Annotated in this window: 50 protein-coding genes and 1 tRNA gene (2 of these 51 cut by a window edge); 33 read left to right on the top strand and 18 right to left on the bottom strand. The window is 51.3% G+C overall.

Going from position 1 to position 57,671, the window contains the following annotated elements; genetic code table 11:
* Together BZG72_RS00780 and BZG72_RS00775 are read left to right on the top strand one after the other, a co-directional pair.
* Positions 1-996: the 3' portion of a GGDEF domain-containing response regulator gene (locus BZG72_RS00780; protein WP_241832503.1), read on the top strand. The gene continues 219 nt to the left of window position 1, outside the view; the window shows 996 of its 1,215 coding nt (coding positions 220-1,215); the start codon falls outside the window, past its left edge; it ends in the stop codon at positions 994-996.
* 214 nt (positions 997-1,210) lie between these two features.
* On the top strand, positions 1,211-2,452 hold the full coding sequence (locus tag BZG72_RS00775) for a response regulator (protein WP_046075251.1): 1,242 nt from the start codon (positions 1,211-1,213) through the stop codon (positions 2,450-2,452).
* 33 nt (positions 2,453-2,485) lie between these two features.
* On the opposite strand, the gene folD is transcribed toward BZG72_RS00775, so the two are convergent.
* Positions 2,486-3,346 (bottom strand): bifunctional methylenetetrahydrofolate dehydrogenase/methenyltetrahydrofolate cyclohydrolase FolD, encoded by an 861-nt coding sequence (gene folD / locus BZG72_RS00770; RefSeq protein ID WP_046075252.1) that lies wholly within the window; start codon positions 3,344-3,346, stop codon positions 2,486-2,488.
* A gap of 308 nt (positions 3,347-3,654) precedes the next feature.
* On the opposite strand from folD, the gene BZG72_RS00765 reads away from it, so the two are divergent.
* From BZG72_RS00765 to BZG72_RS00720, 10 genes are all read left to right on the top strand, one after another.
* Positions 3,655-3,731 (top strand) — tRNA-Arg (locus BZG72_RS00765).
* Between the two features lie 337 nt (positions 3,732-4,068).
* On the top strand, positions 4,069-5,373 hold the full coding sequence (gene tig, locus BZG72_RS00760) for a trigger factor (protein WP_046075253.1): 1,305 nt from the start codon (positions 4,069-4,071) through the stop codon (positions 5,371-5,373).
* Between the two features lie 278 nt (positions 5,374-5,651).
* Positions 5,652-6,275 (top strand): ATP-dependent Clp endopeptidase proteolytic subunit ClpP, encoded by a 624-nt coding sequence (gene clpP / locus BZG72_RS00755; RefSeq protein WP_046075254.1) that lies wholly within the window; start codon positions 5,652-5,654, stop codon positions 6,273-6,275.
* A gap of 145 nt (positions 6,276-6,420) precedes the next feature.
* Entirely contained in the window at positions 6,421-7,698 is a 1,278-nt protein-coding gene (clpX, locus tag BZG72_RS00750; protein WP_046075255.1) for an ATP-dependent protease ATP-binding subunit ClpX, read from the top strand.
* A 138-nt stretch (positions 7,699-7,836) separates the two neighbouring features.
* On the top strand, positions 7,837-10,209 hold the full coding sequence (gene lon / locus BZG72_RS00745; RefSeq protein WP_046075256.1) for an endopeptidase La: 2,373 nt from the start codon (positions 7,837-7,839) through the stop codon (positions 10,207-10,209).
* A 188-nt stretch (positions 10,210-10,397) separates the two neighbouring features.
* Positions 10,398-10,673: an HU family DNA-binding protein gene (locus BZG72_RS00740; protein WP_046075257.1), complete on the top strand. Its 276-nt coding sequence runs from the start codon at positions 10,398-10,400 to the stop codon at positions 10,671-10,673.
* A gap of 167 nt (positions 10,674-10,840) precedes the next feature.
* Complete coding sequence (ppiD, locus tag BZG72_RS00735) at positions 10,841-12,721, top strand: peptidylprolyl isomerase (protein WP_046075258.1); 1,881 nt, start codon at positions 10,841-10,843, stop codon at positions 12,719-12,721.
* A gap of 162 nt (positions 12,722-12,883) precedes the next feature.
* The gene (locus tag BZG72_RS00730) at positions 12,884-13,186 is read left to right on the top strand and encodes a ComEA family DNA-binding protein (RefSeq protein ID WP_046075259.1); all 303 of its coding nucleotides are present in this window, start codon (positions 12,884-12,886) and stop codon (positions 13,184-13,186) included.
* Positions 13,187-13,292: 106 nt separating this feature from the next.
* Positions 13,293-13,895 (top strand): 5'-deoxynucleotidase, encoded by a 603-nt coding sequence (gene yfbR, locus BZG72_RS00725; protein WP_046075260.1) that lies wholly within the window; start codon positions 13,293-13,295, stop codon positions 13,893-13,895.
* Complete coding sequence (locus BZG72_RS00720) at positions 13,882-15,240, top strand: anti-phage deoxyguanosine triphosphatase (RefSeq protein WP_077665873.1); 1,359 nt, start codon at positions 13,882-13,884, stop codon at positions 15,238-15,240. Before yfbR ends, BZG72_RS00720 begins: the two co-directional genes overlap by 14 nt.
* Positions 15,241-15,303: 63 nt before the next feature.
* Here the strand turns inward: BZG72_RS00720 and BZG72_RS00715 are convergent, their stop codons facing one another.
* Positions 15,304-15,903 carry a tRNA-uridine aminocarboxypropyltransferase gene (locus BZG72_RS00715; protein ID WP_077665872.1) on the bottom strand — a complete coding sequence of 200 codons (600 nt, stop codon included), beginning with the start codon at positions 15,901-15,903 and terminating at the stop codon, positions 15,304-15,306.
* A gap of 89 nt (positions 15,904-15,992) precedes the next feature.
* A complete protein-coding gene (locus tag BZG72_RS00710) occupies positions 15,993-17,213 on the bottom strand; it encodes a pyridoxal phosphate-dependent aminotransferase (RefSeq protein WP_077665871.1) in 1,221 nt (406 codons plus the stop codon).
* 270 nt (positions 17,214-17,483) lie between these two features.
* Between BZG72_RS00710 and BZG72_RS00705 the strand changes: the two genes are divergently transcribed.
* Genes BZG72_RS00705 through BZG72_RS00680 form a run of 6 tightly spaced genes read left to right on the top strand, consistent with a single transcriptional unit; the run spans position 17,484 to position 24,633 of the window.
* Complete coding sequence (locus BZG72_RS00705; RefSeq protein WP_241832500.1) at positions 17,484-18,782, top strand: isochorismate synthase; 1,299 nt, start codon at positions 17,484-17,486, stop codon at positions 18,780-18,782.
* Positions 18,782-20,545, top strand: a complete 1,764-nt coding sequence (menD, locus tag BZG72_RS00700; RefSeq protein ID WP_077665870.1) for a 2-succinyl-5-enolpyruvyl-6-hydroxy-3-cyclohexene-1-carboxylic-acid synthase — start codon at positions 18,782-18,784, stop codon at positions 20,543-20,545. Before BZG72_RS00705 ends, menD begins: the two co-directional genes overlap by 1 nt.
* Positions 20,538-21,317, top strand: a complete 780-nt coding sequence (menH, locus tag BZG72_RS00695) for a 2-succinyl-6-hydroxy-2,4-cyclohexadiene-1-carboxylate synthase (RefSeq protein ID WP_077665869.1) — start codon at positions 20,538-20,540, stop codon at positions 21,315-21,317. The genes menD and menH overlap by 8 nt, the downstream gene beginning before the upstream one ends.
* Before the next feature lie 54 nt (positions 21,318-21,371).
* Positions 21,372-22,238, top strand: coding sequence for a 1,4-dihydroxy-2-naphthoyl-CoA synthase (gene menB / locus BZG72_RS00690; protein WP_046075267.1), 867 nt, complete (start codon positions 21,372-21,374; stop codon positions 22,236-22,238).
* Positions 22,239-22,246: 8 nt separating this feature from the next.
* Positions 22,247-23,236: an o-succinylbenzoate synthase gene (menC, locus tag BZG72_RS00685; RefSeq protein WP_077665868.1), complete on the top strand. Its 990-nt coding sequence runs from the start codon at positions 22,247-22,249 to the stop codon at positions 23,234-23,236.
* A complete protein-coding gene (locus BZG72_RS00680; protein WP_131828013.1) occupies positions 23,233-24,633 on the top strand; it encodes an AMP-binding protein in 1,401 nt (466 codons plus the stop codon). Before menC ends, BZG72_RS00680 begins: the two co-directional genes overlap by 4 nt.
* Here the strand turns inward: BZG72_RS00680 and BZG72_RS00675 are convergent.
* Positions 24,630-26,492, bottom strand: coding sequence for an MFS transporter (locus BZG72_RS00675; protein ID WP_077665866.1), 1,863 nt, complete (start codon positions 26,490-26,492; stop codon positions 24,630-24,632). The genes BZG72_RS00680 and BZG72_RS00675 overlap by 4 nt on opposite strands.
* A 111-nt stretch (positions 26,493-26,603) precedes the next feature.
* Complete coding sequence (locus BZG72_RS00670; RefSeq protein ID WP_046075271.1) at positions 26,604-26,999, bottom strand: NINE protein; 396 nt, start codon at positions 26,997-26,999, stop codon at positions 26,604-26,606.
* Positions 27,000-27,186: 187 nt separating this feature from the next.
* On the opposite strand from BZG72_RS00670, the gene BZG72_RS00665 reads away from it, so the two are divergent.
* Positions 27,187-28,047: a Tim44 domain-containing protein gene (locus BZG72_RS00665; protein WP_077578052.1), complete on the top strand. Its 861-nt coding sequence runs from the start codon at positions 27,187-27,189 to the stop codon at positions 28,045-28,047.
* A 61-nt stretch (positions 28,048-28,108) separates the two neighbouring features.
* Here BZG72_RS00665 and BZG72_RS00660 read toward each other — a convergent pair whose 3' ends face one another.
* A complete protein-coding gene (locus BZG72_RS00660) occupies positions 28,109-28,375 on the bottom strand; it encodes a YkgJ family cysteine cluster protein (protein ID WP_077578146.1) in 267 nt (88 codons plus the stop codon).
* Between the two features lie 164 nt (positions 28,376-28,539).
* Here BZG72_RS00660 and BZG72_RS00655 point away from each other — a divergent pair, with 164 nt between their 5' ends.
* From BZG72_RS00655 to BZG72_RS00620, 8 genes are all read left to right on the top strand, one after another.
* Positions 28,540-28,980: a YcgN family cysteine cluster protein gene (locus BZG72_RS00655; protein ID WP_077665865.1), complete on the top strand. Its 441-nt coding sequence runs from the start codon at positions 28,540-28,542 to the stop codon at positions 28,978-28,980.
* Between the two features lie 105 nt (positions 28,981-29,085).
* A complete protein-coding gene (locus tag BZG72_RS00650; protein ID WP_046075275.1) occupies positions 29,086-29,445 on the top strand; it encodes a hypothetical protein in 360 nt (119 codons plus the stop codon).
* A 48-nt stretch (positions 29,446-29,493) separates the two neighbouring features.
* Positions 29,494-31,617 carry a protein-disulfide reductase DsbD family protein gene (locus BZG72_RS00645; protein ID WP_077665864.1) on the top strand — a complete coding sequence of 708 codons (2,124 nt, stop codon included), beginning with the start codon at positions 29,494-29,496 and terminating at the stop codon, positions 31,615-31,617.
* On the top strand, positions 31,614-32,135 hold the full coding sequence (locus tag BZG72_RS00640) for a protein disulfide oxidoreductase (RefSeq protein WP_077665863.1): 522 nt from the start codon (positions 31,614-31,616) through the stop codon (positions 32,133-32,135). The genes BZG72_RS00645 and BZG72_RS00640 overlap by 4 nt, the downstream gene beginning before the upstream one ends.
* Before the next feature lie 26 nt (positions 32,136-32,161).
* Positions 32,162-32,893 carry a DsbA family protein gene (locus tag BZG72_RS00635; RefSeq protein WP_046075278.1) on the top strand — a complete coding sequence of 244 codons (732 nt, stop codon included), beginning with the start codon at positions 32,162-32,164 and terminating at the stop codon, positions 32,891-32,893.
* A gap of 119 nt (positions 32,894-33,012) precedes the next feature.
* Positions 33,013-34,014 carry a tRNA dihydrouridine(16) synthase DusC gene (dusC, locus tag BZG72_RS00630; RefSeq protein ID WP_077665862.1) on the top strand — a complete coding sequence of 334 codons (1,002 nt, stop codon included), beginning with the start codon at positions 33,013-33,015 and terminating at the stop codon, positions 34,012-34,014.
* Positions 34,002-34,640, top strand: coding sequence for an SEC-C metal-binding domain-containing protein (locus BZG72_RS00625; protein ID WP_077578058.1), 639 nt, complete (start codon positions 34,002-34,004; stop codon positions 34,638-34,640). Before dusC ends, BZG72_RS00625 begins: the two co-directional genes overlap by 13 nt.
* Before the next feature lie 4 nt (positions 34,641-34,644).
* On the top strand, positions 34,645-35,151 hold the full coding sequence (locus BZG72_RS00620; RefSeq protein ID WP_077665861.1) for a (deoxy)nucleoside triphosphate pyrophosphohydrolase: 507 nt from the start codon (positions 34,645-34,647) through the stop codon (positions 35,149-35,151).
* Here the strand turns inward: BZG72_RS00620 and dsbB are convergent.
* Together dsbB and nhaB are read right to left on the bottom strand one after the other, a co-directional pair.
* Positions 35,117-35,656, bottom strand: a complete 540-nt coding sequence (dsbB, locus tag BZG72_RS00615) for a disulfide bond formation protein DsbB (RefSeq protein WP_077578060.1) — start codon at positions 35,654-35,656, stop codon at positions 35,117-35,119. The two genes, BZG72_RS00620 and dsbB, sit on opposite strands and share 35 nt — an antisense overlap.
* Before the next feature lie 88 nt (positions 35,657-35,744).
* Positions 35,745-37,325 (bottom strand): Na(+)/H(+) antiporter NhaB, encoded by a 1,581-nt coding sequence (gene nhaB / locus BZG72_RS00610; RefSeq protein WP_077665922.1) that lies wholly within the window; start codon positions 37,323-37,325, stop codon positions 35,745-35,747.
* 409 nt (positions 37,326-37,734) lie between these two features.
* Between nhaB and fadR the strand changes: the two genes are divergently transcribed.
* Positions 37,735-38,586, top strand: a complete 852-nt coding sequence (gene fadR, locus BZG72_RS00605; protein ID WP_046075282.1) for a fatty acid metabolism transcriptional regulator FadR — start codon at positions 37,735-37,737, stop codon at positions 38,584-38,586.
* An 86-nt stretch (positions 38,587-38,672) separates the two neighbouring features.
* On the opposite strand, the gene BZG72_RS00600 is transcribed toward fadR, so the two are convergent.
* From BZG72_RS00600 to BZG72_RS00590, 3 genes are read right to left on the bottom strand one after another with little or no spacing between them, the layout of a single operon-like run.
* Entirely contained in the window at positions 38,673-40,220 is a 1,548-nt protein-coding gene (locus BZG72_RS00600) for a SpoVR family protein (protein WP_046075283.1), read from the bottom strand.
* A 41-nt stretch (positions 40,221-40,261) separates the two neighbouring features.
* A complete protein-coding gene (locus BZG72_RS00595) occupies positions 40,262-41,533 on the bottom strand; it encodes a YeaH/YhbH family protein (protein WP_046075284.1) in 1,272 nt (423 codons plus the stop codon).
* A 33-nt stretch (positions 41,534-41,566) separates the two neighbouring features.
* Positions 41,567-43,501: a PrkA family serine protein kinase gene (locus tag BZG72_RS00590; protein WP_046075285.1), complete on the bottom strand. Its 1,935-nt coding sequence runs from the start codon at positions 43,499-43,501 to the stop codon at positions 41,567-41,569.
* A 276-nt stretch (positions 43,502-43,777) separates the two neighbouring features.
* Between BZG72_RS00590 and BZG72_RS00585 the strand changes: the two genes are divergently transcribed.
* Positions 43,778-44,536: a MipA/OmpV family protein gene (locus BZG72_RS00585; RefSeq protein ID WP_046075286.1), complete on the top strand. Its 759-nt coding sequence runs from the start codon at positions 43,778-43,780 to the stop codon at positions 44,534-44,536.
* Between the two features lie 52 nt (positions 44,537-44,588).
* Here the strand turns inward: BZG72_RS00585 and BZG72_RS00580 are convergent, their stop codons facing one another.
* The 3 genes from BZG72_RS00580 to BZG72_RS00570 form a co-directional block, all read right to left on the bottom strand.
* The gene (locus tag BZG72_RS00580) at positions 44,589-45,473 is read right to left on the bottom strand and encodes a D-hexose-6-phosphate mutarotase (RefSeq protein ID WP_077665860.1); all 885 of its coding nucleotides are present in this window, start codon (positions 45,471-45,473) and stop codon (positions 44,589-44,591) included.
* A gap of 138 nt (positions 45,474-45,611) precedes the next feature.
* Positions 45,612-46,607: a type I glyceraldehyde-3-phosphate dehydrogenase gene (gene gap / locus BZG72_RS00575; protein ID WP_046075288.1), complete on the bottom strand. Its 996-nt coding sequence runs from the start codon at positions 46,605-46,607 to the stop codon at positions 45,612-45,614.
* A 360-nt stretch (positions 46,608-46,967) separates the two neighbouring features.
* Positions 46,968-47,834: a DUF2989 domain-containing protein gene (locus BZG72_RS00570; protein ID WP_046075289.1), complete on the bottom strand. Its 867-nt coding sequence runs from the start codon at positions 47,832-47,834 to the stop codon at positions 46,968-46,970.
* Positions 47,835-47,987: 153 nt separating this feature from the next.
* Here BZG72_RS00570 and BZG72_RS00565 point away from each other — a divergent pair, with 153 nt between their 5' ends.
* Positions 47,988-48,284 carry a YeaC family protein gene (locus BZG72_RS00565; protein ID WP_046075290.1) on the top strand — a complete coding sequence of 99 codons (297 nt, stop codon included), beginning with the start codon at positions 47,988-47,990 and terminating at the stop codon, positions 48,282-48,284.
* A gap of 61 nt (positions 48,285-48,345) precedes the next feature.
* On the opposite strand, the gene BZG72_RS00560 is transcribed toward BZG72_RS00565, so the two are convergent.
* The 3 genes from BZG72_RS00560 to sppA form a co-directional block, all read right to left on the bottom strand.
* Positions 48,346-49,008 (bottom strand): glutathione S-transferase family protein, encoded by a 663-nt coding sequence (locus BZG72_RS00560; protein WP_046075291.1) that lies wholly within the window; start codon positions 49,006-49,008, stop codon positions 48,346-48,348.
* Between the two features lie 122 nt (positions 49,009-49,130).
* Positions 49,131-50,144, bottom strand: a complete 1,014-nt coding sequence (ansA, locus tag BZG72_RS00555; RefSeq protein WP_046075464.1) for an asparaginase — start codon at positions 50,142-50,144, stop codon at positions 49,131-49,133.
* Between the two features lie 131 nt (positions 50,145-50,275).
* Entirely contained in the window at positions 50,276-52,165 is a 1,890-nt protein-coding gene (gene sppA / locus BZG72_RS00550; RefSeq protein ID WP_077665859.1) for a signal peptide peptidase SppA, read from the bottom strand.
* 215 nt (positions 52,166-52,380) lie between these two features.
* Between sppA and BZG72_RS00545 the strand changes: the two genes are divergently transcribed.
* The 3 genes from BZG72_RS00545 to BZG72_RS00535 all read left to right on the top strand — a co-directional run bounded on the left by BZG72_RS00545 (position 52,381) and on the right by BZG72_RS00535 (position 57,155).
* Entirely contained in the window at positions 52,381-54,393 is a 2,013-nt protein-coding gene (locus BZG72_RS00545; RefSeq protein ID WP_077606895.1) for an NADPH-dependent 2,4-dienoyl-CoA reductase, read from the top strand.
* Positions 54,394-54,488: 95 nt separating this feature from the next.
* A complete protein-coding gene (locus BZG72_RS00540; RefSeq protein ID WP_046075294.1) occupies positions 54,489-55,037 on the top strand; it encodes an NAD(P)H nitroreductase in 549 nt (182 codons plus the stop codon).
* A 114-nt stretch (positions 55,038-55,151) separates the two neighbouring features.
* Positions 55,152-57,155: a DNA topoisomerase III gene (locus BZG72_RS00535; protein WP_077665858.1), complete on the top strand. Its 2,004-nt coding sequence runs from the start codon at positions 55,152-55,154 to the stop codon at positions 57,153-57,155.
* Positions 57,156-57,235: 80 nt separating this feature from the next.
* Here BZG72_RS00535 and BZG72_RS00530 read toward each other — a convergent pair whose 3' ends face one another.
* On the bottom strand, positions 57,236-57,671 hold the 3' portion of the coding sequence (locus BZG72_RS00530) for a sulfite exporter TauE/SafE family protein (protein ID WP_077578066.1). Its footprint extends 323 nt past the window's final position; 436 of the gene's 759 nt are visible here — the last part of the coding sequence; its start codon lies beyond the right edge, outside the window; it ends in the stop codon at positions 57,236-57,238.

Here is a 57,671-nt window from a genome sequence, read left to right as displayed (position 1 = left end):
GTCCTCACCGCCTCGCAAACAGAGAAAACGCGTGATGAGATACTATCAAAGCCCGTTATCGATTATATCCCCAAAGACAGCAGTCATTGTATTGATGCGGTTTGCCGACTCGTTAAGCGATTGGCTGACAATCAAGGACACCGTGTGCTGGTGGTTGATGACTCTGCCTCGATACGTAAACGCATCTCTGCGTTGTTAGCGCGTCAGTATCTAACCGTATTGGAAGCTGAAAATGGTGAGCAGGCACTTGACGTGCTGGAAAAAACGCCAGATATATCACTGATTATCACTGATTACGAAATGCCGAAAATGGATGGCCTTCAGCTTGTGTATGCGCTTCGTAAGAAAGATGCCGAGTGCTCACAGGCGATCATAGGCTTGTCTGGACATAATGATAGTGCGCTAACGGCACGTTTTCTCAAAGCAGGGGCGAACGATTATCTGCCCAAGCCGTTTAATCAGGAAGAGTTCTTCTGCCGCGTGCATAGCTGTTTGAATGCGATTGATACCGAATGGCGGTTATTTCTCTTGGCGAATACAGATTTTCTCACGCAGCTTTGGAATCGACGCTATTTTTTTGAGCGGGGTGACCAGCTTGCAAATGAAGCGCGTAAGCATTTGGCGATTATTGATATTGATTGCTTTAAACGTATCAATGATGACTTTGGTCATCATATCGGTGACGATGTGTTGGTTGAGGTCGCGCAAATGCTGGCAGACGCCTTTCCGGAAGACACGGTCGCCCGATTGGGAGGAGAAGAGTTTTGTGTATTATCGCTTCGTGATTTGACGGTATTTCAGCAATCGCTAGACTCTTATCGCCAATCAGTCGCCGAACGCCCCGTACGGGTGTCAGATCAGACGCTGAAAGTAACGGTGAGCATTGGCGTGGACTCTCAAGCGGCCTCGCTCTCACGCCTTTTACATATGGCAGATCAAGCCTTGTATCAGGCAAAAGCATCTGGCCGGAATCAAATGGTGGTGCATCAAGGGTAAATGTCTATTTTGTCTAAAAAGTGACACGAAATAACGCATAAAGTGTGCGTTCGGTTGTTGGTGTTGCGTCAAATATCTGCGAGATGTGTGTCATTGTTGAGAAATTTGCGCAATTTCTGTCTACACGCACTCAATTGCCCTTACCCTGTACCGCTTCTTGCCCCGTTGCGTGCATTGTCGCGCAAAATTAACGTGAAGACGTGGTGCGTTGCAGATGGAATATAAAGTGTTGGTTGTGGAAGATAGTCGACCTTTCAGGCGGTTACTTGAAGCCGAGATACGAAAGGCCGGATACATCCCATGCATAGCAAACTCAATCGAACAAGCAGAGACGATCCTCAACCAAGAGACCGACTTTCTTTGTGCTATCCTCGACTACTGCCTGCCTGATGGGCAGGACGGTGAAATCATTGACGTATGTTTGTCGTTGGACATAAAAGTGATTGTACTCACTGCGATGATGGATGCTCGGACTCGGGAACGTGTGCTAGCCAAAACCGTGATTGATTACATCCCCAAAGATAGTCCCTCGTGCGTGTCATCGATAGCGCCATTACTCAACCGCCTGGAAAAGAACCATCAGCACCATGTGCTAGTTGTGGATGATTCGCTGACGGCACGTCGCTACGTGCGCAGCTTATTAGAGCGGCAATACCTCAATGTCCTTGAGGCCCAAAATGGTCAAGAGGCATTGGCTATGGTGCGGCGCGATAAGCGAATTTCTTTGGTGATTACCGATTACACCATGCCAGAAATGGATGGAGTGAGTGTGGTTAAGGCATTACGCAAACTGAAAACAGACGGCCAATTGGCGATTATAGGCTTATCGGGTGAGGAAGATCCCAGCTTAACGGCGCGGTTTTTAAAAGCGGGTGCGAATGACTTTTTGGCCAAACCGTTTAACCAAGAGGAATTTTATTGTCGCTTGCACAGCACACTGAATGCGCTCGATACCGAGCGTCGCCTATTCAATATGGCCAATACGGATTATTTAACCCAAGTGTGGAATCGACGTTACTTTTTCGAGCACCCTCACACACGCTCACACAAGGGACCGAGGAGTTTGGCGCTGGTCGACGTCGATCATTTTAAAAAGATCAATGATCAATTTGGGCATCATATCGGCGATATTACGCTGATTGAGCTGGCAAAGATGATGAAACGCTATTTTCCGGAGGACATGGTCGCTCGCTTCGGTGGGGAGGAATTCTGTATCCTCTACGGCAATGACGAGCAGAGCTTTGTGCGCCGGCTTGAGGCGATGCGAGAAGAATTGGAAAAGACCGTTTGGTCACCCTATGATAAGGCGTTTTCAATCACCATCAGTATAGGGATGGTCCATGCCGATGCCCGTATTGATGAACTTGTTCAGCGCGCAGATAGGTGTTTGTACCAAGCCAAGGCAGGGGGACGAAATCAGCTCATCCAAGATGGACAAACGGATTTAGTATCCTGAAAAAAAAGAGGGCCAGTTTGACCCTCTCTCATGCTAGTGACCATCGTGGTATTGCTCACAGGCCATGAGCGTATTTTCAATCAAGGTCGCGACAGTCATAGGGCCCACGCCACCTGGGACTGGGGTAATATGGCTAGCCTTTTCATAGGCGAGCTCATATTCGATGTCGCCGATAAGCTTGCCGTTTTCCATGCGGTTAATGCCCACATCAATCACAATGGCGCCGGGCTTGATCCAATCGCCAGGAATAAACTTAGGCTTACCGACCGCCACAACCAGCACATCGGCTTGTCGAACATGGGCTTCTAAATCCTGGGTAAACCGGTGGCACGTTGTGGTTGTACAGCCCGCCAATAGCAGTTCTAACGTCATCGGGCGGCCAACAATATTGGAGGCACCCACGATCACCGCATGTTTACCACGAAGAGGGACATTGTAGCGGTCTAGGAGGGTAATAATCCCTTTTGGTGTGCAAGAACGCAGGGTTGGCATGCGTTGACACAAGCGACCGACATTGTAGGGATGAAACCCATCGACATCTTTGTCTGGGCGGATGCGCTCCAATACGGACGTGGCATCAATTCCTGCGGGTAAGGGCAGTTGGACGAGAATGCCATCAATACTGTCATCCGCATTTAAGGTGTCAATGAGTGAGAGTAACTCTTGTTGAGAGCACGAAGCCGGGAGGTCGTAAGACCTTGACACAAAACCGACTTCATCGCAGACACGACGTTTACTGCCAACATAAACCTGGGAGGCAGGATCGTCTCCGACCAGAATTACCGCCAATCCGGGGGCTCTACGTCCCGCTTGAGTGCGAGCGGAAACGCGGGCGGCAACCTCTCGACGCACGGTTTGCGCGATCAGCTTTCCATCAATGAGTTGTGCGGCCATAACTATCCTTCGGCTAAAGCAATGTTGGCAATAGTGTGACAAAAAACGCACCTAAAAGCTATTACGCAAACGTTTGCTAATGCAGTTTAATGAGGGGGAAGGCAAAAAAAGCACTCAGCCGATCATGCTCGCACGATGCTTGACGAAACTGAAACACGAAAAGCATCAATTTCGCGTTCTCGCCTCACCGCGTCGCATGAATACATAGCCAGTAAATGATGTGGTTTTGAGCAACCACGTCAAGATTTTAGGGAAAAGCGTTGACGACGCCTAACGTCGCTTTATAATCCACGCTGCGTAAAGACAGTGCGCCCTTAGCTCAGTTGGATAGAGCAACGGCCTTCTAAGCCGTGGGTCACAGGTTCGAATCCTGTAGGGCGCGCCATTCTGCTTTTTTCCCTGTTTGTCTCACCGAACTGCTCTGAAAATAACCAAACACACATAAAACCGTAAAAAGTGTGATCCCACGCGGTTGAATTGTGAGATATCACCCCAATTTTGATATTGAAACGCCATCGGTCGCCCCTTGTCTCGACTCAGTTGACGGGTGCCGCTATAATAGCGCGTCTTAATTTTCAGTCTCGGATGAGATAGCTCGATACGCCATTTGCGTGTATCCGGATTCGCAGGGGCTATGACGGATTCATAGCTCAGATGATGCCACCAGTAAAACTGGTAAACATCACTCAGTACCCCTGAGTAAATTTGAGGTTAAATTTATAATGCAAGTTACCGTTGAAACCACCGAAGGCCTTAAGCGCCAAATGACCATCACAGTGCCTGCTGCCAACATCGATGACGCAGTCACTAAAGAGCTACGCAATATCGCTAAGAATCGTCGTTTTGATGGTTTCCGTAAAGGTAAAGTTCCATTGAAGATGGTGTCACGCATGTACGGTGACACAGTACGCCAAGACGTGCTGGGCGAAGTGATGCAGCGTCACTTCATCGAAGCCATGATTCAAGAAAAAGTGAACCCAGCAGGGGCGCCAAGCTTTACACCCGTTGAAAACGAAGCGGGTAAAGATTTGGTCTTTAAAGCTGACTTTGAAGTGTACCCAGAGGTTGAGCTTCAAGGCCTAGATGCTATCAGCGTTGAGAAGCCAAAAGCAGACGTTCAAGAAAGTGATGTGGACGAGATGCTTGATACCCTGCGCAAGCAACAAGCGAGCTGGGTTGAAGCAGAGGGTGAAGCGAAAGAAAACAGCCGTGTCACCTTGGATTTTGTTGGTACCATCGACGGTGAAGAGTTTGAAGGCGGTAAAGCTGAAGGCTTCCAACTAGAAATGGGCCAAGGTCGTATGATCCCAGGCTTTGAAGACGGCCTAGTGGGTAAAAAAGCGGGTGAAGAATTCACTATCGATGTGAACTTCCCAGACGACTACCACGCTGAGAACCTAAAAGGTAAAGCGGCGCAGTTTGCGATTAAACTGCACAAGGTGGAAGAGCAAGAGCTGCCTGAGCTGACAGAAGAGTTCGTACAGCGCTTTGGTATTGCCGATGGCAGCGTAGAAGGCCTGAAAGCGGAAGTGCGTAAAAACATGGATCGCGAGCTCAAGCAAGCGATCAAGAACAAGGTGAAAGAGCAGGTACTTGACGGCTTGGTTGAGCAAAACCAAATCGACGTACCGTCTGCGCTGATTGAGCAAGAAATTGGCACCTTGCGTCAGCAAGCGGCACAACGCTTTGGCGGCAACATGGATAGCGCTTCTCAGCTACCACGTGAGCTGTTCGAAGAGCAAGCTAAACGCCGTGTAAGCGTCGGTCTTCTGCTTGGGGAAGTGATCAAGTCAGAAGAGCTTGAAGCTGATGATGAGCGTGTTAAAGCACTGATCGAAGAAATGGCATCTGCGTATGAAGATCCATCAGAAGTTGTCGCTTACTACGAGAAAGACGAGAAGCTGATGGAAAACATGCGCAACGTCGCGCTAGAAGAGCAAGCGATTGATGCGCTACTGGCAAAAGCCACTGTCACCGAAGCTGAAGTCGGCTTTAGTGACTTGATGAACGCTTCTCAGCAAGCTTAATCAAGGTTAAAAAACGTTTGTGTCGCATTGACACTGCGTAAATGGATTTGCTTACAATGGCCCTAATGACTTGTCATTTGGGCCATTTTTTCCATCTACTGAGTCGCTATATTGGCCGCTTAACCGTCAAGAGTGCGAGACGTTTTAGCCATAAAAAACCTCGCTGGATCATTAAGCTGCGTGCATCGATTTAAGATTTTAGTGACCTGTTACAGCGTTTTGTGCTAAACCTTGGTTAAGGCAAGAGTTATAACGAATTCGATTAGGGATATTACGCTATGAGCCAACAACACAATAATGCCATGCCGCCAATTATGGACGCCCTTGTTCCTATGGTGGTGGAACAAACCTCGCGCGGCGAGCGCTCTTACGATATATACTCTCGCCTGCTAAAAGAACGCATCATCTTCCTCACTGGGCAAGTGGAAGATCAAATGGCAAATTTGATTGTGGCGCAGATGCTGTTCTTAGAGTCAGAAAACCCAGAAAAAGACATTTATTTGTACATCAACTCGCCAGGTGGCGTGGTCACGGCAGGCATGGCGATCTATGACACCATGCAGTTTATCAAGCCTGATGTCAGCACCCTGTGTACTGGCCAAGCGTGCTCAATGGGATCGTTCCTGTTGGCGGGTGGAGCCAAAGGCAAACGTTATTGCCTACCGAATTCACGGGTCATGATTCACCAGCCGCTGGGGGGCTTCCAAGGCCAAGCGTCTGATATTGAAATTCATGCCCAAGAAATGATCAAAACCAAGCACCGCCTCAACACCCTGTTGGCTGAGCACACAGGCCAGCCGATGGAAGTGATTGAACGTGACACCGACCGTGATAACTTCATGGCGGCACAGGAAGCGGTGGACTATGGCTTGGTTGACGCCGTATTAAGTCAACGAGACTAAACCCAACATGCCTTAGGGCGTTGAAATCAAGCAAGCTGCGTGAACAAGCGCAAAGCTTGTCAGTGGTTGGGTCGGAAAAAGTGGCCGATTTGTTGTAAACTCAACATAAGGCAACGACGGGCAAATGCCCCAAAGAGGTTAGCGAATGACAGACAAGCGAAAAGACGGTGGAAGCGGAAAGCTGCTTTACTGCTCATTCTGTGGTAAGAGCCAACACGAAGTTCGTAAGTTAATTGCCGGGCCATCGGTCTACATTTGTGATGAGTGTGTTGACCTGTGTAATGACATTATCCGTGAAGAAATTAAAGAAGTGATGCCAAAGCGCGAGGGAGATAGCTTACCCGCGCCGAGTGAGATTCGTGCACACCTTGACGATTATGTCATTGGCCAAGAGCAAGCGAAAAAAGTGCTCTCGGTTGCAGTCTACAACCACTACAAACGCTTGCGAAACGGTGACAAAAGCGCAGATGGTGTGGAGCTGGGCAAGAGTAACATCTTGCTGATCGGCCCTACCGGTAGTGGTAAAACATTACTGGCCGAAACGCTTGCGCGCTTTTTGGATGTGCCATTTACCATGGCAGACGCCACCACATTGACCGAGGCCGGTTATGTCGGTGAAGACGTGGAAAACATTATCCAGAAGCTGTTGCAAAAGTGCGATTATGATGTCGCCAAAGCGGAGCGTGGTATCGTCTATATCGATGAGATTGACAAGGTCTCTCGTAAATCCGACAACCCATCTATTACCCGAGACGTTTCTGGGGAAGGGGTGCAACAAGCACTGCTTAAATTGGTAGAAGGGACAGTCGCGTCGATTCCTCCTCAGGGAGGACGTAAGCATCCACAGCAGGAATTTTTGCAAGTGGACACGTCGAAAATCCTGTTTATCTGTGGCGGTGCGTTTGCGGGACTCGATAAAGTGGTTGAGCAGCGTGTCGATACAGGCTCTGGCATTGGCTTTGGTGCGCAGGTTAAAGGCGCCACGGACCGTTCAGCCGATGAGTTCTTTGGCAAAGTTGAGCCCGAGGACATGGTGAAGTATGGCCTGATCCCTGAATTTATCGGCCGTCTACCCGTAACCGCGGTGTTGAGAGAGCTTGACGAAGATGCCTTGGTGCAAATTCTGCGCGAGCCGAAAAACGCGTTGACCAAGCAGTATGGCGCGTTGCTTGAACTCGACGGGGTGGAGCTGGAGTTTCGAGACGACGCACTGCGTGCTATCGCCAAAAAAGCGATGGAGCGTAAAACGGGTGCACGTGGCCTACGCTCGATTGTCGAAGCTGTCTTGTTGGATACCATGTACGACTTACCGTCAATGAAAGACGTGAGCAAAGTGGTGATTGACGATTCAGTGATCCGAGGCGAATCTGCACCTCTACTGATGTATGAACACACGGATAACCAAGCGGCGGGTGGCGAGTAATATCGTTACACAAGGTTATCAGTGATATAGAAAAAGGGAGTGACAACTCCCTTTTTTATTTTCTGACGGTTGAGCCGTTGAAACCTGTCCAACAGACCCCATATACTCATAATCAGATTGAACGGAAGAGAGAAGCATATGAACTTGGAGCGTTCCGAGCGCATTGACATTCCGGTGCTGCCACTTCGGGATGTGGTGGTTTATCCTCACATGGTGATCCCGCTTTTTGTGGGAAGGGAAAAGTCGATACGCTGCCTTGAAGCGGCGATGGACAACGACAAACAGATTCTACTGGTTGCGCAAAAAGATGCCGCCACTGATGATCCAAGTATCTCAGATTTATACACCGTTGGGACGGTGGCAACCATTCTCCAGCTTCTTAAACTTCCAGATGGCACGGTGAAAGTGCTGGTTGAAGGGATGCAGCGTGCGCGCATCGATCAGTTTAGTGAAGATGATTTCTTCACTGCGCAGGCCGAGTATTTGACCACGCCAAGCTTGGATGAGCGTGAGCAGGAAGTGTTGGTTCGCACGGCGATCAGCCAGTTTGAAGGCTTTATCAAGCTCAACAAAAAGATCCCGCCAGAAGTACTGACATCCTTAAATGGTATTGAAGAGGCGGCGCGTCTTGCTGATACCATTGCTGCCCACATGCCGCTTAAGCTTGAAGACAAGCAAAATGTGTTGGAAATCGTTGATATTTCCGAGCGTCTCGAATACCTGATGACTATGATGGAGTCTGAGATTGACTTGCTTCAGGTTGAGAAGCGCATTCGTGGTCGCGTTAAAAAGCAAATGGAAAAGAGCCAGCGCGAGTACTACCTCAATGAGCAAATGAAAGCCATTCAGAAGGAGCTGGGTGAGCTGGATGATGCGCCGGACGAGTTTGAAGCGCTGAAGCAGAAAATCGAAGAATCAAAAATGCCGCAGGAGGCGCGGGAAAAAACCGAGCAAGAACTGCAAAAGCTGAAAATGATGTCTCCGATGTCGGCGGAAGCCACCGTGGTACGCAGCTATATCGATTGGATGATTAGTGTGCCATGGGCAAAACGCTCAAAAGTGAAAAAGAATTTAGCCCGCGCGGAAGAAGTGCTCAATGCCGACCACTATGGCCTTGAGCGCGTCAAAGACCGTATTTTGGAATACCTCGCGGTACAAAATCGGATGAAGAAGCTGAAAGGCCCGATTCTTTGCTTAGTGGGACCGCCAGGGGTGGGGAAAACCTCGCTAGGGCAGTCTATTGCTCGCGCCACTGGGCGTAAATATACCCGTATGGCGTTGGGTGGCGTACGTGATGAAGCGGAAATCCGTGGCCATCGTCGCACCTATATCGGCTCATTGCCCGGCAAGCTTATCCAGAAGATGTCGAAAGTGGGCGTCCGTAACCCGCTGTTCCTGCTCGATGAAATCGATAAGGTGTCGTCTGACATGCGTGGCGATCCCTCATCGGCGCTGCTTGAGGTGCTTGATCCTGAGCAAAACAATGCGTTTAACGATCATTATCTAGAGGTTGACTACGATCTCTCGGATGTGATGTTCGTGGCCACATCTAACTCGATGAATATCCCCGGCCCACTGCTGGATCGGATGGAAGTGATCCGCCTGTCTGGTTACACCGAGGACGAGAAGCTCAACATTGCTAAGCAGCATTTGATTGACAAGCAAGTGGCTCGTAATGGCTTGAAACCGCATGAGATCACGATTGAAGACTCGGCCATTGTCGGCATTATTCGTTACTACACACGCGAAGCGGGCGTGCGTAACCTTGAGCGCGAGATTTCTAAACTTTGTCGCAAGACGGTCAAAGAAATTCTGCTTAATAGCGAGCTCAAGCAAGTGACGGTGACGGATGAGAACTTGCAAGATTACTTAGGCGTCCGCCGCTTTGATTATGGTAAAGCGGATGAGCAAAACCGGGTGGGCCAAGTGACTGGGCTTGCTTGGACCGAAGTGGGTGGTGACTTGCTCACTATCGAGACGGAAGCGATGCCAGGTAAAGGCAAACTGACGCACACAGGCTCGCTGGGCGATGTGATGCAAGAATCAGTGCAAGCGGCGATGACCGTGGTGCGCAGCCGTGCTGAGAAGCTGGGAATCAACAGCGACTTTTACGAGAAGCGTGATATTCATGTCCACGTCCCAGAAGGCGCAACGCCCAAAGATGGCCCAAGTGCGGGCATCGCGATGTGTACTGCCTTGGTTTCAAGCTTAACCGGTAACTCAGTGCGGTCCGATGTCGCGATGACGGGAGAAATCACCTTACGCGGTGAAGTGCTCCCGATTGGTGGCTTGAAAGAAAAGCTACTCGCGGCACGTCGCGGCGGCATAAAAACGGTGGTTATCCCAAAAGAAAACGAGCGTGATTTAGAGGATATTCCTGCCAACGTCAAAGAGGACTTATCTATTCACCCTGTGCGTTGGATTGATGATGTTTTGACCATTGCGCTAGAGAATAATCCGCTCGGAATTGAGCTGGTTAACGCCGAAAAGAGTGACATGCAGCAAAATTAAGCAACGTAAAACGCTGACAGGCAGTAAAAGGCTTGTCAGCGTTTTTTTTGCTCGCTAACGTTGCTTTGACGCATTGCCTGCATGGGGCGGGCAAGCGCGCTTTCAACGTCTTTCGTCGACAAAGCGTCTGTTATTGAATACCGCAACATTGATAGGTTTGCGGAGATGTAATCTAAGGGGATGAAAAAGTGAATAAGTCGGAACTGATTGATCATATTGCAGAAGGTGCGGATATTTCTAAGGCCTCAGCAAACCGTGCATTGGATGCCTTCGTCGAGGCGGTGTCTGACACATTGAAGTCAGGCGACCAGGTCGCGCTAGTGGGCTTTGGCACCTTCTCTGTACGCGAACGCGCTGCACGCAAGGGCCGTAACCCACAAACGGGCGCTGAAATTGATATCGCGGCGGCCAAAGTACCAGGCTTTAAAGCGGGTAAAGCGTTAAAAGACGCCGTTAACGAGTAATCCTCGTGACTCGCTGCCGAATTATTCGCGTTTGACGGGGCGCTAGAGCTGCAAAGCCACTAACAACCGCGTATAATTCGGCGCACAAGAGCGTAAAGGCGCATCACATGATGCGCCTTTTTAGTTGAAAGACAACCAGCCCAAACCAGTTGGAGTACCGGCCAGTTATGATGGAACGTATACGCGAAGGCACCAATAGTCTTGCGGTGAAGATCATTTTAAGCCTTATCATCTTTTCCTTTGCTTTTGCCGGTGTCGGCAGCTATCTGGCAGGCGGTTCCAACCCGCCTGCTGCAACCGTCGGTGATAAAGAAATCAGCCGTGCAGAGCTCGATCGAGCTTATCAAAACGAACGTGCTCGTATGCAGCAACAAGCCGGAGAGCAGTTTAACCAACTGCTGGGCAACCCAGAGTATGTGAAGCGTTTTCGTCAAAACATCTTAGATCGAATGATCAATGACTTGCTGTTAGAGCAGGCGGCTAGCGAACTCGGTTTGCGTGTGAGTGATGCGCAAGTCAAAGCAGCGATTAGAGCGATGCCACAGTTCCGTCAAGGCGGGCAGTTTAATAACGATCGTTATCAAGCCGCTCTGCGCCAAACGGGCATGAGTGCCGATGAATTTGCCAACTATATGCGCACAGACTTAATGCGTCAGCAGCTGGTTAATGGCCTACAAGGCTCAGGCTTTGTCTTGCCCAGTGAGTTAGAGAATCTGTATCGCTTAGAGGCGCAAAGCCGCCAAGTGCGCACCATCACGCTCCCAGTGGCTGATTTTGCAGAGCAGGTATCACTAACGGACGACGAGCTGGAAGCATACTATCAAGCTAACCGAGACGATTATATCCAGCCTCGCATGGTCAAAGTCGCTTATGTAGAGCTCACGGGAGAGGGGCTGGCTAATGAGGTTCAGGTCTCGGATGAAGCCATCGCGACTTATTACCAAGAGAATCAGTCTCAGTATGGCTCACAAGAACGTCGTAAAGTGAGCCACATCCTGATTGAAGGGACAGGTGATGAGGCTAAAGCCAAAGCCCAGCAAGCGCTAGAGCGCCTGAATCAAGGCGCCGCATTTGCTGCTTTAGCGAAGGAAATGTCTGATGACACCTTCAGTGCTGAGCAGGGTGGGTCGCTGGACTGGATTGAACCTGATGTGATGGATCCGGCGTTCGAGAAAGCGGCGTATGCGCTGTCAGAGAAAGGCGATGTCTCTGGGCTCGTTCAATCTGACTTTGGCTATCATATTATCCGTTTAGACGATATTGATCCGGCGGATGTGACACCGCTTGCAGAGGTAAAAGACGATATCCGTACCGAATTGCAACAAGCGCGCGCGGCGGATCGTTTCTACGCGCAGTCTACCACACTGGCTGAAGTCGCTTTTGAAGAGGCGAATGGTTTGGAGCCTGCGGCTGATGCGGTGAACAGCAAGGTGCAGTATACCGATTATTTTGCGTTAGACGCGGCGACTGGCTTGATGGCTCGTCCTCAGATCCAGCAAGCACTTGACAGCTATGACGTACGTGAAAACGGGCTTAACTCAGAGTTGATTGAGTTGTCTGGTGAGCATGCGATTGTTGTGCGCCTTGATGATGTGAAGCCGGAAAAACAGCTTAGTTTTGCGGAAGTGAAAGACCAAGTTCGCGAAACGCTCGCCGCCGAGAAAGGCCAAGAGCAAGCAAAAGAAACCGCCGGTGACTTGATTGCCCAACTCGAAGAAAGCGGTGAGGTAACGGGGAGCGATTACACCTTCAGTGCCCCCATCACACTCAACCGTGTTTCTCAGCAACAAGCTATCGCTGAGCTGGCGTTTTCTCTGCCACAGCCAGCATCTGACAACGCCAGCTATGGCGTGACGCAAAACCGTCAAGGTGATGTGGTGGTTGTCGCACTGGATAAGGTGATGGTGCCTGAGGTGCCAGATATCAGCCCGCAAAGCCAAATGGCGGCGCGTGTTCAACGCGCGATGAGTAACATGTCACTGTCTGCGACCTTACAAGCGTTGCGCGAAGAGGTGGATGTGACTTACGCGGAGTCAGATACCCAGTAAGCGAGTGGGCAGCAGGAGTTCGATCTCTCTCGCACCCTCTTTGCTTGAGTAAGAAAAACGGCGCTAGGACTTTGTCCTGCGTCGTTTTTCTTTTATCGCTCACATGCAAATAGGCGAGCGCGGACTTAGGGTAAGGCTGACATTTCTACAAGGAGTGAAATCATGAAACACCTTTTATCCTGTCTGTTCTTTGCCCTTGCGTTGGTGACGGCGCCGGTGAGTTGGAGTGCTGATGAAAACGCCGTTCAAGCGACTGAGCAAGTTGAACGTCTTTCCGTTAACATCAATACCGCGAGTGAGCAGCAGTTATCAGAGCAACTCAAGGGGATTGGTCCGGCGAAGGCCAAGGCCATTATTGAGTATCGCCAAGCCCACGGTGAATTTAGCTCGCCAGACGCACTGATGGAGGTCAAAGGCATTGGTCCCTCAACATTGGATAAAAACCGAGACCTCATAAAGGTGTAACCACGCTCGCGCAAAGTGGTGTTTGGCGCTTTGCGCGAATAATACTTGTGTCTGCTGGCTTGAATGCACACAATGACAGCGATGTGTAGCATGGTAGCAGGATGCGATGACTCAAAAACAAAGCCACTTTTTTGCCCACCTTGCGCGAATGAAGCTGATTTATCGTTGGCCACTGATGCGCAATGTTTCCGCCGAAAATATCTCTGAACATAGTTTACAGGTTGCCTTTGTGGCGCATGCGTTAGCGTTAATCAATAACAAACGCTTCAATGGTCACTATCAACCCGAGCGTATCGCAGTATTAGCGATGTTCCATGATTGCAGCGAAGTGATCACGGGTGACTTGCCTACCCCAGTAAAGTACTTCAATCCATCCATTGCGGGGGAGTATAAAAAAATAGAGAAAATGGCCGAGAAAAAGCTTATCGCGATGCTGCCGCCTGAGTTACAAGAGGAATATAGCGGGCTAATAGACTCAGACCACATCGCGCCGGATGATTACCAACTGGTGAAACAGGCCGACACCTTATGTGCTTATTTAAAATGCCTGGAAGAGATTGCAGCAGGGAACCATGAGTTTGAGCAAGCGAAGAAGCGGCTGGAAGCCTCGTTAGAGAAAAGGCGCTCTCCGGCGAGCGATTACTTTATGGCCACTTTTGTGGATAGTTTTACACTGTCGTTGGATGAGATCAGTGATGATGGATTTTGACCTATCTGACGCCTGGCAAATTCGCCAGATGACAAATGAGCAGAAAAAGCGTCGTCATGATAAACGCACGGCGTACCAACGCGATCGTGCGCGGATTCTGCACTCAGCTGCCTTTCGACGCTTGCAAGCAAAAACCCAGGTGCTCGGTGCCGAGCACAGCGACTTTTATCGGACTCGGTTAACCCATTCACTAGAGGTCTCGCAAATTGGTACCGGCATCGTCGCTCAGCTCAAAGAGAAACAACCAGCATTTCGCCCACTGCTTCCGTCGACCGGTTTGATGGAAAGCCTCTGTTTGGCTCACGATATCGGTCATCCACCTTACGGTCATGGGGGCGAAATCGCATTGAATTACATGATGCGCAATGACGGAGGGTTTGAGGGCAATGCGCAAACCTTTCGCATTGTCACGCTGCTTGAGCCTTATACACAAGATCATGGGATGAACTTGGCACGTCGCACCTTGCTTGGTGTGATGAAGTACCCCGCATTGATCAGTGCCGCTCACAATGGCAATCAGCCTGCGCCCGTTAACGACTTTCGCCATCTCAAAGCGCGGGAGTGGCAACCCGCCAAGGGCATTTATGATGATGATAAAGCGCGGCGAGATTGGGTGCTCGCGCCATTAAATGAGGCGGATCGCGCGTTATTTTTAGCGTTTCGCGATCACACGGCCACGGATCAACACCGCAAAACACGCTATAAATCACTCGATTGCTCCATCATGGAGCTGGCCGATGATATCGCTTATGGCGTCCATGACTTGGAAGATGCCATCGTGATGGGCCTAGTGACGAGGGAGCAATGGCAAGAGTCAGTAGCAAGCCATTTGGCAGAGTGTGGTGACCCATGGCTCGAGGCCAACATTGGTGAGCTAAGTGAGCAAATGTTTGGCCCTCCGTACGAGCGTAAGGACGCGATTGGCGCTCTGGTCAATACGTTATTGACCTCAGTGGAGATCGCGCCGACCAATCAAAATGGCACCCACAGTTTTACCTCTCCGCTATTGGCGTGGAATGCCTATTTGACTGAGGTCATGGCCGGTGTTTTGGAGGTGCTAAAGCGCTTTGTCAGTGAATTTGTGGTTAAACAGCCAGAGCTTCAGGTGGTGGAGTACAAGGGCCAACAGTTGGTCATGGAGTTGTTTGATGCCTTTGCCTCTGATCCCGAGCGTTTGTTGCCAACCGACTATCGACGCGATTGGCTGGCCGCTCGAGCGAACGGCCAATCAGGGATGCGAGTGATTGCCGATTACCTGTCGTCGATGACTGACAGCTTTGCGCAAAAGCTCCACAGCACCATGTTTACCGCCGCCAGTAATGGTCCGCTGTACGCGATTCGCTAGCGATCGGGGACGAGCGTGGGTGATGACGCCCTCAGTGTGCGGGACAATAAGCCAGTCGCTCGTTCAGTCGTGGCGCTTGCTCGCATTGGGTATAAAGGCGAGCTGGCGCTGAACGAGAAGGTCAAAACTGTCGAGCAACGGCTGATAGGGTGTGGGGTCTCCACTGAGTTGACTCAGTGCCATATAGCCGGCCTCGAGGGTGGACAGGGCACCCGGCTTCCGACTTTTACGAATCTGATACTGGCTTGGCGCACAGGCGTCAATACGGATACTCGGAAGTGCCTGTAAATTGGTCGACAACTGATACATTTTGTAGGCTTTTTTCCAGGTCCCATCCAGCAAAATAACCCCTTGTTTGGCACTCGCACCTTGGGCCGTCATCTCACTGAGTACCATCGCGTTTTCACCGGGGTAGAGCACGGCATAAGTAATGTCCGGGTCCGCCAATAACGCATTCAGCGGGGAATGCTGGCTAAAATCTTCTCCGACGAAGGTCACGCTATGTTGTAGCGAAAGGCTCAGCAGGCAGGCACTGTTCTTTGGGTGCGAGACTTCATCAGGGTGCTGAAGCAGGATCACGGGATTGGGATTATCAATCTTGATGATGGCATCGCAAATGCAAATGGCGTGGGCTTTATGGCAGCGAGAGCAGTATCGAGACATACGAATAAGGGCGTTATAAACGGAATACGGTGATCAATAACATAACGCAAGCCGTGTCGCACGTGCTTGCGTTATCGACAGGTAACCCACTAGCACTTTTGGCTGTACCCGCTGAGAAAGCGTTCAAAGCGACTGATAGCCATCTCCAAGTCATCGACGCGAGGCAAGGTGACAAGCCGGAAATGGTCGGGTTGATGCCAATTAAAGCCCGTTCCATGCACCATGAGCACTTTCTCTTGCAATAAAAAGTCGAGCATTAACTTTTCATCGTTATGAATGTTATACCGCTTGGTGTCGATTTTCGGGAAGAGATAGAGCGCGCCTTTCGGCTTTTTACAGCTCACCCCTGGAATTTGGTTGATAAGCTCATAGGCTTTGTCGCGCTGCTCCAGCAACCGACCGCCGGGTAAGATAAGCTCGTTGATGCTCTGGTATCCCCCCAACGCCGTTTGAATCGCATGCTGCATCGGGACATTGGCACAAAGCCGCATCGATGCCAGCATCTCAAGGCCTTCTATGTAACCGCGTGCATGTTGTTTCGGCCCTGTGACCAGCATCCAGCCGGCGCGAAAGCCACAGACTCGGTAGGCCTTGGATAAGCCATTAAAGGTCAAGCACAGTACATCCGGTGCTAAGGTGGCGATAGAGTAGTGCTGCGCCCCGTCGTAGAGAATTTTATCGTAGATTTCGTCCGCAAAAATGATCAGATTATGCTGGCGCGCGATCTCCACCACTTGCAACAAAAAGTCGCGACTATAGACAGCCCCCGTTGGGTTATTGGGGTTAATCAGGACAATCCCGCGGGTGCTGGGCGTGATTTTACGTTTGATATCGTCTAAATCTGGATACCAGTCCGACTCTTCATCGCAAAGGTAATGGACAGGCTTGCCCCCTGATAAAGATGCCGCCGCCGTCCAAAGTGGATAGTCGGGTGAGGGCACCAGTAACTCGTCACCATTATTAAGCAGGGCTTGCATGGCCATCACGATAAGCTCGGAGGCACCGTTGCCCAAATAGACGTCTTCAACGTCTAAGTCCATCAAGCCGCGCTTTTGGTAGTGTTGCACCACGGCTTTACGGGCGGAGTAGAGCCCTTTTGAATCGCAATATCCTTGCGAGGTGGGGAGGTTGCGGATCACATCCACCAAGATTTCATCGGGGGCATCAAAGCCGAACGGGGCGGGGTTACCGATATTCAGCTTAAGAATGCGGTGGCCCTCTTCTTCGAGGCGTTTCGCTTCTTTCATCACTGGACCGCGAATGTCGTAGCAGACATCATCCAGCTTGGCGGACATTCCAATAGGTTGCATTAACGTTCCTGTAAATAAAAAGGTGAAAATTGTTATTAGGCTTTTTTGGTAACTTACACTATTTGTTTGCCAATTCGAAAGACTTGGGCAGATAAAGTTTCACTGCCAGGAATGGCGCAAAAAAATCGACCAAGTTTGACAGATAACTGATCTAGCGCATATTTGTAAAAGACGCTCACAGGTAGACTGATAAGCAAGAATAACGTGCTACATAAAAGAGTACGGATTGACTTGCAAAGAGCACTGCCGCCTAGGCGGTTGGAGGATGTCGTGACTACCTTGATTCAAGCGGCTAATCATTTACAAAGCCAAGTAGCGATCAGTCAAGCGCCTGCACAATTGACCATGGCGTTTACTTGGCCAGGTGATTTGTCGCCCGTTGCTTGGTTGGATGCACAGCCTATTTACCCGAAAACCTACTGGCAATCACGCGATGGTCGTGAAGAGGTATTGGCACTGGGCGCTAGCCATCAGTTTTCTCAGCTACAAGCGGCCCAAGCCAGTCTGTTGCCTGACCAGCGCATTTGGGGCTGTGTGGCCTTTGATGATGCGCCCGGCTGTGGTGATTTTTTCTTGCCAGTGGTTGAGCTCGTCAGGCGTGACCAGCAATGGCAGCTGAGTATTAATCTCACCACGGCGTGTGACAGCCAAGCGGTACTTAATCAGGTGATTTGGCAAGGCCGTCCTTTGGCGGCAGGGCAAGCGGTTGTCCGTGAGGAGACACATACCCCCAACCACGCTCAGTGGTGTCAATCTGTCCGTTGTGCGTTGACACACATGGAGCAGACCGCACTACAAAAAGTGGTGCTGGCACGTCAAACGCGTCTGTCGCTCAATGCGCCGATCAGTGCCGGCCAGCTGTTACAGCATAGCCAACAGCACAATGTCGAGAGTTTTCACTTCCTTTTTGCAACCGGCCCTGATGACGCTTTTGTTGGCTCAACCCCAGAGCGGCTATACCGCCGTCGCGATTGTCGTGTGACCACAGAAGCGGTGGCAGGGACAGTTCGTCGTGGCGCAAGCTTTAGTGAAGATCACCATCTTGGCGAGTGGCTATTAAGTGACACGAAAAACGTGCACGAGAATCAGCTGGTGGTGGACGATATTTTCGCCGGACTTCGCCGTCATGCGTTAACCATTACGGTTGACCCTGAACCGCGTCTGATTGTGCTTCGCCATCTTCAGCATTTACGTCGTCGAATCAGCGCCATCATCGGGCCTGGTGTTGATGATACTGTGCTGCTCAGTGCCTTACAGCCCACCGCCGCGGTGGCCGGATTGCCCCGTGAAAATGCGCGTACCTTTTTAGCCGAGCAAGGCATTGCTCGTGGCCGTTATAGCGGTGCGGTCGGTTATCTTTCTCAGCGTGAAAGCCAGTTTTGTGTGGCAATACGCAGTGCACAAGTGACAGAGAATACCGTGGACTTATATGCCGGCGCCGGTATTGTCCCTGGCTCGGATCCGGATGCTGAGTGGCAAGAGCTGGACAATAAGCTCACGACTCTCCGTCAGTGTTTGCCTGCTTGCACGGTGCCTGAAAAAGACGCCATCAGACTCGGAGCCTGCTAATGTCGCTTTCTCTCACACACACCTGGGCAGAGGTTGTGATAGAAGAGCTATCGCGCCTAGGCATCAGGCATATTTGTGTCGCGCCCGGTTCACGCTCCACACCCTTGACGCTGGCCGCGGTGAAACAAAGTCAGCATCCCCAACGTCCGGTGACAATCCACCGTCACTTTGATGAGCGCGGGCTGGGTTACCTTGCCCTTGGTTTGGCCAAGAGTATCTGTGAGCCTGTCGCGGTGATTGTGACCTCAGGCACTGCGGTGGCAAATTTGCTGCCTGCCGTGGTAGAGAGTGGCTTAACCGGTGAACCGTTAGTGATTCTTTCTGCTGACCGCCCGTTTGAATTAATGGATTGTGGCGCGAACCAAGCGATTACCCAATCAGGCCTGTTTTCTTCTCATGTGACCGCTGAATTGGCGCTTCCGGCGCCGACCGCTGAGATCCCTTTGCCGGCGTTACTCACCAAAGTGGATCAGCTACTTGCACGTCAGGCTGAGCAAGGGGGGAGCGTCCATATTAACTGTCCGTTTCGTGAGCCTTTTTATGGCAATCGCGATGAGACAGAGGAGGAAAAGCTTCGCGAGTCTGTTGCCCACTGGTGGCAAAGCGGCCAGCGTTATACCCGCCACCATCAAGCTCGCTGTTCTGCGATGCCTGAATGGCCGCCTTGGTGGACGCCGACTGATGGAGGACCACGAACGGTAATTGTACTTGGTGCCGTGCCAGAGGGGCTGTCCGAGGCCGTGGAGCGGTTAGCGAATTCGCTTCATGCCATTATCTTGGCCGATCCACAGGCAGGGGTGGCGAGCAGTGCACCTGGCTACGATCTGTGGCTTAACCATCCCGATCTTTTCCAGCAATTGAATCAAGCCCAATGGGTGATTCAGCTCGGTGGGCGGTTGGTGTCTAAACGCCTTGGCCAATGGCTGGCGCAAACGCAAGCTCACTACTGGCTGATCAGCGAACACACACAGTCACTTGCCCCTCATCATTTGTCTGTCGAACAGTTTGTCGTGCCGCCGTCCCAGTGGCGGTTGTGGTTAAATGCACTGACTGATGCCGTCGACAGTGCACATTCTGACGCGATAGCTGATTCGACGCATGTGAGCGCGTGGCAATGCGCCCTAGTCAACGGTGCCAAGTATCAAATGCAACTGGCGGCCGCCGCCATACCGACTTCCCCTTTGTCGGAACACAATGTCTTTCAAACTCTGCCGGCGATGTTGCCTCACCACGCGGATGTTTTTATCGGTAACAGCTTGGCGATCCGCTTAGCGGATATTTGGTCTCACCTTGCTCACCATCGGGTATTTGCCAACCGTGGCGCCTCGGGCATTGATGGTTTACTCGCCTGTGCCGCTGGGGTGCAGCGATACCGCGCTCAGCCAATGTTAGTGGTGTTGGGTGATACCAGTGCACTTTACGATCTTAATAGCCTCGCATTATGGCGGGAGACGTCTGCGCCGGCCGCCATCCTTATCCTGAATAACAATGGCGGTGGCATTTTTGATGCGCTGCCGGTTGATCAAACCCTTTGTGATACCTACTACCGGATGCCGCATGATCTAGGTTTTGAACACATCGCGGCGCAATTCTCTTTGGGTTTCCATCAACCCGTGACCCCAGATGATCTCGTGCGAAGCGTGAGTCAGGCACTCACCACCCCTGGGGCTGATGTGATTGAAGTGGTGACACCGGCCGGAGAAGCGGGACAGGTACTCAGCGAGTGCTTAGCTGCCATGGCAGCCAGGGGGACACATGCTTAGTTACCAACAAGGCGGCGATCGGCATGGAAAGAAAGTGGTGTTTCTCCATGGTTTTTTAGGTAGCGGAGAAGATTGGCGTACGGTGACCGATAAAATGCACCATTGTCATTGGCTGTGCATTGATTTGCCTGGTCATGGTAGCAGTGTGAGCTATCAAGCCGTTGACTTTGCCACGACAGTCGCAGCAATACGACAAACGTGTTACCAGGTGTGGGGGCATCAAAAGGCATGTTTAGTCGGATACTCGCTCGGCGCGCGCCTTGCCATGCATCTTGTCTGCACTCAACCCAGTCTTTGGCGCGCGGTCTTTTTGGAAGCGGGTCACCCAGGTTTGGCGGATAGCCATCAACGACGCAAGCGGCTGGCACAAGATAGCCAGTGGGCGGCGCGCTTTGCGCATCAAACCCTGTCAGAGGTGTTAAACGATTGGTACCAGCAAACCGTCTTCCAGTCACTCACGTCTGACCAGCGTACCGCTTTAGTGCTTGAGCGGGGAAATAATCACGGCCCCGCCGTAGCGAAAATGCTATTGGCGACCTCTTTGGGCCGCCAGGCGAATTTACGCGCGGGGCTGGGTGAAGCCTTTCGACAAGGCGTCACGATTGACTACCTTTGTGGAGAGCACGACAACAAATTTACCTCACTTGCACATTCACTATGGCAACACACCGGGATCCCCGCCACGCCGATAGAAGGGGCAGGGCACAACAGCCATGTTGAAAATCCAGATAGGTTTGTGCAGGTACTCACGCAAAGTCACGCACTCGCTTGACTTTTTATCTTTATGACGGGCTTTGTCCCAAGCAACCGAGGAAGGGGAGACACTATGGCTGTCACGCCGGGAATGACAGAAAAAGAGCTTTACGCGCCGATTGAGTGGGAACCGACTGAGCATGCGTTTAGCGATATCCTATACCATAAATCCGCCGACGGTATCGCTCGGATCACCATTAACCGCCCTCAGGTACGCAATGCATTCCGGCCACAAACGGTAAAAGAAATGATGCAAGCGTTGGCTGATGCGCGCTATGACAGCCGAGTGGGCGTGATTATCCTCACTGGGCTGGGAGAGAAGGCGTTTTGTTCCGGCGGCGATCAGTCCGTGCGGGGCGACTACGGCGGGTATCAAGATGATGAAGGCACGCACCATTTGAACGTGCTGGACTTTCAGCGTCAGATCCGCACCTGCCCCAAACCCGTCATTGCCGCTGTTGCAGGCTATGCCGTCGGTGGTGGCCACGTATTGCATATGATGTGTGATTTAACCATCGCCGCTGACAACGCCCAGTTTGGGCAAACGGGTCCCAAGGTCGGCAGCTTTGACGGTGGCTGGGGGGCGTCTTATATGGCACGGATTGTGGGGCAGAAAAAAGCCCGTGAAATCTGGTTCTTGTGCCGTTTCTACAATGCGCAAGAAGCCGTAGACATGGGATTGGTGAACACCGTTGTGCCACTGGATGAGCTTGAGCGAGAGACAGTGCGTTGGTGCCGGGAAGTGCTCCAACACAGCCCCATGGCGTTGCGCTGCTTAAAAGCGGCGTTGAATGCAGACTGCGATGGGCAGGCAGGTCTACAAGAACTGGCCGGTAACGCCACCATGATGTTTTACATGACCGATGAGGGGCAAGAAGGGCGCAATGCCTTTAATGAAAAACGCCGCCCTGAATTTGATCGTTTCCCACGAAATCCATAGAGGTCACTATGAGACAGGCACGGATTTATCACTACACCTTGCCAGTCAATGCCGGTTTATTTGTCCGTGATCAGCCGTTAACGGAGAGAGAGGGCTTGGTGGTTGAATTAAGCGAGGGAGCACAACGTGGTTGGGGCGAAGTGGCGCCGCTCCCCGGTTTTAGCCAAGAAACCTTTGCTGAGGCACGTCATGCGTTAATTGCTGCCACCGCGGTTTGGTGTGATCATCGTAATATTGCCATGCCACAACTGCCTCCTTCTGTGGCATGGGGGCTAAGTATCGCGCAAGCCGAGTTAGACAAGCGTTTGCCCACTCAGTCAGGCTTTCGTCATGTGCCCGTGTGTACGGGGGATCCTGATGCCTTGTTGGTGACGCTGGGACAACAACCGGCGGGCCAGCCTTATGAGGCAAAAATTAAAGTGGGGGAGTATGAGGTCGCCCGCGATCGGTTAATGATCGCGACCATGTTAGAGGCGTTGCCGGATTTGAGGCTGCGCCTTGACGCGAACCGTCGTTGGCAACCTGAGCAACTTGCCGGCTTTTGGGATGGGCTCAGTGAAGCCCACCAAGCGCGAATTCACTGGATTGAAGAGCCTTGTCGCGATCCTAACCAATCGCTCGTACAGGCACAGGCATTAGGCTACCCCCTGGCGTGGGACGAGAGCTTAATCGATAGCCAAGATATGGCATTGCTTGAAAACGATCGGGTCTCGACCTGGGTGATTAAGCCCAGTTTACTCGGCGATCTGGCCACCATTGAGCAATGGGTGAGTCGGGCGCATGCGTTGGGCAAAACGGCGGTGATTAGCTCGGCATTAGAAACCAGTTTGGGCTTAACGCAATTATCACGATTGGCCGATTGGTTGACCCCAGGTGTCGTGCCAGGACTTGATACATTGGGGATTTATCAGCATCAACTCGATCGCACCTGGCCAGGGGCGTCGCAGCCCTTGATCCCGCTCCACGATCAACCACTCGTGTGGATAAACACCTTGTGAGTCAACGCATGTTTGGGTTTGATACGTGGCCATGGCGCCATTGGGCGGCTGTAGCACCGAACGCGAAAGCGATTGATAGCGAGGCGCCGCTCACATGGGATGCACTCAGTACGCTCGTGGATGGCCAGCAAGCTCGACTGGGTGAGGCGCCCATTGTGGTGCTCGACAGCGCATTGTCACAAAGGGAGCTGATTGTGGGGATGCTCGCGGCTTGGCAGGCGGGGAAAAAAACGCTGGTATTGAATCAAGCTTTAAGTGACGAGGTGCAAGCCTCCGTGCTGAGTCAACTTGGCGTCTATCAATTTTTGCCTGACCGCTCGCGCCAACCGCGTGTCAATGTGCTGCCCATTGCCACCCATTGGCAACCCGATAAGCCTCTGACGTTAACCTTAACTTCCGGGTCAACCGGTACGCCTAAGGTGATTGCTCACGCGGCTCATCAGCATCTCGCCAGTGCTGCCGGTTTAACCCAAATGCTGCCTTTTTTGGGCTTGGCGGATAAGACGACCTCTCTAGAAAACCGCGTCGATCGTTGGCTCTTATCGTTGCCACTGTTTCATATATCCGGCTTAGCCATTGTATGGCGTTGGTTGTATAAAGGCGCACAGCTGGCTATCTATCCATGTCGTGGGGAAAGCATGGCATCGGCGCTCACACATGTTAGCCACGCCTCGTTAGTGCCCACGCAGCTCTATCGCGTGTTGCCTGCACTGAGAAAGTGCCCAGATACTTCCACCTTATCTCACGTGTTGCTCGGTGGCGCTGCGATTTCAAGTGCACTGACGGAGCAGGCAGAACAACAAGGGATAAGCTGTTGGTGTGGGTATGGGATGACGGAAACGGCATCGACGGTCACCTTAAAGCGAGCCGATGGACAGGATGATGTGGGTACCATCTTGCCCTATCGCGATGTGATGGTGGCGGATGACGGTGAGGTAATCCACCGCGGGGAGACGTTAGCCTTAGGGGTTTGGCAAGCGGGCGCATTGCAACCGCTTGATGCGTCCAAAGGGCTGGCCTCGCGCGATTTAGCGAGTTGGTGTACAGACGTTCACCCGCCGACGCTACGTATCATCGGGCGTAAGGATAATCAATTTATCTGCGGTGGGGAGAACGTTCAGCCCGAGGTGATTGAGGCACACTTGCAACAGTATGCCGAGATCCGTCAAGCCATGGTCGTTCCGGTTGACGATCGCGAATTCGGGGCGCGTCCGTTGGCGATTATTCAGAGTCGGTGCCTTCTCAACGCCCAGCAGCTGGCTGACTATTGTCGGCGCTTGCCCGCTTATCAACGCCCGGTCGCGTTTTTACCTTGGCCATCGTTATCGCCCGAGGCGGGGATTAAACCGTCTCGAGCGCAATTAACCCAATGGGCTCAACGCCAAGCGATTGACTAAGGCCGGTCGGCGCGCAGGCGAATGACTTCATTGCGCATATGCTCTGAGGTCGCTTGCTCAGGCTCAACGGCTGGACCGGCGACGACGGTGACTTTAGACCAAAACCGCTTGGGCAGTTTTAACATGGCTTTCCCGCCATGACGGCTAAAGTAGCTGCCCCAAAGGCCCTGTAACGCCATCGGTATCACAGGCACCGGAGAGCGTTGCAAAATCATATCCATCCCGCGGCGGAATTGGTCGATTTCGCCGTCATAACTAAGATGCCCTTCTGGGAAAATCAGTACCACTTCGCCATTATCAAGCGCCTTTTGAATCTCGTTCATGGCGGCCCGGATCGTGCGGCCCCGATGGCTAATGGGGATCACTTTTGAGGTACGGAAGAACCAATGTAGCACGGGTAATTGATATAAATCTTCAAACATTACAAAGCGGATAGGGCGATGACACGCGCCAGCTAACAAGAGCGCGTCCATATAGCTGACATGGTTACAAATCAGCAAGGCACCGCCTTTTTCAGGAATATGGTGTAAGTCTTGGTGTTTTACTCGATACAGGGTATGGGTGACCATCCAGGTAAAAAAGCGCAAGGCGAAAATCGGTACCAGCTTGCTGACATAGATAGCCACCAAGAAGTTGAGCACCGCCAATACTAAGAAGAATTCCGCGATAGATAACTTAACCACGACCAAGAGAGTGATACCGAGTATCGCACTGACCACCATAAACAAGGCATTGAAAATATTGTTGGCGGCAATCACACGCGCACGCGCGGCTTTATCGGCGCGTTGTTGCATCAGACTGTACAGTGGCACAATAAAAATCCCGCCACACACGCCAATCATCAATAGGTCGATAAATACCCAGGTCAGGGCTGGATCAGTGATAAAAGCAAGCAGGTTGCTATGAAGGGTCGGGGCCGCCGGCGTGGCAAAAAACAAATGTAAGCCAAAGCCGGTTAATCCTAAACTGCCCAAGGGGACAATGCCGGGCTCGATACGATGACCAGAAAGCTTATCACACAGCAATGCCCCCACAGCGATGCCAACAGAAAACAAGGTGAGCAGAAATGATACGCCAATTTCACCGCCACCGATCGAGGCGGTGAATTTGGGAAACTGGGTTAAATAGCTGGCACCTAGAAACCAAAACCAGCTGATCCCGAGAATCGCTTGTAAGGTGACCTTGTCTTTACGCGCGAAACGCAGCGTTTGTCGCATTAAAGCAACGGGTCGGTAACGTAAATTGAGTCCAGGGTTACCCGCGGGGGCGGGAGGGATGGCATGGGCAGACATGACGCCGAGCAACGCAAAACTTAATACGGCTATCCCAGAGATCAGGTTAGAGTCAGGGTGATGGGCAATAAAGCCCGCCAGCAAGGTACCGAGCAGAATCGATAAGAAGGTGCCGGTTTCCACCAAGGCATTGCCTGAAACAAGCTCTTTGTCATTGAGCGTTTGTGGTAGTAATGCGTATTTCACCGGGCCAAAAAAAGCCGATTGGGTGCCCATCAAAAAAAGTAAGCCGAGTAACACATTCCAAGCGTGAAAATACAGCGCGACAGCGGCACTCGACATGATCACCACTTCTAACCATTTCACCCGTCGCATAATAAGGGCTTTGTCGTATTTGTCCGCAAGCTCGCCAGCAAAGGCAGAAAACAAGAAAAAAGGCAGAATAAACAGCCCAGCAGCGGCGTTGATAAACAGCGTGGCATCCATCGGCAGTTGATCGGCCGAGGCGAACGCGACCATGATCACCAACACATTCTTATAGACGTTATCGTTAAACGCGCCCAATGCCTGGGTAATGAAATAAGGCAAAAAACGTCGCTCGCGTAAAAGCTGAAACTGTTGGCTCATTTAGGCAGATCCATTTCGCGTTGCAATAAGCGACTTATACTAGCAGCGAGCGAGGTATGCGCAACCTTGAATACGTTGCGCATCATTCTGTTAGTTGTCAAACAAGGAGGACTAAGAGAATTTTTGCATGTTTTTAATCGACACTTGCTCATTGAGTGTCCAAAAATCATACAGCACACCAATTAAGAAAAAGCCACCGGTAAATAGGTAAATAAAGCCGGTGATCCATTTACCCATGTACATACGGTGAATGCCAAACACACCCAGAAAGGTCAGTAATAGCCAGGCAATGGTAAAATCCGTGGGGCCACTGCGAAAACGGAGATCGGCTTCTTTATCCATGGAAGGAATCAAGAACAAATCCACAATCCAGCCAACGAAGAACAGGCCTAGGGTGAAAAACCAGAGGGTGCCAGTTACCGGTTTTCCATAGTAAAACCGGTGGGATCCGAGAAAACCAAAGATCCAGAGTAAGTAACCAACAAATTTACTGTGGGTATCATTCATGGCTTGGTCCTATTGCAGTGAAAAGAATACTAATGGCTTGGAGTGCCTGCGTGGCAAATGGTTCCTACTGACGCCAAAACAGTGGTGTTTGGATGACGTTTGGTAACAATTATTCCCGCTCTGCCAATTGACTTCACCACCAGAGACTCTAGCATGATAACGGTCTTAAACCACAGATGATGCGATGATGAAAAAATTACTCTCTGTTGCAGCCTTGATGGTTGTCTTTGTTGTGACAGCGCCTTACGCAGAAGCGAAACGCTTCGGCGGCGGCAAGTCTTTTGGTAAAAGCTTTAAAACCGCGCCTGCGCCAAAAAATACCACCACTAATACCAACACCCTCAAACAGAATACCTCGAAAACAAGTAAAAAAGGGCTCGCCGGTGGTTTACTCGGCGGTTTGCTCGCCGGTGGTTTGTTGGCCGCATTCTTCGGCGGGGCGTTTGAGGGTATCCAATTTATGGATATCTTGATTCTAGGCCTGATCGCCTACTTTGCCATGAAGTTTCTCCGCGGGCTCACCCAAGCCAAAGCAGGGGCTCAGGCGCAAGGGCCGGCCTACGCGGGGCAACACAAAGGTTATTATCATGAAAAGCCTCATGCATTTCGACAAAACGCGGCAGGCACAGGCGCGACGTCAGGTGGGTTTGGGGGCATGCAAAACGATGTGCCATTTAACTTTCCGCCTCAGTTCGACATGCAAAGTTTCTTGAGCGGTGCCCGTGAGCATTATCGGATTTTGCAAGGTGCATGGAACCATAACGAGCTTGAGAAAATTCAAGAGTATGTGACGCCTGAGCTTTATAACGATCTCGCCGCCGAGCGTGCACGATTGGGCAGTGAACAACACACTGAAGTCATGTATGTGGATGCCGAGATTGTTCGCGCCGATTATGACAGCCGCAGGGCACAATTGAGCTTAAAATTCACCGGTCGTTATTGTGACCGCGTGGAGGGGGTCGAAGAAGACATTACGGATATTTGGCACTTAGAACGTGACTTAAGCCAGCCCAATGCACCTTGGCTAATCGTAGGCATTCAAAGCTAACAAGCTCGCGGTGAAAACACGCTGATAGATAAAGCGCTGGCTAAGATAAGCCAGCGTTTTTTTATGTCGCCGCTTCCAGATAAATAAGGTTATCGAGCGCTTGCTGGTACGTATCACCACATACCTCGGGATCCGCATCGAATGCGGCACACACCTCGGGGCGGGCGTCGGATCCAAACAGCTGACAGAGGTTGCGTTCATCCAGCTGTACACAACGGGTGTTAGCAGGTTTACCGTTTGGCATACCGGGGATCGGTGACGAAATGCTAGGCGCGATACAGCAAGCGCCGCAGCCAAGACGGCACGAAAATGGCGATGAAGTTGGCATCATCATAGCCTCCGTCAACGTGCAAAGTCGGGCACTCTACCACTCACTTTTGGACTATCCAACCCACGCAAAGGCTTGCTTGCACTTTACGGCTATGATGGTTATAACAAGCGCGCAATGTCGTTGCCGTGAAAAGGCGGCAATAAAAAAAGAGATTAAACACCATGAGCACGCCTTTTTGGCAACAAAAGACCCTGGCACAAATGAGTGATGAGGAGTGGGAATCACTCTGTGACGGCTGTGGCCGCTGCTGCCTACACAAATTGATTGATGAAGAGACAGACGAGCTTTACTACACCAATGTCGCCTGTAGTTTGCTCGATGATAAAACCTGCTCGTGCAAAGATTATCCCAACCGCTTTTCGTATGAAGAGTCATGTTTGAAGCTTACCCGCGATAAGATTGATGAGTTTTATTGGTTGCCGGAAACCTGTGCCTATCGCTTGCTGGCTGAACATAAACCCTTACCCGAGTGGCATCCGCTGATCACAGGATCAAAGGCGGCGATGCATAAAGCGGGGATCTCGGTAAAAGGCAGCGTGGTGTACGAAATCGATGTGATTGATTGGGAAGATCATATCCAGCTGACTCAGCAACTGCGATAACCCCAGCACGATAACCCCAGCACATTGTCACCCTATGGCGCAGACTCCCCCATTGTTTAATTTCTGTTGTTGGGCATAATGATGGCCAACTCGACAGGAGGTGACATGCAAAGGTACACGCGTCGTTCAAAAGCTGGCTGGGCCCTCGCCATTGCGCTTTGGGTACTGGCGGTGTGTGCTTTGCAAAACCAACTGAGTTGGCAATCAGGGGTACAAGCGACTTGCCAAGCAGTCAATATTAGTGACGTAGAGGGAGCAAAAAGCGCACTGGATAAAAAATGTGCGCTTTCCGAGCAATTAATGCATCCTTCTGCGTTGGCGTTAGACTGGCTACCATCACCGCTTTGGTGGCTGATTGTGTTACTTGCGGTGATGGCAACGTTCCGCCTCTTGGTGGTGTTACCCACCCATGACCCGCCTACCTATCGACGACGGCACCTTTGCTTATGTGTGTTCCGAGAATAAAGCGCCTTTTTCTCAATGGCGTCTTTATTTTTAACAAGGAACAGACTTATGAATCGACTCAATGACTATTGGCACGCTTTTAAACACGGTCATGTTTTGCAAGGCGTTGCTTTACTGCCGCTTTTGTTTTTGTGCTTACTGCTACTCAGCCCGGCGGTACGGGCCACTGCGCCTGATACAGGTTGGCTCAGTAACCCCGACCATCCACCCGTTAAGGCGCGCCTCGCCTTAACCGGACAAGGTCATCCACAGACTCAGCATCTCGATGGGTTGCTCTCTATCCGTTTACAAGGCGACTGGAAAACCTATTGGCGCTCGCCAGGTGAGGGCGGAGTCGCACCGGAACTTATCATCAACGACAGCCAAAACCTGGGTGATATTACCTGGCACTGGCCGGCTCCTAGTCGCCATGAGCTACTTGGCCTGACCATGCTGGGCTACAAAGGGCAGGTGACTTTCCCGCTGACCTTTGAGGTTGAAACCTGGCAACAGCCGGTTTCGCTCGATGCCACCTTGCGCTTGTCCTCGTGCACCAGTGTGTGTGTGATCACTGATTATCCCATCTCTCTCGATTTTACCCCGAGCACGCTTGAGGTGGATGGCGAGCGGATGTATCAGTTCAACCAAGCGATGAGTCAGGTGCCTAAGCCACTTCCCAGTGTGCAGATTGAATCCGCGGTGTGGGATGCCAACCAGCAACAGCTCGCGGTCACTGTGACTGGGAGCCAAGCTTGGCAGCAACCCGATATGCTGGTGGATGGTGATGCCGTTATCGATGATACCTTTGGCGTGCCCAGTATCCACCGTGATGGCGATACCCTGACCGCGACCTTTGATGTCACCAATTGGATTGAGCCCCCCAACCTTACCGATAAACCCATTCAAGTGACTGTCATGGATAAGCAGCTGCTGGCTGAGCACAGCACTACCGTGCGGGCGGGGAGTGTGGTTTCGCAAACCGGATTCTCGATCTGGATGATTGGCGGTATCGCGCTGTTAGGGGGATTGATCCTTAACGTGATGCCCTGTGTGCTCCCGGTGCTGGGTCTTAAGCTCAACAGTATCGTTGCCAACCCAGATGCGACACGTGGCACCATTCGTGGTCAGTTTTTGGCGTCAGCCGCTGGGATTCTGGTGTCCTTTTGGGCGATTGCTGGGTTGTTAATGATCTTAAAACTGACGGGGCAAGCCGTGGGTTGGGGGATCCAGTTCCAAAGCCCGATATTTATTGGGGTGATGACGCTGGTGATTTGGCTGTTCGCCCTGAGCTTATTTGATGTGCTGCGTATTGATTTACCGCCCAGTTGGCAGACGTGGCTAGCGACACGTGGTGGTCACACCCGTAGCGGGCATTTTGTTCAAGGCGTGTTTGCCACATTACTGGCCACACCGTGTTCGGCCCCTTTCCTCGGCACGGCCGTGGCGTACGCGCTGGGTGGGTCGTTGACGGCGCTTTGGCTGATCTTTACCGCGCTCGCGGTTGGTATGGCGCTACCGTGGCTGCTGGTCGCCGCTTTTCCAGGGCTGACGCGCGCATTACCCAAGCCTGGCCCGTGGATGAATCATGTCAAACGGGTCTTTGCGCTGTTGCTGGCCGGCACCACGGTGTGGCTATTCTGGCTGTGGATACCGTACCTCGGTGTGTTAGGCGCAATCGTAATGGGGACGCTGTTGCTGGCTGCCAGTATCTGGCTGACGTATCGTGCCCTCGGCAAGATGGCTGCGATTAAAGGCGCGGCAGGACTGCTGCTGGTCATCGTGCTGGGGCTTATCGGCGCATCATTGACAGCACAGCGGTGGGCAACGCCGCTCAATCCTGACCCGGATTGGGTGAGTCTGGATGAAGCCGCGATCGATCAAGCGGTGGATCAGGGTAAGTTGGTGTTTGTTGATGTCACTGCGGATTGGTGCATTACCTGTCATGCCAATAAGGTGGGGGTAATTTTACAGTCGCCCGTGTATGACACCATTACCGGAACGAATGTGGTGACAATGCAAGGAGATTGGACCCGTCCGAGTGATAGCGTGACTCAGTATTTGCAAAAGCACCAGCGTTATGGCGTACCGTTTAACATTGTGTACGGTCCCGGTGCACCAGAGGGGATCCCCTTACCCGTCATTTTGACTGACAAGGCGGTGATGGCGGCCATTGAGCAGGCGAAAACGCCATGACGGCCAAGCAAACAAAACGGTCTTGGCGTATGCGGGTCAAACGCGGTGCGCGTGACCTGTGCTGGCTCACCGTGTTTGTACTGATATCTAGCACCACGGTGGATTGGTGGCGAAGCCGCGATATCGATACCAGTGAGGTCCCCGTCGCGTCAATGCGTCTGCTGGATGGCCGCCAACAGGATTTGGTGGCGATGTCGCAACACGAACCCGCGCTTGTCTATGTATGGGCAACCTGGTGCGGGGTATGCCGTTTTGTGACCCCCTCGGTAGATTGGTTAAGTGGTCATGCGCAGGTGGTCTCGATCGCGTTACGCTCAGGCTCAAACAAACACATTGCCGGATACCTTGCGCATCATGGTTATGATTTTCCTGTAGTGAACGATCAAAGCGGGGCGCTTTCTAACGCATTTGCGGTGAAAGTGACGCCGACCGTGATGGTGGTCGAGCAAGGAGAAATCACATCAATAACAACAGGCTTCACAACACCGTTTGGCCTATGGTTAAGGCTGGTGTTATGAATTTACACTTATCAAAAGGAAACCCAATGTCCTTATCTCGCTATATCGCCCCACTGTGGGCTCTACTGCTTTTAGCGCTGCCGGTCAGTGCCCACGCGTTGTCGGATACGGAGCAAGCACAACTGGATGAGATTGTCAGCTTGTTAGAAGAGAACCCCAAACTGATCGCCAACCTCAACCAGAGTTTGCAAAAGTTTGTTGAACAGCAAAAAACGTTAAAGGAAAACCTTGCCGCACGTCGTGACTGGTTTGAATCGGACACCCACAGCTGGATTGGCGCTGAAAACCCTGAGGTCACCGTGGTGAACTTTATGGATTACAACTGCCCATACTGTAAAAAACTGGAAGAAGAATTGCAGAAACTGGTGGCCGCGCATGACGATGTCAAGGTGATTAATATTGCTGTACCACTCAAACAGCAGAGTATCGAATCGCTCGGCACTAATTCCGCGGTGTATGCGATGAATGTGTGGCTAGAACAGCCACAGACATTTGCGCAGGTCCATGAATTATTGATGAAAAAGCGCGGTATGCATGATGCGCGCTCGTTAGAGAAAATCGCGCAGAAAACCGGTACCGAAGCATTGCTTGCCGGCAAAGAAATGACCGGAAAAGCGGTCGCAGAGAACTATCGCGCGTTTGTTGAGCTAGGGCTAAGAGGTACGCCCGCGATGATCATTGGCGATCAGGTCGCGCCCGGCTATTTGCCGTACCCACAGCTCGAAGCCATGGTTGAAGCGGCGAGAGCTGAAGGCTAAGCCCTTATCGGCGTCGCTAACGCGTTGAAAGCCAGTCCTATTGCGACTGGCTTTTTTTGTTAGCTGCGCTTTGGTGGAAAAGCTGGCAAAATAGCGCGCCTTAACGGTAAAGGTACGGCATGAGTCACACGAATTATCAATCCCCACGCATTGTATTAGGCCCGATGGAAGGTGTCCTGGACCCCTTAATGCGCAAGCTGCTCACGGAGATTAATCACTACAGCCTCTGTGTCACTGAGTTTGTGCGCGTGGTTGACCAACGCTTGCCGGAAAAAGTCTTTCATCGCTTTTGTCCTGAGTTAGCGCATGGGGGCACCACGACGGCGGGGACCCCGGTTCGTGTACAGCTATTGGGCCAAGATCCAACGGCGATGGCGAGCAATGCCGTCCGCGCGATCCAACTGGGATCGCAAGGCATTGATATCAATTTTGGTTGTCCGTCGAAAACGGTGAATGGCAACCGTGGGGGCGCGGCGTTGCTCAAAACTCCGGAGCACATGTTTGATGTGGTTAAAGCGGTGCGCGATACGGTGGATCCTGCCTATACGGTGAGCGCCAAAATACGTCTTGGCTTTAATGATCTTGATGATTACTTGTTCATTGCCGAGGCCGTGGCAAAGGCAGGCGCTGATGAGTTAGTGGTTCACGGACGTACCAAGCGCGATGGCTACAAAGCGGGTACCATTCGTTGGGATTTAATTGCTGACATTAATCAACACGTGCCCATCCCAGTAACGGCTAATGGCGATATTTGGCACCGTGAGGATGCACTGCGCTGCCAAGCAATGACCGGCTGCGATACCTTAATGGTGTGCCGTGGTGCGTTAAACATGCCCAATTTGGGCCAGCACATCCGTGATGGCGTTGCACCGATGCCTTGGCCTGCGGTGCTAGCATTGCTGGTTCGCTATACCGAGCAAGAACGCCAAGGTGATAAGGCGCAGTATTTCCCCAACCGCATCAAGCAATGGTTCAAGTATTTGCGCCAATATTATCCCCAGGCTGATGCCTGCTTTAAGGTGATTCGCGTTCTTAATCGCGCCGATGAGATAGTGCGTGCACTCGATAAAGCACGTGAACAAACAGAATTGATGACACAGGAAAGTTTATGTCAACACTAATGACGCTCTCTGAGCACTGGGACGGTATGCCTGCCAGCTTTGTGGAAGGTGCACTGCTGGCCGCGAACATTTGTCCGGCTCCTTTAGACCCTGACACTTGGCTGTCGGTATTAGTGACCGCAGGGGTAGAAGACGACGAGGAGGCGGCCGGTCTCCATCCAGACGATAAACAGTCAGTGCTGGCGCACCTCGAGCAGCAATATCACGCCTTGATGCGTAATGATTATGTATTGCCGGATAGCTTGATGTTGTCGATGCGCGGTGAGCACGCCCAAGCTTTCGCCGAGGGTTTTTTAGCGGTGTGGCCCTATGTTGAGCCGCATTGGCACGATGTGAGCATGAATGATGGCAGTCGCCGGATGTTATCCGCCTTAGTCACTAGCATGCTGCTGCTGCACGATGAAGCAGGCACGTTAGCGCAGATGAAAGAGGTTGGCATTGATGTTGAGCCGGGCCAATATATGGATCAACTGGATTTAATGATCCAAGACGTGGCGAAAGCGGCGGATGAAGCGCAACAAGGCACGCATGGTGCGCACCAGGTTAACCCATTTAAGTCGATAGGTCGCAACGATCCTTGCCCATGTGGCAGTGGTGCCAAGTTCAAAAAGTGCTGTGGGCGTTAATGACATGAAATCGTTAAAACAATCCTCGCCAATACGTGTTGTGGCCGGCGTTGCCATGCGCGACAAGCAAGTGCTGGTGGCCCAACGGCAGCCAGATGCGCAGTTTATTAGTTGGTGGGAATTTCCCGGCGGCAAAGTCGAGCAAGACGAGACTGACCAGCAGGCTCTCAAACGCGAGTGGCGTGAAGAATTTGGGGTAGAGATCCATGTCGGGGCACCGATTGTGGAAACCGAATTCAACTACGGCGACAAGGTGATCTTATTGTGCAGTTTTTGGTGTGACATCCTTGATGGACCGCCTGTGCTACACCAACATCAGGCCATCTATTGGTGTGAGCCTCATCGCCTTGATGCTGGGGTTTTTAGTGGCGCAGATCGCCCCTTAATCAAGTTGCTTTGTGAGCGGTTCAACCGTGTCGCAAGGAGCGAAAGCGCCGATGAAGCCGGCGCTATCTTGCACGATCCGTCACCCGCCATTATGAAAAAATGCGGCGTGGGGGGCGGCCAATAAACTGGGCAATTACCACTAGCGCCCAGACAACTAACATCGCGGAAAAGATCCCCACTAGCCATTGGGGCATCGACCAGCCTAGCCACTGCCACACCACTTTGCTGCAATCACCGTAGGCTTCAAAGACGGATGGCAGCCATTGGTTGAGTGGCGCCCAAGTAGGGAAGTTCACCGCCACATCGCAGGTGGCACCGAACAGTTGGTTCGGATCAGGAAATTGATAACTGACGTGCTCTAATGAGAGCTTGAGCGCCCATCCAGCTGTGACGCCATAGCCAAGCAAGCCGAGAGTACGCCAAAAAGGGTCGTTGGGCGCGATTAAACCCAGCAAGGCAGCCACGCCAATTCCAAATAGGGCAACGCGTTCATAAATACACATCACACAAGGTGCCAGCCCTTGATAATGTTGAAAGTAAAGCGCGGTGGCTTCCAGCCCCACAACGCATAGAAGCAACAACAGCCAGGACGCTCGGCTGCGAGAAAACTGGTTTAAGGCGCGCCACATAACTCACTCCTGATAAAAAACAAGGCCCTATATTGAGAGCCTTGCTATTCAATCGTTTGTTGAGACGAAGGTCAATGATAGAAGTGCGTTAGTGAGCGCTCGGTATGGCTTGCTGGCCCATGTGGATGGTTTCGGAAATCCAACCTTGGTGTAGCATCCACTCGGTAGCGGGCACCAAGAAAAACTCAATGCCAATCACGCCCAATACGCCCATGACAATGGTATAAGGCAAAGCCATATATACCATGCGCCCGTAAGAAAGGCGTAGCAGCGGCGCGAGTGTTGAGGTGAGTAAGAATAAGAAAGCCGCTTGGCCATTGGGCGTGGCGACCGAGGGTAAGTTGGTACCTGTGTTAATCGCAACGGCTAACATATCGAACTGCTCGCGGCCAATCACGCCATTGAGCAGGGCGGTTTTCACCTCGTTGATATACACGGTGCCGACAAACACGTTATCTGACACCATAGAAAGCAGGCCATTGGCGATATAAAACATGGTCAATTGCAAATGCCCGTCCAGTGACAACACGAGATCAATCACCGGTGTAAATAAGTGCTGGTCAATGATTACTGCGACCACAGAGAAAAAGACCGCCAATAGCGCGGTGAATGGCAGCGCTTCTTCAAAGGCTTTACCGATATGGTGCTCATCGACGACGCCCGTAAACGCGGTGGCAAGGATAATGATACTTAAGCCAATTAAACCGACGGCGGCCAAATGTAAAGCCAATGCAGTGATCAGCCAAACAGCAATGAGTGCTTGCACCACCAACTTGGCGACATCCTGTGGTGTGCGTTTGGCCCGCTGTGCGTTATCGTATCCCACCAAAATTTTTAATACGTTTTGCGGTAGGTGTGCGCCATAGCCAAACCAGCCAAACTTTTCGACCAGCGCACAGGTCAGCAAGCCGGCAAAGAAAACCGGTAGCGTGACCGGAGACATGCGTAAAATAAACTCGCCAAAATGCCAGCCGGCTTGGTCAGCTATGATCAGGTTTTGCGGCTCGCCGACCATGGTCATCACCCCGCCTAGTGCGGTACCCACGCCAGCATGCATTAGTAGGCTGCGCAAAAACGCTCGATAGTTTTCCAAATCGTTGCGACTAAGCTCGTCGCTTAAGCTTTCATCCGAGGTATGATCATGGCTAGCGCCGAACTCTTTTCCGGACGCGACGCGGTGGTAAATGGAGTAAAAGCCCACGGCGACACTGATCACCACGGCAATTACGGTTAAGGCATCCAAAAAGGCAGAGAGCGCCGCCGCCGCGCCACAAAAGGCCAATGATAAGGCGATTTTCGATCGGATGCCCAACAGGATTTTGGTGAAAATAAACAGCAGTAGCTGTTTCATAAAATAGATCCCGGCCACCATAAAGACGAGGAGTAGCAGAACCTCAACGTTGGCCACTAATTCATGTTTGACTTGTGCGGGACTGGTCATGCCGATGGCGACCGCTTCAATCGCCAATAAGCCACCGGGTTGCAGCGGGTAGCATTTCAGAGCCATCGCGAGGGTGAAAATAAACTCGACCACCAGTAGCCAGCCAGCGATAAAAGGGTCGATCGCGAAAACAATTGGGTTAAGGATCAAAAAGCCAACAATGGCTAGTTTGTACCAATCAGGTGCTTTGCCGAGAAAATTCTTAAGAAACGCAGTTCTGAGTGTCATGGTCTTCGCCATAGTGAAAGTCTCATTGTTATCTATGCCTACCTAGCGCGCGGATGGGCGAGTAACGTGCACCGACACAAACGCCCAATCGGCGAATGGATGCATGGGCACAGTAAGAGGGTGACAGATATCAGTGACGAAGGGTTATCGGGACGCGTGGTTTAACCACAATACGTAGATGGATAGCTTCGTCACGCATAAGTGTGCGCTAGTTTGCCTCAGACATATTTTGTTACATCTTGTGTGGATCAGTTTTGCGATTTATGCCCAGTTTTTCATTGATCTGGTACAAAAAGATAGCAGATGTCACGCGATATCCGGTGATCTCACTCAGCGGTTTCTGCCGGTGGCGTCTAGTGGTATGATGAGTTATTAATCAAAGCAAGAAGCAAATTGGAATTTAGATTCAATGGTTATAAAGGCGGATAGCCCAGCAACATTTGCTGAAAAATATATAATTGAAAGTATTTGGAATAATCACTTTCCTAAAGGCTCCATTTTACCTGCAGAGCGTGAACTGTCTGAACTGATTGGGGTCACTCGCACCACCTTACGTGAAGTGTTGCAGCGCCTGGCGCGTGATGGCTGGTTAACCATTCAACATGGCAAACCAACACGCGTAAATGATTATATGCGTACATCAGGACTAAGCATTCTTGATACGCTGGTCACCCTAGAGGGGCAAGATGTGCATGGTGTGCTTGAGGACTTACTCGCGGCGCGCACCGACATCAGTGGCGTGTACATGCGTTATGCAGCGAAAAACCGAGCTGATGACTGCTTAAACCTTATTGACCATGTGATTAAACGTTGTGAGCAAGTGCTTGAGTGCGAAAGCTTTGAGCAGTTCTTGGGACTTATCGATGAACAAGGTGAAGTCTTAAAAGACGTTAAAAAGATCCAGGACAAATACGGTAAGCAAGATCCCGCCTTGTGCGAGCGCATTTGTATGGGGCGCGCGTTTAATCACTTTGACTATCGTTTGTTCCAAGGGATGGCGCATTTTTCTGGCAACAAGGTGTATGTGTTAACCATTAATGGCATGCGTCAGATTTATTCGCGTGTGGGCGGATATTACTTTATGGATCGCCGCGCCTGTGAAAATGCATTGAGCTTTTACAATGACTTACGTGATATGATAGCCAATAATCAGCACCCAATGATTGGCGATCGAGTCAAACAATACGGACGTGAGTGCGGTGGCTTGTGGTTTAGTAACCGTGAAACAATTGCGGCACATATGGCTGAAGAAGAAGCCTAACGCGATCCAATGAGTGAAACCATGTGTATAAGAAAAGCCGCCATGCTGATGACCATGGCGGCTTTTTTATGGATGGCTCGACAAGGTTAGTGGCTGCCCATCAAGATGTCAGGATCAAACTGCGGCCGCTTGGGGCAGCTACTCAGTATTTTTCCGCGTCCTTCACTGGTTTCCTCTTCGAGGATCACTTCAAACCCCCACAGCCGATGGACGTGCTTGAGCACCTCTTCATAAGACTTCGCGAGTGGGATCCGGTTATGAGGGACATAGCGAAGCGTGAGTGAACGGTTGCCACGTAAATCGACATCGAAGACTTGAATATTCGGTTCGCGATTACTGAGATTGTACTGCGCGGAGAGATCTTCACGTAATTGGCGATAACCTTGTTCATTATGAATACTGGTCACTTCAATGTAGCTTTGCCGGTCATCGTCATTGACGGCAAAAAACTTCATATCCCGCATCACTTTAGGCGAGAGAAACTGACTGATGAAACTTTCATCTTTAAAGTTGGCCATCGCAAAATGAACGGTGTCGAGCCAGTCTTTCCCGGCGATATCGGGAAACCAGTACTTATCCTCCTCAGTGGGATTTTCGCAAATGCGACGAATATCTTGGAACATGGCAAACCCGAGTGCGTAGGGGTTAATGCCGGAATAGAACTGACTGTTGTAAGGCGGTTGTGCCACCACATTGGTGTGGCTATGTAAAAACTCCATAATAAAGCTATCAGTCACCAGCCCCTCATCATAAAGGTGATTCAGGATGGTGTAGTGCCAAAATGTCGCCCAGCCTTCGTTCATCACCTGAGTTTGCTTTTGCGGGTAAAAATACTGGCTGACCTTGCGCACTATCCGCACGATTTCTCGCTGCCATGGCTCAAGCAGTGGAGAGTGCTTTTCAAAAAAATACAACAGGTTCTCTTGTGGCTCGGCAGGGAAACGGCGTTTTTCTTCTTCTTGCTCTTTTTGGCCACTCGGGATGGTACGCCAGAGTTCATTGACTTGCGTTTGCAGGTAGTCTTCTCGGGCTTTTTGGCGTGCTTTTTCTTCGGCAAGAGAGATCTTTTGTGGCCGCTTATAGCGATCGACCCCATAGTTCATCAGGGCATGGCAGGAATCGATCAGGTTTTCTACTTCTGCCAGGCCGTACTTTTCTTCACATTCACTGATGTAATTTTTTGCAAACAGCAGGTAATCAATAATGGAGCCTGCGTCTGTCCAAGTTTGAAACAGGTAATTGCCTTTGAAAAAGGAATTGTGGCCATAACAGGCGTGTGCCATCACCAGCGCTTGCATGGTGATGGTGTTTTCTTCCATCAAATAAGAAATACACGGATTGGAGTTAATCACTATCTCGTACGCGAGCCCCATGTACCCGTGTTTGTAGTTGCGTTCGGTCTCGATAAATTTTTTACCAAACGACCAATGATTGTAATTGATGGGCATCCCGACGCTTGAGTAAGCATCCATCATTTGCTCAGCGGCAATGATTTCGATTTGGTTTGGATAAGTATCCAGCTTGTAGTGTTCAGCGACGCGTTTGATTTCCTTGTGATACTGCTCGAGCAGGTCAAAGGTCCAATCGGGTCCATCATGAAGTGGAGTGTTACGTTTACCTTTGGTGACAGCCATACCATGTCTCCCTGATAAAATACGTCTATGCCGGTATGGCGTCAGGCTTCGACCTGACGCTTAAACAATTCGCGGAACACGGGGAAAATTTCCTCCGCTGAGCGAATGTTTTGCATTGCAAAGTTGTCATGGCTTTGCGCCAACGCCTCATATTCACGCCACAGTGTTTGATGCGCGCGGCGGGTGATTTCGATATAGGCGTAATAACGGCTGACCGGCAACAGAGTGTTTTGCAGTAGTTCTCGGCAACCGGGTGAGTCATCGGCCCAATTATCGCCATCCGAGGCTTGTGCCGCATAGACGTTCCATTCTGTCGGGTCATACCTATCTTTGATGATTTCATCCATCAGACGTAGGGCACTGGATACAATGGTGCCGCCGGTCTCCTGTGAGTAAAAAAACTCGTGCTCATCGACTTCTTTCGCCTGCGTGTGGTGGCGAATAAAGACCACCTCTACGTTTTTATAGGTGCGTGTAAGGAAAAGATAAAGCAGGATATAAAACCGTTTCGCGATATCTTTGGTCGCTTGATCCATCGAGCCGGACACATCCATTAAGCAAAACATCACGGCTTGGCTACTTGGCTGTGGCCGCTTTTCGTAGTTTTTATACCGTAAGTCAAAGGTATCGATGAACGGAACCGCGGCGATTTTACGCTTCAATGCCGTGATTTCTTCTTCGAGTCGTTTCACTTCAAGCGGTTGTGCAGGCTCGGCCTCGCGCACGCGCTCAAGCGCCTCTTCAAGCTCTGCCAGCTCTCGGCGTTTGCCGGCTGACATCGCCGTGCGTCGTGCCAGTGAGTTTTGTAGTGAACGTACAATGGCAATATTCGAGGGCACCCCATTTGAGGTGTACCCCGCGCGATGCGTTTTGTACTCCACCATTTTATTCATTTGGTTTTTCTTCAGGTTCGGAAGCTCAAGATCCTCGAACAAGAGATCCAAATATTCGTCTTTTGATATTTGAAAGACGAACTCATCTTGACCTTCGCCATCAGGACTGGCTTGTCCTTCTCCGGCACCGCCCCCTTCGCCACCAGGGGGACGAGCGATACGATCCCCTGGGCTAAACTGATCATTACCAGGGTGGACAGCATCACGCTGTCCCCCTTTGCCTTGGTGGAAAGTCGGTTCACGAATGTCACGAGAAGGGATAGAAATATCCTCTCCACTTTCAACATCCGTGATCGAGCGGTTGTTGACGGCGTCAGCAATGGACTCTTTAATTTGCCGCTTGTGTCGGCGTAAAAAGCGTTGTCGATTGACAGTGCTTTTATTTTTGCCATTGAGACGACGATCAATAAAATGCGCCATATCTCTCTCCCGTCATCTGCGTCAGCCCGAGGGCTACGATGATTTACGCACGCGCAAATACCACTCTGCGAGCAAGCGAACTTGCTTGCGGGTATAGCCTTTTTCCATCATACGAGCGACAAAGTCGTCGTGTTTCTTCTGCTCTTCGCTCGACGTTTTGGTATTGAAGGAAATCACTGGAAGCAAATCTTCGGTATTGGAGAACATCTTCTTCTCAATGACGGTTTTCAACTTCTCATAGCTGGTCCAAGCTGGGTTTTTGCCTTCGTTATTGGCGCGCGCGCGGAGGACAAAGTTGACGATTTCGTTGCGGAAATCTTTTGGATTACTGATACCAGCGGGCTTCTCGATTTTTTCCAGTTCCGCATTGAGCGCTGAGCGATCAAACAATTGACCTGTGTCTGGATCGCGAAACTCTTGGTCTTGAATCCAGAAATCAGCATAGGTGACATAGCGGTCAAAAATATTTTGCCCGTACTCTGAGTAGGACTCGAGATACGCGGTTTGAATTTCTTTGCCGATAAACTCGATATATTTGGGGATCAAGTAGCCTTTGAGGTGCTCAAGATAGCGTTCAGCGATCTCTTGCGGAAACTGCTCACGTTCAATTTGCTGTTCCAGCACATAAAAAAGATGCACGGGGTTTGCGGCGACTTCTGCGTGGTCAAAGTTAAAGACTCGCGACAAGATCTTGAACGCAAAGCGTGTCGAGAGCCCGTCCATCCCTTCATCGACCCCAGCAAAATCGCGATACTCCTGATAGGACTTGGCTTTGGGATCCGTATCTTTCAAGGTTTCGCCATCATACACGCGCATTTTTGAATAAATGCTAGAGTTTTCAGGATCTTTTAGCCGTGAAAGCACAGAGAAGCGCGCCAATATATCCAGTGTGCTGGGTGAGCAAGGCGCATGGCGTAGCTCACTCGAAGACAGCAGCTTATTGTAGATTCGAATTTCGTCTGACACGCGCAAGCAATAGGGCACTTTGACGATATAGACACGGTCGAGGAAGGCTTCGTTGTTTTTGTTGTTGCGGAACGATTGCCACTCGGACTCGTTTGAGTGTGCGAGAATGATGCCATCAAATGGCAGAGCCGATAGGCCTTCTGTCCCGTTATAGTTGCCTTCTTGGGTGGCGGTCAATAACGGGTGGAGCACCTTTATAGGCGCCTTGAACATTTCGACGAACTCCATCATCCCTTGGTTGGCGCGACACAGCGCACCAGAGTAGGAGTAGGCATCAGGATCGTCTTGTGAATAGTGTTCAAGCTGACGGATATCAACTTTACCCACCAAGGACGAGATATCTTGGTTGTTTTCATCCCCAGGTTCTGTTTTGGCCACCCCGACTTGGTTGAGAATCGATGGGCGCAGTTTCACCACTTTAAACTGGCTAATGTCCCCACCAAACTCTTTCAACCGCTTCGCCGCCCAAGGTGACATAATATGGCGAATATAACGATGGGGAATATCGTACTCTTTCTCGAGTAGATGGCCGTCTTCCTCGGCATCAAACAGACAAAATGGGTGATCGTTCACTGGACTACGTTCGCCGTTCGCCGTCAGCACGTAGATAGGCATTTGCTGCATCAAGCTTTTCAGTTTTTCAGCCAAGGACGACTTACCGCCCCCGACCGGGCCCAGCAAATAGAGAATTTGTTTACGCTCTTCCAACCCTTGGGCGGCGTGCTTGAGGTAAGAGACGATTTGCTCAATCGAGTCTTCCATGCCATAAAAGTCTTCAAAGGTTTTATAGCGGGAAATCACTCGGTTGGAAAAAATACGGCTGAGTCGAGGATCAAGCGAGGTATCAATCTTTTCAGGTTCGCCAATTGCCATCAGCAAACGCTCTGCCGCGTTGGCATACGCGCCGCGATCCTCTCGGCAAAGATCCAAGAATTCCTGAAGGCTCATTTCCTCGTCTTTCGCTTCTTCGTAACGCTGACGATAGTGATCGAAAATAGTCATGGTCCTGCCCCCTAAATCGTCTAATAACTCAAAAAGAAAAGGTGCAAAATTGGCTGAATGGTCCCTTTCCTTTTAATAAGGTTAGACCTGATTTGCCGATTTTGCGTGAAAGAATTGTTTGTTTTTTCGATAATTTTTGTTGCCGTATCCGTACACTTGTCTTGTCAAGATATTGACAGCTGGCGTTCAAGCGAGTGAGGTATGCTAACGGTGATAGTTTTACCCGTTAGGGCGATTAGACTGACGGTTGCCAGCCGTCAAACAAGAAGGGAATAGATGATGAACATAGCGAGAGAAACGGCTTGGGTCGCTTGCGCCTTTATGCTAGCCACCGGCAGTGCTTACGCGGAGACGCGTGTTTCTGCTGGTGTGATAGGCGCATTTTCACCTCAGGTCTATAAAGACACGGATACCGACCCGCTTGTGGTCCCCACGGTCAATGTTGATACCGACCATTTTTATTTTCGCGGGCTGACGGCAGGTGCAAGGCTAGCCCCGAAAGATTCAACACACAATCTTGTTTTATCAGCGACCTATGATCCACGCCGTTTTGACCCCGCCGATACCGATGATCCGCAACTGAGCCAGCTCGACAAACGTGATACGTCGATTGTGGCGGCGTTAGCTTATCAGTACCACTCGCCGATAGGTCGTTTCCAGGTGCTGGCTGGGGAAGGCGTCACGCATGACAGAGACGGGGTGTATGGCGAAGTAAGCTGGAAATATGGCTTTAACCACGCTCGTTGGGGCGTATCACCGGAAGTGGGTTACTCCTATAACAGCCATGAGCTCAATCAGCACTTGTATGGGATCAGCGAAGACGAAGCGGCACGGTCGGGGTTATCTGCTTATGAGCCGGGTTCGGCTGGCCATTATTTTATTGGTGCCAGTGGTTATTTTATGCTGACCGAGCGTATTCAGCTAATGGGTGGTGTGCGCTACACCAATTTGGATGATGATATTGCCGATAGCCCAATGGTGGATCAATCTACCGCCGCGTCGGGTTACTTGGGGGTAAACTATATTTTTATGTAGTTTTACCCATTAAAACAGGCCGCTTGGGTGTATAGCGGCCTGTGACGCGCGCTTAGCTTGAGTGGCGCTCATCCATTAACCTGGTTGCTAACGTGTAGCTTTGTCCTGGATGGACAACTTGTGTGGGCTGTTCAATCGCCGCTTCAACACAGACAAATTTGAGGTATCCGTTATCGTCCATATCCGCCATCTGAATGGACGCCGCTTGGCCTGGATTCCAGACGACGGCGCTGGTTGCCCCTTGGTTGTTGACCTTGAGACGGCGGTTTCCCACTGGATCGGTTAAGGTGAGGGTGTCGTTAGCCCCCGTATAAATCCTATCAACTGGCTCCTCGAAGGTCACTTTCCCCGTCGCTGGCACGGCGTTGCCTGCCGCAAAGTTGTCAAGATACTGACAACCGAGCCCTTCCACGTTGGCTTGCTCGCTGTCTTCTACCGCAAGGTAGCTGTGCAAGGCGCCACCCATGGTCCAAGGGTGTTGGTCTGTATTGGTCACGGTTAGGGCGATGTCGGCGTGATGAGTGAGCGTAAAGGTCACTGTCGCCTGAAAACAATGTGGCCATAGTGCTCGCGAAGCGTCTGAGTCGGATAACTGCAGTTGAATGGTGACGCCTTTCGCTGTTTCTTCAATGTTCGCTAACTGCCACATTTGACGACGAGCAAAGCCATGAGAAGGTTGCCCGGTGTGACCAAACCATGGCCAGCAAATGGGTACACCACCTCGTAAGGGGGTGTTGGCATCATAGATAGCGTTATCACTCATCCAAGTCAGTGACTTTTCACCTGCAGGAGCAAACGTGATGAGGTGTCCGCCGAATAGGCTAATAGTGGCTGAACACGCAGGGTGAGTAACACGAAGAATCGGAACGGACTGGCGATAGCACAGATCGACAGATGCAGAAAGTTGACGCTCAACATGCAGAGTGGGAGAAGTCATAGCCTGATCCTCTTGGGTAAGTGTTCCTTAATCAGTTATCGAAGACACGTTCACAGAAAGCGTGGTCCCGAGTCATGGGGCCTGATAAACAAAAGGCGGCCAATGGCCGCCTTTACGTTGGATAGGGTTACATGCGCATTACTTAGCGATGTGTGCAACCAGATCCAATACTTTGTTTGAGTAGCCGATTTCGTTGTCGTACCAAGAAACCACTTTCACGAAGTTGTCAGTCAGTGCGATACCTGCTTTGGCATCAAATACTGATGTTTGTACTTCGCCGATGAAGTCTTGAGAAACCACGGCATCTTCGGTGTAACCTAGAACACCTTTCAGCTCACCTTCAGACGCTTCTTTCATCGCCGCACAGATTTGGTCGTAAGACGCTGCTTTGTCAAGGTTTACAGTCAGGTCAACAACAGACACGTTGGCAGTTGGTACGCGGAACGCCATACCAGTCAGTTTGCCGTCTAGTACTGGCAATACTTTACCAACCGCTTTTGCAGCACCGGTTGAAGATGGGATGATGTTCTGAGAAGCACCACGGCCGCCGCGCCAGTCTTTCGCAGACGGACCATCAACGGTTTTTTGCGTCGCAGTGGTGGCGTGAACGGTGGTCATCAGGCCAGATACGATACCGAACTTGTCGTTCAGTACTTTCGCGACAGGTGCTAGGCAGTTGGTGGTGCAAGAAGCGTTAGAAACGATGTCTTGACCCGCGTAGTCGTTGTGGTTAACACCCATAACGAACATTGGCGTCGCATCTTTAGATGGGCCGGTTAGAACCACTTTCTTCGCACCCGCTTGGATGTGTTGACGCGCGGTTTCGTCAGTTAGGAAGATACCGGTTGCTTCAGCAACAACGTCAACACCCACTTCATCCCACTTAAGGTCTGCTGGGTTGCGCTCTGCAGTGACGCGTACGGTTTTACCGTTAACGATAAGGTTACCACCTTCTACTTCAACTGTGCCGTTGAAGCGACCGTGGGTTGAATCGTACTTCAGCATGTAAGCCATGTACTCAACGTCGATAAGATCGTTGATTGCTACCACGTCGATGTCGTTACGCTCGACAGATGCACGGAATACGAAACGGCCGATACGGCCAAAACCGTTAATACCTACTTTGATAGTCATTATGTTGCTCCACAACTTAATTTCTAGTGAGATGAAACTGGTAGTAAAATTACAGAATAGGACTCCGCCATGCAAGGGTAATCGCAGCCAAAATTGTTTAAAGTCAAAAAAAAGTACGGATTTTTTTTACATCGCCTAAACATTTGACGCCCTTGCGGCCATGTCTGTATGCGCTTTAACCGCGAGCGATTAACGCATCGGCTGCAGACACGGAGCGACTGCTGGTAATTGTTAGCGTAGAAGTAGAACCGCGATCGTGAAAGTTAAACTGGTATGACAAGCGATAGTCGGGAACAAAGGCGGCCTCATCCGTGCAGCATGCGGGTACAAGGGCTGCACGGAAGTGGTGAGGCTAGCTGTCTACGAGGATGCTTGAGTCTCTTTGTCGATTGCTTGTAGCAAGGTTGCTTCGAACTCACCGTCTTCGATGGCGGCGGCGATCTCGAACGCCAGACGTTGTAGCGATTTTTGCTGCTGCTCTGTCAATGGATAGAGCCGAGCGAGGCGATCACCGCGCGCAATCGGAAGATTGTAACTTTCCCCCACTTTTGCCCACAAGTAAGCATGTTCAAAGCGTTTTAGCGCATGATTAGTGGTCGCCAGTGACTTAATTGCTTCTGGGATCACCTCTTTGCGAACCGTGTCATTCTCACCGTCATAAAGCGACAATGCATGGAGTAGGATCTCTACCGTTTTCGCTTTGTTGCGTGACACATAATAGGTGGCAAGTCCGAGCTGCAATTGTGGCGTTTCGAGGTGGCGTGTTCCCTCTAGCTTTAAAAACTGTGGTAACGCACTGTTATCGCCTTGAGACCAGCGATAGTAAATCACGGGCGGTTGGTAAGATTCTTTCAGTTCGTTCTCTAGTCGCTCAATGGCGTCGTAAGCATGATATACCGCCTCGGTACGCTTAGTTTTGCGTTCTTTTAAGGTGGTGGGCTCAATTTCTGCCACCAGTTCCATGCAGCGCAGGTAGACTTTGGTTTGTTTAAGCTCGGCCAGCTTGTTCATATCGGTGGGGTTTTGATAGACAGATAAGCGATCGAAAATCAAATCAGAGCGCTCAAATCGGCATTGCCCATCACCGGTGTTCAGTCCTGCACATAGCTCTGGGTGGGTTTCGCAGACTTGATTCGTGGTCGGTTCACCTTCACAGCCGGCGAGTAGCAGTAAACTCGCAATCAGACCCAATGGGTAAAAACAACGCGTGAGTAATCGTAAATCCATGGTTTATCGTATCCTGAGTCAGTTGCGATGAGTATACGTGATCTTTGAGTGTAGTTGATGGTCTAAAGCGTGATAAAGCGCACTGAACCAAGCATGCCGTCCACCCACCAAGTTCAGGCATAATAGTTCAATGAGGATCGCCAAGAGGTAATCATGGATATTGAACAAGTGTTAAAGGCAATGACGCCTGAAGTATATGATCGGTTGTGCTATGCCGTGGAGACGGGCAAATGGCCAGACGGTACCAGCTTAAACCAAGCGCAACGTGACCAAGCCTTGCAAGCCGTTATGTTGTATCAATCACGTCACAACAGCCAGCCCCAACACATGACCGTCGCGAAAGGGGGCAATGTGACGTGGAAATCGAAAGCGGAACTGAAGCGTGAATTCGCTCGTCCAGACGAAGCTCGGATTGAGGTTACGACTCAGGACAGTCACACAAAGCACTAGCGATCAGCGATCACGGCGATGGCCGCATCTATCATTGAATCGGCCATTAGCGTGCTGATACCTAGATCGTCGCTAGGCTAATCGGGCTGGCGAAAAACGGCGTCAATTGATGATTTTCTTCCTGCGCATAGGCATTGAACAAAGGGTGTTGGTCGAGGGCTGAGAGGTAATCACTCAGTGCGGCGAATCGGTCGTCCAGCACCAATCCTGCCATTTTTGCGCAACGAAACAGACTCCACACACTGATACTCGCCATCGTCACTGTCTGGGTGGGCATTGCCTTTACCTGCTCACCTAAATATTGGCAGCATGCGGGTAATGTTTGCAGGGCTTGGTTCACCGCTTGGTGATCCACCGTTTTGTCTAAAATATGCCCGCGTACTACCCGCTGATAAAACAAGGTATCTGTGATTAAGGGATCAAGCTGATAGCGACAAAACCATTCAATCCAGCGAATCTCGGCGCGATGGGTGGGGTTACCGGGATAAAGCAGCGGATCAGGATAGGCATCATCTAGGTAGGCCGTAATCACTGTGTCTTGGTAAATGGTATGTGATGCTTCGGCGAGCGCGACCACCGTTTGCATCGGTGGGTGATGAATGACACGTTCATGCGCCTCAAAGGGCGAGGTAGGCGCGAGTTGATAGGTGAGATGTTTCAATCTCAATGCGAGTGCGATCTTCCTTGTATGCGGCGACAATGAGTCACCATGTAATACCCTCATTTTGCGCTCCTTTGAGTGGCAACCAATATAAAATGATTGGCTCTGTCTATACGTTAGCAAATAAAAACGCCGGCAACCTTGCCGGCGTCACACACTGAGTGATTTGCTTGGATAGCAACGCATCAGTAATAGCTGAGTTCACCGCGGAGATCTTTTTGTACCAAGGTACGCAGGGTCTCGAACGGCAAGGACTGACTAAGCAGGAAATGAAGCTTAGCCAACGCCGCTTCTGGCGTCATGTCGTAGCCGCTCAATACGCCAGCGTCAGCCAATGCACAGCCTGTGGCATAACCGCCCATATTCACGCGTCCCGCCAAACACTGGGTCAAGTTAAGCACCAAGACGCCACGATCGGTGGCTTGTTTGAGCAAGTCCAGTAGTTCGGGCTGCTGGGGCGCATTGCCCACCCCAAAGGTTAACAAAATCATGGCATTGACCGGCTGCTTGAGTGCGTTTTTCACCACATCGGGAGAGATACCGGGGTACATCATGATCACCGCAACCGGTTGATCATTGATGGTATGCACTTTAAACGGGCCGACGGATGGCTGGTTAAGCTTATCTGCTTTTACCTCGATATGAATGCCGGCTTCAAGCAGCGCGGGTAGGTTGGGCGAGGTAAAGGCATTAAAGCCATCGGCATGGGACTTGGTACTGCGATTGCCACGTAATAACTGGTTATTGAAAAACAAGGTCACTTCATTGACCGGATAATTGGCCGCAATATGAAGTGCATTTAATAGATTGGCTTGCCCATCTGAGCGTAACTCTGCGATCGGAATTTGCGAGCCGGTCACGATCACTGGCTTTTCTAGGTTTTCAAGCATGAACGACAGGGCTGACGCGGTGTAAGCCATGGTGTCGGTACCATGTAAGATCACAAAGCCATCGTACTGATGATAATTCTCGCCAATATCGTCCGCAATCCGTTGCCAATCCGTTGGCGTCATATCCGATGAATCAATGAGTGGTTCGTACTCATGAATAGTAAAAAGCGGCATTTCTGGACGATGGAATTCGGGCATTTTCTCCAATTGTTGTTGAAGAAAACCTGACACAGGGACATACCCATGATCGGATTTTTGCATACCGATCGTGCCACCTGTGTAAGCGATATAAATGTGTTTACGTTCCATCATGTCAAATCTGCATTAAATGAGCGTGGGCACAGTATACATGTAACGATTACATCGATAACACCGAGCGGCACACAGAATAGAAGAAAAACAGGAAAAAGCCCTGACTGTCTGGTCAGGGCTAGTCGATTTTATTGGTACTGACAGTTCAAGCAGAATAAGTAACGCCCTTGCGGGTCGTTAAATTTTTCCAACAAGGTCAATGACTGCCACTGTGGTGACGACGCCAGTTGTTGCGCTATCGATGGCATGTTCGCCTGGACCGTCTTGCCAAGCACACTCGCACTTTGTCCGAGCATGTCATTAATAAACTGCTCGAAGGGTGTGAGTGGCTGTTGCATCCAATCGAGCTGGTAGTTCTCAATGCCAGCGAGTTCGGCAGCGGTTGATACCGCATCGTCAAAGTCACCTAACTTATCCACTAGGCCGAGATTCAATGCGTCTTGTCCCGTCCAGACGCGGCCTTGCGCGACCTGATCGGCTTGTTCCATCGACATGTTACGGTGGTTACTGACAACGGAGAGGAAGCGGTGATAGCCGTGCTCGATGCCGAGTTGCATGATTTCTCCTACCTCATCAGGGAGAGCGCGAGTCAGCCCCACTCCGGCAAACGGGGTGGTGCCCACACCATCCGACTGGATACCCAAATCATCTAGCGTGTTCTCAAAGGTAGTGAATAGGCTAAAAATACCAATTGAACCAGTGATCGTCGTCGGTTGAGCTATGATTTGGTCGGCACTGGCCGATAGCCAATATCCACCGGAGGCGGCGACGCTTGACATGGAAACCACCACGGGTTTGCCTGCCTCACGCAATGCATCCACCTCATTACGAATGACTTCAGAGGCGAAAGCGCTGCCTCCCGGGCTATCAACACGTAGCACCACGGCTTTAACGCTGTTGTCTAGGCGCGCATCGCGAAGCAAGGCTGCGGTGGTATCCCCCCCCACCGTACCCGGGCGTTGTTGCCCGTCCATGATGGGGCCGCTGGCGACGACGACGGCAATGTTATTGTTGCCTGGCAAGCTAAACCCATTTTGTATCTTCGGCAGGTAATCGTAATAACCTGTGTATTCAAAGCTGTCTTTGCCATCGCTCCCGAACGTCTCGGCGAGATAGCGACGGATTTGCTGGCGCGTCATTAACTTATCGACGATTCCCACGTCTTTAGATAACGCGGCGAAGTCACCTTCGAAACGGCGTAATCGCGTGAGGAGTTGCTCAGCGCTGGGAGACAGCATATCAGCTTGGATACCGCGGTTCTCCGCGACATCGCGCACATAAGCATCCCACAGCTGAGATAGCCAGGCTTGATTCGCCTCGCGGGCGGGATCAGACATGTTGTTGCGCGTGTAAGGCTCAACAAACGATTTATACGTCCCCACACGGAACACATGGGTAGAGACATCCAATTTATCGAGTAAGTCCTTCCAGTAAAGGTTGTAGCTGCCATAGCCTTGCAGCATCACCATGCCATCAGGTGACATCAACACTTCATCGGCATAGCTGGCCAAATAGTACTGGCTTTGGCTATAGGTGCCGCCGATGGCAATCACGGGTTTGCCACTCTCTTTAAACGTATTGATGGCTTTGGCGATATACCTCAGCTTGGTCAAGCTGGTGGACGGCATGTCGCCTAGGCTGAGTACAATCCCATTGATCTGCTCGTCGGTGGCGGCATGGCGTATGGTGTCGACAATGTCAAACAACACATTTTCACTTTCAACCGGCTGGCCGAGCGCGTTGCGCGACAGCGTATCAATTGGGCTAAGCCGTTGACGCTGTTCAACAATCGGGCCATCAATATTCAGCAAAAGCGCGCGTGGTTCGGGATCAGACTGTGCCACCTTCACGGACTCTGCCTCTTTTTTGGGCGTTAGGGGTGTTTCTGAGGTGAGCGCAAAGTAGATGGCAACAATCACGCCTATGAAAAGGACGTTTAACAAAAGCTGCCGCGCGAAACTGAGCGCACGCCACAGCCATTTAAAAAGGGATGCAATAAAGCGGAACAGTTTTTTCATACTTGAGTCCATCGGTGCATGTCGCTGATATCCTAGCTGATCAGAGCCCAGAGCGATAGGTGCTAGCGATTGTCGATATACGCTAATACTGGGTGAAAGTCCTACCTAGATCATAAATCGCGACACCATGTTGCTAACTTGTAAACGAATGTTTGAAATCACGTATCTGTCAGCGCTATAGTCTGGTCAGACCACAAACAATAAGTGAGCAAGCAATGGAACAGCACCCCTATCCCCACATGCTAGCCCCACTCGACCTTGGGTTTACCACCCTAAAAAATCGGGTCCTAATGGGCTCTATGCATACTGGGCTTGAAGAAGCAAACGATGGTTTTAAAAAGCTAGCGGCCTTCTACGCCGAGCGTGCGAAAGGCGATGTAGGGTTGATTGTCACAGGTGGCTTCTCGCCCAATTTTCGCGGTCGCTTGACCCCATTTAGCGCGCAATTTAGCTCCGGACGCGCGGCACGTGCACATCGTGCCATCACTGAAGCGGTCCATGCCAATGGCGGGAAAATTGCGCTTCAGCTTCTGCATGCGGGGCGTTATGCCTTTCATCCTTTCGCGCAAAGTGCGTCAGCCATTCGCGCGCCTATCAGTAAATTCACCCCGTTTGAAATGAGTGAGCGGGCGATTTGGCGCACGATTAAAGCGTTTGCTCGCAGTGCCGCGCTCGCCCGAGAAGCGGGCTATGATGGCGTCGAGATCATGGGATCGGAAGGATACCTCATTAACCAATTTTTCTGTCACCGCGCCAATCGTCGGTATGACCAGTGGGGCGGGGCGGTTGAAAATCGAATGCGCTTTGCCGTTGAAGTGATGCGTGCGGTCCGTCAGGCTGCTGGCGACGACTTTATCGTGATATTCCGCCTATCGATGCTGGACTTGGTCGAGCAAGGCAATACCTTCGAGGATGTGGTTGCCTTAGCCAAAGGCCTTGAACAAGCGGGCGTGACCATTATCAATACGGGGATCGGTTGGCATGAAGCGCGCGTGCCCACCATTGCCACCCAGGTACCACGTGGTGCGTTTAGCTGGGTGACCGAAAAACTTAAAGGTGAAGTGTCGGTGCCCCTAGTCACTTGTAACCGCATTAATACACCGGAGGTCGCCGAATCGATTTTGGCGAGCGGGCAGGCGGATATGGTATCGATGGCACGACCCTTTTTGGCCGATGCGGAGTTTGTTGCCAAAGCTAAGGCGGGACAGCCGGATGACATCAATACGTGTATTGCTTGTAACCAAGCCTGCTTAGATCACGTGTTCAAAGGAAAACGGGCAAGCTGCCTGGTGAACCCGAAAGCCTGTTACGAAACGGAACTAGTGGCGACGCCTGTTCGGCAAGTGAAACGAGTAGCGGTGATTGGGGGAGGCATGGCAGGGATTAGCTGTGCCACCGAAGCGGCTGAGCGGGGTCATGACGTGACCTTATTCGAAAAGTCGGATCGTCTAGGCGGGCAATTTAATTTGGCGATGGCCATTCCAGGAAAAGAAGAGTTTAAAGAAACCATTCGCTATTACCTTCGAAGGCTAGAAAAAGCGGGGGTGACGGTGACACTCAATCAGTCTGTGGATGTCGACGCCTTGCGCGAATTCGACGACATTGTTATCGCAACAGGCGTCAAACCGCGTCGCCCCGCGATTGAAGGTATCGACCATCCAAAAGTGATTGATTACCAAACGTTTATTCGCGAGAAGCCAGCCCTTGGCAGCCATGTTGCCATCATTGGTGCGGGAGGCATTGGGGTCGATGTTGCCACCATGATCACCGAGCCCAGCGATCAAAGCTTGGATGATTGGCTTAAAGAGTGGGGCATTGATAAAACCATAAGCCACGAAGGCGGCTTGTATCCTGGCCATGATACCCATAGCGATAAGCAGGTGTGGGTGCTACAGCGCCGCGAGGGACGTGTTGGCAAAGGGCCGGGCAAAACCACTGGCTGGATCCATCGTAAAACTTTGCAAAAACGGGGTGTGAATCTTGTAGGAGGGGTGACCTATCACAAAATTGATGATGAGGGGCTGCACGTCAGTATCAAAGATGAGGCGCACTTGATTCCTGCCACTGAGATCATCTTGTGTGCAGGGCAAGAGTCCGTTAACCAGCTCGCTGAGCAGTTGGATGAGGCGAAGGTGTCTTACCATTTGATTGGCGGCGCAGAGCATGCGGGCGAATTGGACGCGAAACGCGCGATTCGCCAAGGGATTGAAACGGCGTTGGCACTCTAAATCCATACACATTGCACGATTTTATCTGTTCACGGCTGTGTTAATCTATTGTAACCGAGTTATACATGGCCGTTTAACGGCAAAAAGGATGAATCATGGACGCACTTGAAATGCTCTTACAGCGTCGCTCGATACCGCGTCTTGCCGCGCCTGCACCGAGCGGTGACGTGCTTGAAAACATCATTCAAGCAGGACTGCGCGCCCCTGACCACGGCGCGTTGACGCCATGGCAATTTGTGATCTGTGAAGGTGAGGGGCTCACCCGGCTTTCCACCATTCTTGCCGACGCCGCACAAACCAATGGCGCGGATGAGGCGGCGATTGAGAAAGCGCGTAACGCCCCGTTTCGAGCGCCTATGGTGGTCGCAGTGATTGCCCGTACGCGTCCGCACGATAAAGTTCCTACCATTGAGCAACATATCTCGGCGGGATGTGCCACGCAAGCGATGCAAATGGCCGCTGTCGCGCAGGGCTTTCAAGGGTTTTGGCGCACTGGCGCCTTTGCTTATCATCCTGCTGTGCGCGACGCGCTGTCGGTAGAAGGTGACGATCAGATTGTGGGCTTTTTATACTTAGGGACGCCGGATTGCGCCCCAGCCAATGCCCCAAAGCGCGATGCCAGCAAGTATGTCACTTATCTCTGAGTGCATACCCATCGCGCTCACCTCGAAAAACCTGTGCATATGTACAGGTTTTTTATTGCGCCCTGATCGGCCTTTGCATACCATGCGCTCAGCGACGGTTAAAAAGGCTTTGTCATGGCACGATTGTTTATAGCGGAAAAACCCAGTCTCGGACGCGCAATTGCGGCTGGATTACCCAAACCGCACAAAAATCACAAAGGTTACATCGAGACCGCTCAAGGCGACGTGGTGACCTGGTGTATCGGCCATTTACTGGAGCAGGTTGAGCCGGATGCGTATGACAGCCGCTATAAAAAGTGGGAGCTGGCTGATCTGCCTATTGTGCCTGAAAAATGGCAGCTCCGTCCTCGTCAAGCCGCCGCGGCGCAGCTAACTGTCGTCAAAAAACTGATCAAGCAGTTTGACCAACTGGTGCACGCGGGTGATCCCGATCGAGAGGGACAGTTGTTGGTTGATGAAGTGATTGACTACGCCAAGGTCAGTGCCAACAAAAAAGCTAACATTAAGCGCCTTTTAATCAGTGACTTAAACCTTTCTGCGGTGAAGAAAGCCCTCGCGCAACTGCAAGACAACAAAGCCTACATGCCACTGTCCGTATCTGCCTTAGCGCGCTCACGGGCCGACTGGTTGTATGGGATGAATTTGTCTCGCGCTTATACCTTGTTAGGGAAACAGGCCGGCTACCAAGGCGTGTTATCAGTCGGACGTGTGCAAACGCCAGTGTTAGGGCTGGTGGTGCGCCGTGATCAGGCGATAGACAGCTTTGTGCCACACCCATTTTTTCAACTGGATGCGATCATTGCTCATCCAGAGGGAGAGATACGGGCACGTTGGCAGCCCAGTGAGGCATGTGCAAAGTGGCAAGATGAACAGGGACGCGTCCTGTCTCGTCCCTTGGCAGAAAATGTCGCACAACGCATCGCAGGACAAACCGCGACCGTCACTGAAGCGGAGCGTCAACAACGCAAACAGGCCGCGCCGTTGCCGTACAATTTGTCGGCATTACAAATTGACGCTTCAAAGCGGTTTGGTTTTAGTGCGCAAAAAGCACTGGATGTGTGCCAACAGCTTTACGAACGCCACAAACTGATCACTTATCCGCGCTCAGACTGTCGTTATTTGCCCAAAGGCCACTTCGCCGAGGCAAATAAGATACTCGGTGCCATTAAGCAAGGCTGTGAGGCGCTTAGCCAGGCATGTGATGAGGCTGATGCTCAGCGTAAAGGTAAGGCATGGAACGACAGTAAAGTAGGCGCTCATCATGCGATTATCCCCACGGCGAAAGTCGCGCCGACAAGCTTGTCAGCCGATGAAGCAAAGATTTATCAGCTCATCGCACGCCAATACGTGATGCAGTTTTACCCTGCTGCCGAATACGCGGAAGGCAAGCTCATATTTGATATCGCAGGCGGCTGTTTTATCGCCAAAGGGAAGGTGCTGACGTTAGCAGGCTGGCGTGCTTTGTTGCCGACTCGACAAACGGCTGACAGTGACGCCGCCCCCTTGCCGCTGATGAATAAAGGCGATCAAGAACGCTGTGAACGCGGTGAGATTAAAGATTGCATGACAGAGCCGCCTGCGGCGTTTACGGAATCGACCCTGCTGCAAGCGATGACAGGCATTGGTCGCTATGTACAAAACAAAGCCCTGAAAGAGATATTGCGTGAGACTGACGGCTTAGGCACCGAAGCAACCCGTGCGGGTATCATTGAGTTATTGGTGAAACGTGGGTTATTAACGCGGCAAGGAAAAACGTTACACGCCAGCGCCAGTGGTAAAGGGCTTATCGCCGCACTGCCAGACAGTGCCACGTATCCGGATATGACGGCGGATTGGGAGCGGCAACTGCAAGATATGGCGGATCGTCAGTGTGGATATCATCCTTTTATGCAAGGATTAACAGCACAAGTGACAGGCTTAATTGAAACCGTGAAAACATCGCCACCGCCGGCCTCGTTAAGCGACTTGCCTGCCGCCCCCTCTATATCTTTCACGCGTAAAGGGCGGCGTACGTCCGGCTACCGAAAGCGAACAACGAAAGCAAAGCCGGCTGCTAATCAAAAGTCAACGGCGACATCAACGCGTGCCACAAAACGCACACGCAAAGCCACGAGATAGCCTCATGCAGCGGTATATTGCGTAGCCGGCGAGCAAGTGTCGCGCCTGGTCATGCGGCCACCTGACACACAGGCCGGGCGTTAGAACGCATAGGCGGCGATGCAGCCGATCAAGGTCATCACAAATAAGAAGATTTTTAGCACCTTGGGGTTGGCGGAAATGGCAAAGCGTACCGCAACCCGTGCCCCTAGCATCGCGCCCAATGCCAATATTAATCCGGGAACCCAGCGTACCAGGTCATCGGCAATAAAAACCACTAAGGATAACGTCGTAAAAGCGAGCGTACAGGCCAGCTTGAGCGCATTGCCACGCACTAAGTCGTAGTGCAGTGTGCCGCACAGCGCTGCCAGTAGTACAAATCCTACCCCGGCTTGCACGAAGCCGCCATAGAAGCCAGCCAGTAAGAGACCCAACCAAGCCATGGGCGTATCTTTCACGCGTTTTGTCGGTGTTCCCTCTGGGGGGCCAAAGGTCGCAGGTTTAATCAGCATCACCAGCGTCATGGTCAGTAAGGTA

The sequence above is a fragment of the Salinivibrio sp. PR6 genome (assembly GCF_001995955.1).
Taxonomy (GTDB): Bacteria; Pseudomonadota; Gammaproteobacteria; order Enterobacterales; family Vibrionaceae; genus Salinivibrio; species Salinivibrio siamensis.
The sequence above is the reverse complement of the archived record's forward strand: the minus strand, read 5'-3'. Positions and strand labels throughout refer to the sequence as shown.

What these genes read in the sequence shown, in the direction of transcription:
- BZG72_RS00730 (WP_046075259.1), top strand. Translation starts at nt 12,884, where the DNA reads ATGAAACACCTTTTATCCTGTCTGTTCTTTGCCCTTGCGTTGGTGACG.
- yfbR (WP_046075260.1), top strand. Translation starts at nt 13,293, where the DNA reads ATGACTCAAAAACAAAGCCACTTTTTTGCCCACCTTGCGCGAATGAAG.
- BZG72_RS00655 (WP_077665865.1), top strand. Translation starts at nt 28,540, where the DNA reads ATGAGCACGCCTTTTTGGCAACAAAAGACCCTGGCACAAATGAGTGAT.
- BZG72_RS00590 (WP_046075285.1), bottom strand. Translation starts at nt 43,501, where the DNA reads ATGACTATTTTCGATCACTATCGTCAGCGTTACGAAGAAGCGAAAGAC.
- BZG72_RS00565 (WP_046075290.1), top strand. Translation starts at nt 47,988, where the DNA reads ATGGATATTGAACAAGTGTTAAAGGCAATGACGCCTGAAGTATATGAT.
- BZG72_RS00710 (WP_077665871.1), bottom strand. Translation starts at nt 17,213, where the DNA reads ATGCAACCTATTGGAATGTCCGCCAAGCTGGATGATGTCTGCTACGAC.
- BZG72_RS00715 (WP_077665872.1), bottom strand. Translation starts at nt 15,903, where the DNA reads ATGTCTCGATACTGCTCTCGCTGCCATAAAGCCCACGCCATTTGCATT.
- BZG72_RS00570 (WP_046075289.1), bottom strand. Translation starts at nt 47,834, where the DNA reads ATGGATTTACGATTACTCACGCGTTGTTTTTACCCATTGGGTCTGATT.
- BZG72_RS00660 (WP_077578146.1), bottom strand. Translation starts at nt 28,375, where the DNA reads ATGCCAACTTCATCGCCATTTTCGTGCCGTCTTGGCTGCGGCGCTTGC.
- BZG72_RS00650 (WP_046075275.1), top strand. Translation starts at nt 29,086, where the DNA reads ATGCAAAGGTACACGCGTCGTTCAAAAGCTGGCTGGGCCCTCGCCATT.
- BZG72_RS00720 (WP_077665873.1), top strand. Translation starts at nt 13,882, where the DNA reads ATGATGGATTTTGACCTATCTGACGCCTGGCAAATTCGCCAGATGACA.
- dsbB (WP_077578060.1), bottom strand. Translation starts at nt 35,656, where the DNA reads ATGTGGCGCGCCTTAAACCAGTTTTCTCGCAGCCGAGCGTCCTGGCTG.
- sppA (WP_077665859.1), bottom strand. Translation starts at nt 52,165, where the DNA reads ATGAAAAAACTGTTCCGCTTTATTGCATCCCTTTTTAAATGGCTGTGG.
- menC (WP_077665868.1), top strand. Translation starts at nt 22,247, where the DNA reads ATGAGACAGGCACGGATTTATCACTACACCTTGCCAGTCAATGCCGGT.
- dusC (WP_077665862.1), top strand. Translation starts at nt 33,013, where the DNA reads ATGAGTCACACGAATTATCAATCCCCACGCATTGTATTAGGCCCGATG.
- BZG72_RS00585 (WP_046075286.1), top strand. Translation starts at nt 43,778, where the DNA reads ATGATGAACATAGCGAGAGAAACGGCTTGGGTCGCTTGCGCCTTTATG.
- BZG72_RS00595 (WP_046075284.1), bottom strand. Translation starts at nt 41,533, where the DNA reads ATGGCGCATTTTATTGATCGTCGTCTCAATGGCAAAAATAAAAGCACT.
- BZG72_RS00560 (WP_046075291.1), bottom strand. Translation starts at nt 49,008, where the DNA reads ATGAGGGTATTACATGGTGACTCATTGTCGCCGCATACAAGGAAGATC.
- BZG72_RS00625 (WP_077578058.1), top strand. Translation starts at nt 34,002, where the DNA reads ATGTCAACACTAATGACGCTCTCTGAGCACTGGGACGGTATGCCTGCC.
- menD (WP_077665870.1), top strand. Translation starts at nt 18,782, where the DNA reads ATGTCGCTTTCTCTCACACACACCTGGGCAGAGGTTGTGATAGAAGAG.
- nhaB (WP_077665922.1), bottom strand. Translation starts at nt 37,325, where the DNA reads ATGACACTCAGAACTGCGTTTCTTAAGAATTTTCTCGGCAAAGCACCT.
- folD (WP_046075252.1), bottom strand. Translation starts at nt 3,346, where the DNA reads ATGGCCGCACAACTCATTGATGGAAAGCTGATCGCGCAAACCGTGCGT.
- BZG72_RS00545 (WP_077606895.1), top strand. Translation starts at nt 52,381, where the DNA reads ATGGAACAGCACCCCTATCCCCACATGCTAGCCCCACTCGACCTTGGG.
- BZG72_RS00675 (WP_077665866.1), bottom strand. Translation starts at nt 26,492, where the DNA reads ATGAGCCAACAGTTTCAGCTTTTACGCGAGCGACGTTTTTTGCCTTAT.
- BZG72_RS00640 (WP_077665863.1), top strand. Translation starts at nt 31,614, where the DNA reads ATGACGGCCAAGCAAACAAAACGGTCTTGGCGTATGCGGGTCAAACGC.
- BZG72_RS00535 (WP_077665858.1), top strand. Translation starts at nt 55,152, where the DNA reads ATGGCACGATTGTTTATAGCGGAAAAACCCAGTCTCGGACGCGCAATT.
- BZG72_RS00665 (WP_077578052.1), top strand. Translation starts at nt 27,187, where the DNA reads ATGAAAAAATTACTCTCTGTTGCAGCCTTGATGGTTGTCTTTGTTGTG.
- BZG72_RS00540 (WP_046075294.1), top strand. Translation starts at nt 54,489, where the DNA reads ATGGACGCACTTGAAATGCTCTTACAGCGTCGCTCGATACCGCGTCTT.
- clpX (WP_046075255.1), top strand. Translation starts at nt 6,421, where the DNA reads ATGACAGACAAGCGAAAAGACGGTGGAAGCGGAAAGCTGCTTTACTGC.
- ppiD (WP_046075258.1), top strand. Translation starts at nt 10,841, where the DNA reads ATGATGGAACGTATACGCGAAGGCACCAATAGTCTTGCGGTGAAGATC.
- ansA (WP_046075464.1), bottom strand. Translation starts at nt 50,144, where the DNA reads ATGGAACGTAAACACATTTATATCGCTTACACAGGTGGCACGATCGGT.
- BZG72_RS00775 (WP_046075251.1), top strand. Translation starts at nt 1,211, where the DNA reads ATGGAATATAAAGTGTTGGTTGTGGAAGATAGTCGACCTTTCAGGCGG.
- lon (WP_046075256.1), top strand. Translation starts at nt 7,837, where the DNA reads ATGAACTTGGAGCGTTCCGAGCGCATTGACATTCCGGTGCTGCCACTT.
- clpP (WP_046075254.1), top strand. Translation starts at nt 5,652, where the DNA reads ATGAGCCAACAACACAATAATGCCATGCCGCCAATTATGGACGCCCTT.
- BZG72_RS00600 (WP_046075283.1), bottom strand. Translation starts at nt 40,220, where the DNA reads ATGGCTGTCACCAAAGGTAAACGTAACACTCCACTTCATGATGGACCC.
- menH (WP_077665869.1), top strand. Translation starts at nt 20,538, where the DNA reads ATGCTTAGTTACCAACAAGGCGGCGATCGGCATGGAAAGAAAGTGGTG.
- BZG72_RS00670 (WP_046075271.1), bottom strand. Translation starts at nt 26,999, where the DNA reads ATGAATGATACCCACAGTAAATTTGTTGGTTACTTACTCTGGATCTTT.
- BZG72_RS00635 (WP_046075278.1), top strand. Translation starts at nt 32,162, where the DNA reads ATGTCCTTATCTCGCTATATCGCCCCACTGTGGGCTCTACTGCTTTTA.
- tig (WP_046075253.1), top strand. Translation starts at nt 4,069, where the DNA reads ATGCAAGTTACCGTTGAAACCACCGAAGGCCTTAAGCGCCAAATGACC.
- fadR (WP_046075282.1), top strand. Translation starts at nt 37,735, where the DNA reads ATGGTTATAAAGGCGGATAGCCCAGCAACATTTGCTGAAAAATATATA.
- BZG72_RS00645 (WP_077665864.1), top strand. Translation starts at nt 29,494, where the DNA reads ATGAATCGACTCAATGACTATTGGCACGCTTTTAAACACGGTCATGTT.
- gap (WP_046075288.1), bottom strand. Translation starts at nt 46,607, where the DNA reads ATGACTATCAAAGTAGGTATTAACGGTTTTGGCCGTATCGGCCGTTTC.
- BZG72_RS00620 (WP_077665861.1), top strand. Translation starts at nt 34,645, where the DNA reads ATGAAATCGTTAAAACAATCCTCGCCAATACGTGTTGTGGCCGGCGTT.
- menB (WP_046075267.1), top strand. Translation starts at nt 21,372, where the DNA reads ATGGCTGTCACGCCGGGAATGACAGAAAAAGAGCTTTACGCGCCGATT.
- BZG72_RS00580 (WP_077665860.1), bottom strand. Translation starts at nt 45,473, where the DNA reads ATGACTTCTCCCACTCTGCATGTTGAGCGTCAACTTTCTGCATCTGTC.